Annotated in this window: 32 protein-coding genes and 1 tRNA gene (1 of these 33 running past the window's edge); 10 read left to right on the top strand and 23 right to left on the bottom strand. The window is 58.5% G+C overall.

The window, feature by feature from the left end:
* Positions 1–598: 598 nt before the first annotated feature.
* The 18 genes from ACTQ48_RS04595 to ACTQ48_RS04510 form a co-directional block, all read right to left on the bottom strand.
* Entirely contained in the window at positions 599–1,558 is a 960-nt protein-coding gene (locus ACTQ48_RS04595; protein WP_441570254.1) for an acyltransferase family protein, read from the bottom strand.
* An 82-nt stretch (positions 1,559–1,640) separates the two neighbouring features.
* Positions 1,641–2,033 carry a glycerol-3-phosphate cytidylyltransferase gene (tagD, locus tag ACTQ48_RS04590; protein WP_441570251.1) on the bottom strand — a complete coding sequence of 131 codons (393 nt, stop codon included), beginning with the start codon at positions 2,031–2,033 and terminating at the stop codon, positions 1,641–1,643.
* The gene (locus ACTQ48_RS04585) at positions 2,030–2,845 is read right to left on the bottom strand and encodes a LicD family protein (RefSeq protein WP_441570250.1); all 816 of its coding nucleotides are present in this window, start codon (positions 2,843–2,845) and stop codon (positions 2,030–2,032) included. Before ACTQ48_RS04585 ends, tagD begins: the two co-directional genes overlap by 4 nt.
* Positions 2,842–3,807 (bottom strand): glycosyltransferase family 2 protein, encoded by a 966-nt coding sequence (locus ACTQ48_RS04580; protein ID WP_441570249.1) that lies wholly within the window; start codon positions 3,805–3,807, stop codon positions 2,842–2,844. Before ACTQ48_RS04580 ends, ACTQ48_RS04585 begins: the two co-directional genes overlap by 4 nt.
* A gap of 1 nt (position 3,808) precedes the next feature.
* Positions 3,809–5,269 carry a lipopolysaccharide biosynthesis protein gene (locus ACTQ48_RS04575; protein ID WP_441570248.1) on the bottom strand — a complete coding sequence of 487 codons (1,461 nt, stop codon included), beginning with the start codon at positions 5,267–5,269 and terminating at the stop codon, positions 3,809–3,811.
* The gene (locus ACTQ48_RS04570; RefSeq protein ID WP_441570247.1) at positions 5,262–6,551 is read right to left on the bottom strand and encodes a glycosyltransferase; all 1,290 of its coding nucleotides are present in this window, start codon (positions 6,549–6,551) and stop codon (positions 5,262–5,264) included. Before ACTQ48_RS04570 ends, ACTQ48_RS04575 begins: the two co-directional genes overlap by 8 nt.
* A gap of 9 nt (positions 6,552–6,560) precedes the next feature.
* A complete protein-coding gene (locus tag ACTQ48_RS04565; protein ID WP_441570246.1) occupies positions 6,561–7,727 on the bottom strand; it encodes a glycosyltransferase in 1,167 nt (388 codons plus the stop codon).
* The gene (locus ACTQ48_RS04560) at positions 7,724–9,133 is read right to left on the bottom strand and encodes an O-antigen ligase family protein (RefSeq protein ID WP_441570245.1); all 1,410 of its coding nucleotides are present in this window, start codon (positions 9,131–9,133) and stop codon (positions 7,724–7,726) included. Before ACTQ48_RS04560 ends, ACTQ48_RS04565 begins: the two co-directional genes overlap by 4 nt.
* Positions 9,127–10,245: a glycosyltransferase gene (locus tag ACTQ48_RS04555; RefSeq protein ID WP_441570244.1), complete on the bottom strand. Its 1,119-nt coding sequence runs from the start codon at positions 10,243–10,245 to the stop codon at positions 9,127–9,129. Before ACTQ48_RS04555 ends, ACTQ48_RS04560 begins: the two co-directional genes overlap by 7 nt.
* Complete coding sequence (gene wecB / locus ACTQ48_RS04550) at positions 10,245–11,429, bottom strand: non-hydrolyzing UDP-N-acetylglucosamine 2-epimerase (RefSeq protein ID WP_441570243.1); 1,185 nt, start codon at positions 11,427–11,429, stop codon at positions 10,245–10,247. The genes ACTQ48_RS04555 and wecB overlap by 1 nt, the downstream gene beginning before the upstream one ends.
* Positions 11,430–11,433: 4 nt before the next feature.
* Complete coding sequence (locus ACTQ48_RS04545) at positions 11,434–12,651, bottom strand: polysaccharide biosynthesis C-terminal domain-containing protein (RefSeq protein WP_441570242.1); 1,218 nt, start codon at positions 12,649–12,651, stop codon at positions 11,434–11,436.
* Between the two features lies 1 nt (position 12,652).
* Positions 12,653–13,702: a polysaccharide biosynthesis protein gene (locus ACTQ48_RS04540; RefSeq protein WP_441570241.1), complete on the bottom strand. Its 1,050-nt coding sequence runs from the start codon at positions 13,700–13,702 to the stop codon at positions 12,653–12,655.
* Positions 13,702–14,976: a glycosyltransferase family 4 protein gene (locus ACTQ48_RS04535; RefSeq protein ID WP_441570240.1), complete on the bottom strand. Its 1,275-nt coding sequence runs from the start codon at positions 14,974–14,976 to the stop codon at positions 13,702–13,704. The genes ACTQ48_RS04540 and ACTQ48_RS04535 overlap by 1 nt, the downstream gene beginning before the upstream one ends.
* Positions 14,976–15,677 (bottom strand): sugar transferase, encoded by a 702-nt coding sequence (locus ACTQ48_RS04530; RefSeq protein ID WP_441570239.1) that lies wholly within the window; start codon positions 15,675–15,677, stop codon positions 14,976–14,978. The genes ACTQ48_RS04535 and ACTQ48_RS04530 overlap by 1 nt, the downstream gene beginning before the upstream one ends.
* Positions 15,678–15,744: 67 nt before the next feature.
* Entirely contained in the window at positions 15,745–16,290 is a 546-nt protein-coding gene (loaP, locus tag ACTQ48_RS04525) for an antiterminator LoaP (RefSeq protein ID WP_441570238.1), read from the bottom strand.
* Between the two features lie 787 nt (positions 16,291–17,077).
* Positions 17,078–17,153: transfer RNA gene (locus ACTQ48_RS04520), tRNA-Ala, on the bottom strand.
* Positions 17,154–17,408: 255 nt separating this feature from the next.
* Positions 17,409–18,077, bottom strand: coding sequence for a thiamine diphosphokinase (locus tag ACTQ48_RS04515; protein ID WP_441570237.1), 669 nt, complete (start codon positions 18,075–18,077; stop codon positions 17,409–17,411).
* Positions 18,078–18,086: 9 nt separating this feature from the next.
* Positions 18,087–18,776, bottom strand: coding sequence for an HAD family hydrolase (locus tag ACTQ48_RS04510; protein WP_441570236.1), 690 nt, complete (start codon positions 18,774–18,776; stop codon positions 18,087–18,089).
* A gap of 332 nt (positions 18,777–19,108) precedes the next feature.
* Between ACTQ48_RS04510 and glgB the strand changes: the two genes are divergently transcribed.
* The 7 genes from glgB to ACTQ48_RS04475 all read left to right on the top strand — a co-directional run bounded on the left by glgB (position 19,109) and on the right by ACTQ48_RS04475 (position 32,644).
* Positions 19,109–21,388, top strand: coding sequence for a 1,4-alpha-glucan branching protein GlgB (gene glgB / locus ACTQ48_RS04505; RefSeq protein WP_441031236.1), 2,280 nt, complete (start codon positions 19,109–19,111; stop codon positions 21,386–21,388).
* 94 nt (positions 21,389–21,482) lie between these two features.
* Entirely contained in the window at positions 21,483–23,909 is a 2,427-nt protein-coding gene (locus ACTQ48_RS04500; protein ID WP_441048450.1) for a glycogen/starch/alpha-glucan phosphorylase, read from the top strand.
* 105 nt (positions 23,910–24,014) lie between these two features.
* The gene (locus ACTQ48_RS04495) at positions 24,015–25,163 is read left to right on the top strand and encodes a glucose-1-phosphate adenylyltransferase (protein ID WP_154518056.1); all 1,149 of its coding nucleotides are present in this window, start codon (positions 24,015–24,017) and stop codon (positions 25,161–25,163) included.
* Between the two features lie 4 nt (positions 25,164–25,167).
* Entirely contained in the window at positions 25,168–26,295 is a 1,128-nt protein-coding gene (glgD, locus tag ACTQ48_RS04490; protein WP_441570235.1) for a glucose-1-phosphate adenylyltransferase subunit GlgD, read from the top strand.
* A 90-nt stretch (positions 26,296–26,385) separates the two neighbouring features.
* Positions 26,386–28,803, top strand: a complete 2,418-nt coding sequence (gene glgA, locus ACTQ48_RS04485; protein ID WP_441570234.1) for a glycogen synthase GlgA — start codon at positions 26,386–26,388, stop codon at positions 28,801–28,803.
* 219 nt (positions 28,804–29,022) lie between these two features.
* Positions 29,023–32,319, top strand: a complete 3,297-nt coding sequence (locus ACTQ48_RS04480) for a 4-alpha-glucanotransferase (protein WP_441570233.1) — start codon at positions 29,023–29,025, stop codon at positions 32,317–32,319.
* Between the two features lie 88 nt (positions 32,320–32,407).
* Positions 32,408–32,644, top strand: coding sequence for an FmdB family zinc ribbon protein (locus ACTQ48_RS04475; protein WP_154518065.1), 237 nt, complete (start codon positions 32,408–32,410; stop codon positions 32,642–32,644).
* Between the two features lie 460 nt (positions 32,645–33,104).
* Here the strand turns inward: ACTQ48_RS04475 and ACTQ48_RS04470 are convergent, their stop codons facing one another.
* The 5 genes from ACTQ48_RS04470 to gltX form a co-directional block, all read right to left on the bottom strand.
* Positions 33,105–34,505: an RsmB/NOP family class I SAM-dependent RNA methyltransferase gene (locus ACTQ48_RS04470; protein WP_441570232.1), complete on the bottom strand. Its 1,401-nt coding sequence runs from the start codon at positions 34,503–34,505 to the stop codon at positions 33,105–33,107.
* On the bottom strand, positions 34,502–35,422 hold the full coding sequence (gene fmt / locus ACTQ48_RS04465; RefSeq protein WP_441570231.1) for a methionyl-tRNA formyltransferase: 921 nt from the start codon (positions 35,420–35,422) through the stop codon (positions 34,502–34,504). Before fmt ends, ACTQ48_RS04470 begins: the two co-directional genes overlap by 4 nt.
* A 362-nt stretch (positions 35,423–35,784) precedes the next feature.
* Complete coding sequence (gene def, locus ACTQ48_RS04460; protein ID WP_118449363.1) at positions 35,785–36,321, bottom strand: peptide deformylase; 537 nt, start codon at positions 36,319–36,321, stop codon at positions 35,785–35,787.
* 18 nt (positions 36,322–36,339) lie between these two features.
* Entirely contained in the window at positions 36,340–38,811 is a 2,472-nt protein-coding gene (priA, locus tag ACTQ48_RS04455) for a replication restart helicase PriA (protein ID WP_441570230.1), read from the bottom strand.
* 70 nt (positions 38,812–38,881) lie between these two features.
* Positions 38,882–40,357 (bottom strand): glutamate--tRNA ligase, encoded by a 1,476-nt coding sequence (gene gltX, locus ACTQ48_RS04450; protein ID WP_441570229.1) that lies wholly within the window; start codon positions 40,355–40,357, stop codon positions 38,882–38,884.
* A 326-nt stretch (positions 40,358–40,683) separates the two neighbouring features.
* Between gltX and metK the strand changes: the two genes are divergently transcribed.
* From metK to ACTQ48_RS04435, 3 genes are all read left to right on the top strand, one after another.
* Positions 40,684–41,964, top strand: coding sequence for a methionine adenosyltransferase (metK, locus tag ACTQ48_RS04445; protein WP_427728191.1), 1,281 nt, complete (start codon positions 40,684–40,686; stop codon positions 41,962–41,964).
* A 344-nt stretch (positions 41,965–42,308) separates the two neighbouring features.
* Positions 42,309–43,916: an L-serine ammonia-lyase, iron-sulfur-dependent, subunit alpha gene (sdaAA, locus tag ACTQ48_RS04440; protein WP_441570228.1), complete on the top strand. Its 1,608-nt coding sequence runs from the start codon at positions 42,309–42,311 to the stop codon at positions 43,914–43,916.
* A gap of 416 nt (positions 43,917–44,332) precedes the next feature.
* Positions 44,333–45,115, top strand: partial view of a L,D-transpeptidase gene (locus tag ACTQ48_RS04435; RefSeq protein ID WP_441570227.1) — the 5' portion only. The gene runs 675 nt beyond the window's last position; 783 of the gene's 1,458 nt are visible here — the first part of the coding sequence; the start codon lies at positions 44,333–44,335; the stop codon falls past the right edge of the window.

Raw genomic sequence — 45,115 nt, 5'->3', positions numbered from 1 at the left:
GTCCTTTCCTAGAACCTGTTGTTGTGGTGATTTCAGATTCTAGGACGAAGGCCGTTCTTCGTTAAACGAGCGCTAGGGTGTCACCCTTACACCAACATTTTCGACGCGATCATATGCCCCGCTCTCAACACAGTTAAACTAACGAGTGATTGTAGCCGTTAGCGAAGCCAGCTCTCCCCTAGTCCCGATTAAACAGATCCCTCGTGTATACCTTGTCCGCACGTCAGCGAGCTCGTCGCTCCAGCGGTTGGCGACGATCACGTCGCAGCCGGCCTGCAAGGCCTCCAGGTCGTGCGTGGCCTCGGACCCGATGAATTCCGGCGCGTCCAGCGTGGGCTCGTAGACTACCACGGGCACTCCCTTGGACTTCACGCGCTTCATGACGCCCTGGATGGAGCTCGCGCGGAAATTGTCGGAATTGGACGTGATGTTGTTACAAGGAAGGTTTTTTCGGTTAAGACCGCTGGGCTACAGGGTAAGTTGTCTGCACAGTCGGCATGGCGACTTTAATGAATAGAAACTAAAATTCCTTTTAAGCCCTCTATTCAAAGCTCCTCAATGACAAACGTGGAATTTTACATGCATTTTCATGATGTCGCTATTCAGGCCTGTTCCCACTAATGCTTCGTAGAACTCCCTTTCCAAACAAAAATCCGAGATATTTATCGCATAAGTTGACGAGTGGAACAAGAATGACCATGGATGAAACAAACAACAATACGGCCATCTCGTTTGCACCAAGGGAGAGCCCTGCGACAGGAAGAACTCGGACGACAACTGCACGAAGGAGGGATATGAAGCGAAAATACACCACATACATAACGATACTCGTCCGTCCAAGCCAGACGAGGAATTTAATCTCCTCAAGAAGGCGACCGAGCACACATACCCACAATTTTCCAATCATAGCTGTAAGGAAATAAAGAGGCCAAAAGCCAAATGACCCTTCATACATTACAATTGGAGCATTCATTTGGGAGAGGGCAAATAGCACCGGGACGAGAAAGACAACAGCTGCCCACATGCCGGACTTGGCAAAGGTATTTGTCTTGAGATCTACTAGCCTCCACACATAACCGAAACAGAAAAAGAAAAGGCTGGCGAGTACGGTCTCGGGGCGAATGGGACATAGATCGATGCCTAGAAGGTCAACGAGGGGTGCTGCAGTCATGACGAAACAGAGTGCAAGCAACCACGCCTTGACAGAGTTGCCAGCAAGCCTTGTAAGCCACCAAAACAGCAGCATGCAGATGTAGAGCACCGGAAGAAACCACACTAGAAGCGACTCGATGAGCGTAAAGACGCTCACACCTTGAGATGTGGCCGAATAGGCGAAGACGATTACGGCGAGGGTGATCTGCGGGACAAGCAAACTTCGCGCCTTCTTAAATGCCCAGGCTGCAAAGGTCCCATCCGTTATCTTTACACACATACCTGACAGGAAAAAGAACACTGGCATATGGAACGAGAGGACAAAGCGGTTTACGGGATCCTCGAGAGTCATATAGCAGTGACCCAGAACGACGAGCAGCATTGCGATGCCTCGTGCGCAGTCTATCCATCCTATACGTTCGTCTCGCCCCTGGGCTTCCGACCCCCCGCGCGTGATTATTACCGGGTTCGTTCAAGTGGTCCCCTTTCTAGCTTTTCAGATCTTTCTTAATTTGCGTAGTAGAGATCTCCGGTGTTCTGGGCAGGTAGACGACGTCACAGCCCTCCTCGGAAAGATAATCGAATTTGCCTTGCCAGTCATCACCCATAACGAACGTGTCGATGTGGTACTCGTGGACGTCGCTCCTCTTCTGCTCCCATTCTTGTTCAGGAATGACCAGATCGACATACCTCACAGCTTCGAGTAGCCTCTTTCGCTTCTCGAAGCTGAAATAGCACTTCTTCTGCTTCTCGTTCCAGTTGAATTCGTCTGTAGACAGCCCGACAACCAGATAGTCGCCAAGAGCCTTTGCACGCTGGAGAAGATTGATGTGTCCGTAATGCAGTAAATCGAACGTTCCATAGGTGATGACGCGCCTCATCGGACATCACCTCCTTCCTGCATCCATGCTTTCCCATGGACACGGGGGCTCTGTGGTGTCGGGGTGCGCCAGTCATCTCCATACATATGTGTTAGATAGCTCTCGGGATCGGCGAAGGTCTTGAAATTCCTACCCGAGAACATCACCTCGGAGTTGCCATCGAACATTCGGCGAGGATACTCTTCGCGGGGCGCCCCATAGGCACCAAATAACACGCCCACTTTATCCGAAGATTCGAAGGGGCTCCAGCGGCAGATATCTTGAATCTTTTCAGCGAGGGCCTGCTGCGAGAAGAGTCGCCTGCCGACGATCGAGGCGAGACGACGAAGGGCGTTCTTGACACCGCCTCGGTTTGCTTCGCTTGAATAGTCCCTGGCGAAGACGACGCCGGCAACCTTTACCGCGAATCGCAGGTCCGCCATACGGGCATCATAACCCTCGGGAGGTAGGCCGTCGACGGGAAAAATGTCTACGTACACGCCCATGTGATCGGGCATTGCGAGCCCATCCTCGACGAATCGAGTCTTCAAACTTACCAGTTTTGAGAAGTTCCACGGGTAACCTTCTCCAGGGCTAAGCAACTCGCACCTTGAGTCGCCGGAAAAATCGGCTACAAGCCTATCATAGTCGGGGCGAGGGACAAGGACATCGATGTCGTCATCCCATGGAATTGGCGCTCCACCCCGGACCGCTCCGAGCAGTGATCCTGCTGCAAGGAAGTAGCGCACGCCGTGCGAGTCGCACCATGAGGCAAACCGTTCTAGCAGGGCGAGCTCCTCGTCCTGGATTTCTTTCAGGGTCATTTCCTTCATTTCTTATGTTCCTTTCGCTTGGGACATATCGAGGATGCCAGTCCGTTGTAGACATTCATAAGCAGGCATTTTGAGTACGCGGGGGCGCTCGGCAGTTTAGTCAACGCAAAAAGCGTGTCGAACCAGCCCATGGTCAGCAGATACCACCATCTGCCCGGATAAACCTTGCGCGCGATGTAGCGCCGGTTGTCGATGAAATATCTAACTGCCTCGTCAGAGGGGGTGCGCCATTCGGACGAGGCAAGGTGGTGCACATAGATGTTGGGATCTAAGATGCAGAACAGTCCAGCCTTCTTGGCGCATTCACAATACCGCATAGAGAAGTCAAGGTCCTCGGCATACGCGTAGCGCTTCAATCCCTCATCGAACCAGACACCCCAAAGCTCCATGAGCGAGCGGCGCACGCAGAAGAAATAACCCATTGCCCACTCCGTCGGAACGCGTTGCGAAACCGGCATCGGGTACCGTCCACGCATGCTCGCACGCACGATATACCCGTCCTTGCGCCAAGGTTTCTTCATTCCGAGGAGTGTTCCGACAATATCTCGTGCCAACCCAGGCCTCACGGGGCTTCCATGCACTCCATTCTCGGCGATGTCGACGCCGGCCACGAGCGCAAGCCTGTTATCGTCCATCGCATCCGCAAGAACGGCGACAGAATCACCGTTCACAACGATATCATCGTCTGAGAACAGGATAATATCGTTGCTTGACACTCGCGCGCCGATATTGCGCGCGAGTGTCAAGCTCGGAATCGCACTGCACACAACATCGATGTCTACGCCGCGTTTATCCAGGATGCTTGCCGGGTTAAAGGGCTCGGAGGTCTGGTCAACAATGACGATCTGCCTTGGGAGAACTCTTCCAGCGAGGTACGACTCAATGGTGCCCTTGAGGACCTCGGGCCTGTTATAGGTCGGTATAACTACGGTAATGTCAGCGTATTCCTCAGCAACGCTCATCTCAGTTCGCCTTCTTTCCGCGGACTGCCTTCATGGCTATCCCCTTGACCATCTCAAAGTTCTCATTGTGCAGCAGGACAGACTCAAGTGCGTAAACAGCCGTACCCACGACAATTTGAATAAGCAGCATCAACGGGTAAGGAAGACCGCAAAGCGTAAGAGAGAAGACGGCGCATCCCATCAAGAGCGCCATCGCGAAATTGGGAAGGCAGGCTCTCAGCTGTTGTGCGAGACCCACGCCGACGGTTGTCTGTAAGGGCATGGCGCTAAGTACGGTACCTACAAGCTCCCCCACGAATGCAGCGCCCAAAATAGCGAAAGGCGAATCGAAGAGGATTGCCGCCGCGACGAGCAGACCCAATCCAATAAGGCGCTTGGCCATGATCACTCTGAAGTAATCTCCGCTGTGACCGATAGCATTGAGAGCCTGGAGGCCAGCGGTCTGGAACGGGAACAGCGAACTAATGGCGCAGTAGATCATGAGGAATGGGACTGCACCCATCCACTTATCGCCAAGTATGATCCAGACAAGAGGTTCGGCTGCACAGGCGAGTCCCACCATGAGGGGAAAGACAAGATACGTGCTTGCGGAGATAGTCTTGAGCAATAGCATGCGCAGTCCAGGCATATCGTCCTGTTTAAGTGCGTAGCTCGGGAACATAACGGACTGGATGGCTCCGTCCACGTTGTCGATAAGCACCAGTGGAAACATTTTACCCTTGTCGGAAAACGCGAGCGTAGCCGCCGAGAACTTCTTTCCTATGATTAGGCTTTCGAGGTTGTGGTAGAGCGTGTCTATAAGGTTGGCTCCCAGTAGCTTCACGCCAAATTTGAAGAGGCCGACGGTGCTTCTCACCGAAAAGCCGAACTTGGGAAGCCAGCGTAGGTGTAAATGGAGCAGCAGGCAGGTCAACAGCTTGTTGCCGAGCTGATACACCACAAGCGCCCAGGCGCCGTAACCCATGAGTGCGAGACCGATTCCAATGGAGCCCGCCGCCGCGACTGATGCGAGGCTGCATTTTGCTTGGGTTTTAAATTCCATTCGCTTGGAAAGGATGGAAATCTGCAGGGAGTTAAAGGCTCCGGGGAACAGCACGAGCGCAAGACCCCTGAGCAAAGATTCGAGCTGCGGCATCCCGTAGAACGCTGCGATGAACGGCGAGCAGAAGAAAAGCAGAAGATAGAGCAGCATGGCCATGCCCATGCTGTAGAAGAATACAGCAGAACGGTCGGCTTCGTCGGCATCGGTCTTCTGAATCAGGGCTGAGCTCAGCCCTGATTCGACAAACACGGTGGCTAGGTTGATGAAGATGGCGAGCATTGACACCGAGCCATATTCAGTAGGCTCAAGGATTCTGGCAATAACAATGGAAACCACCATCTGAATAACCTGCGCACCAAATCGCTCGCAGAGCTTCCAAAAAAGTGATCCAGTAATCGACTGTTCGTTCCCGCTATTCATGAGCATCAGCCAATTTTAGGGGGAGGTTGAACAACTCGCAGTAAGCCTCGGGAGTGCAGTTGTGGAACTCGTTTTCGATGGCGGTGTAGTCTGCTTCTTTGCCCATATTCCCAACAAGGAAATCCCTAACCTCGCGTGCGACCGAGACCATATCAGAGCGCCTCTCATCAACCAAAAGACTGAGGGGATAGCGCTTCAAAACGGGAAGGCATGCCTCGTCATCGATTGAATAAGTTGAAATGATGGGCTTACAACAACCCATGTATTCAAATATCTTTCCTGAAATGGCGTTTGGGTTCTTGACGCCCATGTTCAAAAGAGCATCCGCGGATGCGAGCACACCGAGGAGCTTTTCATGGGGAATGTAGGGAACAAACCTAACCCTTTTCCCATACCCAACCAGATTATCTTTCAGCTCACTCGTGTTGCTGGAAGTAATGATCCAGAGGACAACGTCTAGATCGTGTAAGGCATCGATCAGTGCTGCTGCGTACTCAACGTTTCGGCCCCAAAGATTACCGGCAAATACGATGTTGACTTGCGAGTCGTCGAACACAAGCGCAGGTTCGGAATCGGCATTCGCCACCACAGGCTGAAGATAAGGAATCCCCATAAAACAAAGTCTTCCAGTTTCTGCCGCCCGCTTAGCATAGGACTTTGTGCAAAGATGTGCCCGATGGCTCATCATGGCAACAGAGCAATCTGCGGTATCGAGAATACGCTCCTCAAGAGCGGCTCTCCTTTTGTCGACGAAAGCCATGGGAAGATACCCGGGTTTAGTTCCGCCCGAGAGCGCGTCCCAGAAGAACTGCAGGTAGCGCACCTCAGGGTGGTTTTGCTTCAGATTGAAGCCAGCCATCATTGTCTCGTAGCCATAATGCTCACAGGCGATCACGTCAAACGAGTGTTGAGCGTAAAGCCTTTCCGCTTCGCGAATGAACTTCTCTGTTCTTATGGGGTAAAAGCAGGGGTAAATGGGGATCGTGAATACCTGGTTGGCACGGAGCACAACCCTGTCGAAGACACGGACAAACCTGTCCGCAGCGGATCCCGGTCTACGAAGTGCGCCGTCCTTGAACTCGAAGTATGGTCCCACGGGAAAGCGGTGGACGTGGACCCCGCCAATCTCTTCCTCGAGCGGCTGGTTGTGGTAACGCATGCAGAGACAGTGTATTTCCACCTCGCGCGTTGTCAAAAGCCTTTGGATAATCATGTCGTCGCACAGTACGTTCGCCGAACGCGCCGAGGGGTACGACTGCATTATGAATAAAACTTTTTTCAAAGGTGTTCCCTACTTCAGATACCAGTCTTCGTCAATAACGTCGGCGATGCTTAGAGGCCCATCTTCAAAAGGCGATAAACTACCTTCGGCCAAAAGCTGCATCGAAGCCTTCAAGAGCCGCTCGGCGGCGCCCTTGGCGCTCCAAGGACCGCGGACCTTTTCCGTTCCAGCTCGGGCGATGTCTCCAAGCATGTTTAAATCGCTCAATAGAGCGGAGATCGTGTCCGCCAAATCCACCGCGCTCTCGGAGCGAAAGATCAGCCCGTCGACACCGGGCTCGATGAGGAAAGGCGCCGAGCCAATCTGATTGCTCGCGACGACGGCACAGCCGGCAGCCATGGCCTCGTTTACCGTTGCCCCCCATCCTTCCTTGCGGTTGCTAGTCGCGAGGAAGACGTCGCTGTTACGCATGAGGGCGAGCGTATCCTCAGAAGATAGCGCGCCGACAAATGTAACTCGATCGTCCACGCACAGTTTACAGGCAAGTTCCTTTAGTGAAAGCTCTTCTTCGCCGCCTCCGGCTATGGTCAGCCTGAAGGGCACGTTGCGGTCCTTGAGTTCTTTTGCCATGCGCACCTGCAGATCGACGCGCTTCCACGGGATGAGCCGCTGGGCAGAGCACAGTGCTACATCCCGTTGAAGCGGCCTACGTGCTTCCACGGGACTAGCGTCAACCTGTGGGAAATAACCCCATTTAAGGCAGCGCTCGACGGGATAGCCAAACTTGTCGAGGTCTCGCGCGGTATAACCACTTGCGCAGAGTACGTACATTGGAAAGTCGTTATACCGGGTAAACCTATCATACGTTCGATATCTCTTGGGTGGAACATAGGTCCACCAATCCCCGCGCTTGAGAATACGCTCGGAATAGCGGAAGAACGGCTTTCCGGTATTAGCGCGAGCACGGACATAGCTTTCATCGCCTACCATGTCACCAAACACTACAATATCATCGTTTACAGCATGCGCCATGGCCTTCTCTGCTTCCGCGCGCCCAAGGTACTGCTTTACGATGAACGGAAAGCAATCGTTCATACAAGCACGACCCTCAAGCCCGTCAGACTCTTGCATCGCCACAAAGCAATAATCGACATCAGGGTTGGAAGAAAGTTCATGTGCGATTGGAAGCTGGTGCGCATTGAAGAAATTCGAGAAAAATGAAATTGAAAGGCTCATTTTCGTTCACCCAACGCAGGCATACAAAAGACGAGAAAGACGTCAACCGGGGCACCTTGAAAACCTTCCGCCATCCAGCAGATAGGAATTGAGGCAAACATCGCGACAATAAATAACGAATAGTAGTGCCCCATGTTTCCCTTGTTCGAAAAGGCCATACGGATAGAAACGACAATCCAACAAGAGAAAAGAACGCAGCCCAGTGCACCATAGCCAGAGATGATCGATGGTAGGAATGCACCCCCGTTCAAGACGCCAATTCTACCCGAGAGAGCGGACAGCGCCTCAGTGGATCCAGATGCTAGGACCCAAGATGGCAAGTTCTGTGCATAGAAGAATCCTTGATTGCCATCCCCGACTCCAAATATCGGGTAGTCTTTGAAAATCTCAATATCATTGATGATAGTACTGTTCCTATAGGCAGTAGATTGATTACCGGCATCAGATATCTTGCCCAGCACCGACTGCAGGGTACGATAAAAGTCAGAGTTGGCGAAGATTTCAGGATGTGCGACCAAATAGACGAAAACAATAAGCAAGGTGATGATACAGAGACAGAGAGTTAGGATTGTCGCCCTCGACTTCTTCTTGCCAATGTTTAAGACGGCTATTCCGAGAACGACAAAGGCAACTGTGACATAGACTGTCGTCGAACCTGTCATAAAGGCTAGCACAAGGAGGGCGGCAAAAGCGGCGCCGTAACGGGCGCCGCCTCCTGAAGTCGCCCGACAGTAACAATACGGCAAGCAGAGCAGGCCGAGGGTCTTGCTCATTGCTGCAGGCTCACTGCCGATGCCGGTAAGTCGCTTCGGGCCGTAAGCCTTAAAAGCCGAGAACCATCCCCCAACGTTAATAAAATCAAATAGAGTAGAGAAACCCGGTATACCGAGGGCAGCGCCAGCCTGGATTCCGCCCACCACAAGAACTATGACGAGGAGGATATCAAAAGCCTTATCGAGGCTCGCTATACATGATTGTCCGTAAGAATATGAAACGCAGAAAACGATGACGACATCGAAGATGAGCCAGAGCAATCCTTTCGAGATTGAACTAATCGGAGTTGCACCAAATAGTTCATATCCCTGGGCAGTTAATATAAAGGCCATCAGTATCGTGGTCAAAGCACCACACAGGACAAAAGGCACGAAATTTGCGGGAATCCTTCCAAGCTTCAGATGGCCCTTCTTAGATAGTATGATTGCAAAAAGACTGGCCAAGATCAGCAAGAATCCATTGTCTCTAGCGAAGCTAGGGATAATGGGAAGGGAGAGCAGCGGTATTGTTGCCGCAGTGGACAGTAAAACCATTAGTCCAAATATGATTCGAATGTTTCGTGAACGATATTTGGGTGAACTTGCAGATGAAACGACAGGTTCATCCTCATTTAGGGTTGCAACGTTTAGCAATTATCGCTCATTTCGAGTCGGAGCAATGCATCTACGGCATCCTCGGGTTGAATAGCAACAGACGCAGGCATTTTTATGGTCTCCCTGCAACCACCCGTGTCGTAGGTCACTACTGGCGTTCCGCACGCCTCGGCCTCCAGGTTCACTGTAGGAAAGTTATCCTCCGCCGTCGGGTTGAAGAATACATCCGCAGTTGAGTAGATGCCTGCGAGTTCCTCACCTGAGTCTGTGCGGGGAATGCCCACGATTTCTTCAGGCATCATCTTTATCTGCTTTTGAGATAGTCCTACAAGCACAATGACGTATTTATTTCGATTCAACTTGCTCGCTAGCTCTAAAAAGTCTGCGAGGCCCTTGCGCTCGGTCCATGGGCTCGCGACACCCAGGATCATGAACCTGTCGCCTATTCCGTAGCGCTCGCGAAAATCGCTTTTGGTCGGCTTGAAAACGCCAGTGTCGATTGAATTATGACGAACCTCAACGGGATACTTCGAGAGGAAACTTTCCCCAACCAGGTCAGCGAGCCACCGCGAGGGCGCAACAATCTTCATCCGATTCGCCGGAACTAGGTTGAAAATACGTTTCTTCTGATTGTAGTTCCACGAGCAAGAAACACTGGCAAGCGTCTTAGGGTAGGCATTGAGTTGCGAGCACGAATTCGAATATGCACAGCAGTCTTTCCACTGTTCACATTTCGCATATGTAAAGTGCGTACAGTGGCCCGTAAAGGCCCAGCAATCATGCAGGGTCCATTCCACGTGGCAAGCGTGTTTCTCAAGCCACCCGAACAGCATCTCAATATTAACGTAGTAACCATGAATGTTATGGAGATGTACCACGTCAGGTTGAATTTCGTCCAAGCGTGCGAGCAGGCGCTTTGTGGCAGCTTTACTATGGAACCCAGCCTTGCCATCCAAGCGCGTTTGAACCCCGTCGAGGTACACATCCCAATCGCTTGCGAACCGCATCTCATGACAGTCTTCGGCATCTCTACCGCGCCCCCAAAATGCGAAGGACTCCTTGCCGGCGGCAAGGAGTTCCTTGTGCTCCTTCATCATGATATTGCCGGTTGAACCGTGAGGGAACGTGTTTATGTGGGCGTAAACCGTCACTACTGGCACTTCCTCCACACCATCTTGTCCACGACGCCGGTGTAGCTCTGGATGATCTTGACCACCTTGGTGGACACGGTCTCGTCGGCGTAGTCGGGAACGGGCGCCTCGGGAAGCGACCCCTCCGCGTCGAGCTCGACGGCGGTGTGGACCGCCTGCAGCAGTCCCCTCTCGGAGATGCCGGCGAGCGTGAAGCAGGCCTTGTCCAGGGCCTCGGGGCGCTCGGTGGAGGTGCGGATGCAGACCGCCGGGAACGGATGCCCGACGCTCGCGAAGAAGCTGGACTCCTCAGGCAGCGTGCCGGAGTCAGACACCACCGCGAAGGCGTTCATCTGCAGGCAGTTGTAGTCGTGGAAGCCCATGGGCTCGTGCATGCGAACGCGCGGGTCGAGCTCGAAGCCGGTGGCCTCCAGGCGCTTGCGGGAACGCGGATGGCAGGAGTAAAGGATCGGCATGTCGTACTTCTCCGCGAGCGCGTTGATGGCGGTGAACAGGCTCGTGAAGTTCGCCTCGGTGTCGATATTCTCCTCGCGGTGCGCCGAGAGCAACATGTAGCGCTTGGGCTCCAGGCCGAGCTCGGAGAGGATGTTCGAGGCCTCGATCTTGTCAAGGTTCGCGCGAAGGACCTCGGCCATGGGAGAACCCGTGACGTAGGTGCGCTCGGGGGCGCAGCCGGTGTCCTTGAGGTAGCGGCGTGCGTGCTCGGAGTAGGCCAGGTTGACGTCGGAGATCACGTCGACGATGCGGCGGTTAGTCTCCTCGGGCAGGCACTCGTCCTTGCAGCGGTTGCCGGCCTCCATGTGGAAGATGGGGATGTGGAGCCTCTTGGCCGCGATGGCGGACAGGCAGCTGTTGGTGTCGCCCAGGATCAGCAGCGCGTCGGGCTGCACCTGCATCATCAACTTGTAGCTCGCGGCGATGATGTTGCCCACGGTCTCGCCTAGGTCTGTTCCCACGGCGTCCAGGTAGACGTCCGGGTCGTCGAGCGACAGGTCGCGGAAGAAGATGCCGTTGAGCGTGTAGTCGTAGTTCTGGCCGGTGTGCGCCAGCAGGCAGTCGAAGTGGCGGCGGCACTTCTTGATGACCTCGGACAGGCGGATGACCTCGGGGCGGGTGCCCACGATGATCAGCAGCTTCAGGCGGCCGTCGTCCCTGAATGCGATATCGGAATAGTCCTTGCCCATGCGGCTAGACCTCCTCGTAGTAGGTGTCGGGGTTCTCGGGGTCGAAGGGCTCGTTGGCCCACATGACCGTCACGAGGTCCTCGGTGTCTGACAGGTTGGTAATGGAGTGCGTGTAGCCGGGTATCATCTCCACGGCGCGCATGTCCGAGCCCGAGACCACGTACTCGTCGACGGGGAACGGATTTCCATCGGAGTCCTCCCCCACCTTCCTCAGCTTGACGGAGGCGGTGCCGGAGACCACCAGGAACCTCTCCCACTTGCTCATGTGCCAGTGGTTTCCCTTGGTGATGCCGGGCCTGGACACGTTGATGGAGACCTGCCCGCGCTCAGGCGTGCGCAGGAACTCCGTGAACGAGCCGCGCGCGTCCGTGTTGGGCCTGAGGCCGTAGGCGAAGTTGCCCGGCTCGTAGTAGGACAGGAACGTGCTCCAGAGCTTCTTGGAGAAGGAGCCCTCGGAAAGGTCGGGCACCGAGAGCGTCTCGCGGCTGTCGCGGAAGCTGCCCAGCAGGTAGACGATCTCGCCTAGCGACTTGACGTCAGTTTCCGGGACGTAGCAGAACTCATCACCCTCTACCCTCTCGAGCCCCTCGTAACCGCAGCGGTGCTCCTCGCCCAGCAGCGCACCCAACATCTCTTCGACCAGGTCGTCGATGTAGAGGAGCTCCAGCTCCACGCTGGGGTCGTTCACGGTGTAGGGGCGGCCGTTGGCGATGGCGTCGCAGAAGGTCGCCACGGCGGAGTTGTAGCGCGGGCGGCACCACTTGCCGTAGAGGTTGGGGAAGCGGTAGATGAGCACCGGGGCACCGGTCCTCTCGGAGTACTCCCGGAACAGGCCCTCCCCCGCGAGCTTGGACTCGCCGTAGACCGAGCCCTCGAAGCGGCCCGACAGGCTCGCCTGTGCGGAGCTGGAGAGCATGACGGGGCACGTGTTCCCATGGCGCTCCAAGGTGTCCAGCAGCGTGGAGGCGAACCCGAAGTTGCCCTCCATGAACTCGGACTGGTCCTTGGGGCGGTTGACGCCGGCCAGGTTGAAAACGAAGTCGGCGCGGGAACAGTACGCATCTAGTTCCCCGGGAGTCGAATCGATGTCGTACTCCATGACCTCGAGGGGAAGGAGTGACTGGTACTTCGCGCGGCGGTCCTTGCCGTCGCGGATGTTCTTGAGCGCGCAGCAGAGGTTCCTCCCGACGAAGCCCCTGGCGCCGGTGACGAGGACGCGCACCCTACTGCACCGCCTCGTGCTCGCGGCCCTCCAGGGCCAGCTGCACGTACTCGGCGGTCTTGATCTTGGCGATGGTGCCCTCCACGTCGAGCCTCTCGGTGTTGTGGGAGGTGTAGGACTCGTCTGCCTGGGTCTCCACCTCGCCGTCCACGACGAACTTGTCGTAGTTGAGGTCGCGCGAGTCGCAGGCGACGCGGTAGTAGCCGCCCATGTCCTCGGCGCGCAGGCGCTCCTCGCGGGTCATGAGGGTCTCGAAGAGCTTCTCGCCGTGGCGGGTGCCGATGACCTGGGTGCCCACGCGGCCGAAGACCTCCTGCACGGCCTCGGCGAGGTCGCCGATCGTGGAGGCCGGCGCCTTCTGGATGAACAGGTCGCCGGGGTTGGCGTGCTCGAAGGCGAACTGCACCAGGTCGACGGCCTCGTCCAGGTTCATGAGGAAGCGGGTCATGTTGGGGTCGGTGACCGTGAGCGGCTCCCCTTTTCGGATGCGGTCGATGAACAGCGGGATCACCGAGCCGCGCGAGCACATGACGTTGCCGTAGCGGGTGCAGCAGATGGTGGTGCGGCCGGCGCCGTTGCGGGCGTTGGCGTAGATGATGGACTCCATCATGGCCTTGGACTTGCCCATAGCGTTGATGGGGTATGCGGCCTTGTCGGTGGACAGGCACACGACGCGGTCCACGCCCTCGTCGATGGCGGCGTGCAGGACGTTGTCAGTGCCGATGACGTTGGTGCGCACGGCCTCCATGGGGAAGAACTCGCAGGAGGGAACCTGCTTCAGGGCGGCTGCGTGGAAGATGTAGTCAACGCCGTGCATGGCATCGCGCACGCTCTGGGCGTTGCGGACGTCGCCGATGAAGAAGCGCACCTTGGACGCGAGCTCGGGCGACCTCTCCTGCAGGCGGTGGCGCATGTCGTCCTGCTTCTTCTCGTCGCGGGAGAAGATGCGGATCTCGGCAAGGTCGGTGTTCATGAAGTGCTTGAGCACCGTGTTGCCGAACGAGCCGGTGCCGCCCGTGATCATGAGGGTCTTGTCTTTGAATACGCTCATTAGTTGCCTTTCGATTGAAGTAAATCTTTGATGATCGCCGTGAGTCGGGCGAAGAACTTCTGCCGCGAGAAACGCTCGGAGTAGAGCATCCTTGCGTTTCGAGCCAGGTCTGTGCGACCCTCTGGGCCCATGCGCGAAAAGCGCCTCATAGCATCAGCAAGAGCTACTGGGTCCTCTGCCGGACAAGCAATTCCGCAGTTAGAGTCAGCAATGATCTTGCCGATCGTGCCGTCAACAGCGCACAGGATTGGCTTGCCTGCCGCCAAATAGGACTGGAACTTGCGGGGTATCGTGTAAACAGGGACGAGAGAGCCGCCGTCCGCGGGCCTGGAAAGGGTTAGCAGCATGGCATCGGATTCCGAATAGACCTTCGGCATGGCCTCGATTGACATTCGTCCAGAGAACTCCACATTGGTCGCTTTAAGCTCAACCGCGAGAGCTCTGCATGCATCTAGACGAGAGCCTGAACCGACAATACGAACGTGGATGGGCTCATGTACCAAAAGCGATGCTGCTCGGACAATCGTTTCGACACCTTGATTTCCACCAATATTTCCTGCAAAGGTAAAGACGGTCTTACGGACATTGGCTTCGGCTGTGTCGGCTACGCGCTCGAATGTCTCTTCTGCGAGCTGCGGTAACCAAACGGTCTTAAGATCATGAAGGTTTAACCGCTCGTCGAAGTATGTTGTAAACCCCGGAGAGGTCACCGCCACCATGTCCGCTCGTCTATAGATACTACGAGAAACTCGCCGCATAATCCTGTACGGTAGACCATCTCGACTCAAGCCGCCCGTTAGCATGTCCTCCGGCCACAAATCAAACGACCATAGAAGGCAGGGCACCCCCTGCTTCCTTGCTATGCGTAGGGCAGGAAGTGCCATAAGTACGGGTGAATACTGCATGCATATCACACAGTCGTACCGTCTATCCATTGCGGCGTGCGTCAACCATGATGCAATAGGAAACGAAAAATAATTAGCAACTCGTTTAAGTTTATTTAATCCGTTTAAGTCGGCACCTCGAGAGACAATGGGGACGCGCACTACACGTACGCCATCAACTATCTCGTCCCTGTGCTTGCCTCCACGGAACTCCTCAGGCACATTACCTTCCGGATAGTTAGGAAGCGCTGTCAGCACTGTGACGTCATGCCCCAGTCGCGCTAACCCCTCGCACACCTCGGAGACATTAAATGGCTCGGGTTTATAGTGTTGACTAACAACCAGAATCTTAAATCCTATAGCTTTATCGTTGTCTATTGTCGATCTCATTAGCGGCCTGTCTTGGATTTTCCGAACATTGCACCGAACGTGCACGTGAAGCATTTCCAGTCCATGCGGAAGCAACGGTTCCGAACGTAGTGGAGCTCGATCTCTTGACGTAAACCGCTCTCAAAGGTCGCGGCATTGCGGTCGGTTGCCTGCCACAGGCCCGTAATGCCGGGCTGAACAGAAAGCAGTTCAGCCTTCTCCTCGTCGGAGAAATGCTGATCAAGTTCATCTCTCGTAATGGGGCGCGGGCCAATGACGGAAAGGTCGCCGTTCAACACGTTAAGAAACTGCGGCATTTCGTCGATCGAGCACTTACGAATGAACTGGCCGACTTTAGTGATACGAGGGTCATCGTCGACCTTACGCTCGACTTTCCACTGATTCAGCTGCTCAGGACTCAGATACTTCTGCACGTTGCCGGCGTCGGCGACCATGCTGCGAAGCTTAAGAATCTTGATAGTCTTACCGCCCTTGCCGACGCGCTCCTGTGCGTACAGCGGGTTTCCGGGAGATTCAAGGCAAATGAACGCACAGACAATGGACACTGGAATTACCAGCACAACGCTCACACAAAGGCTAAATATAAAATCGAACAGTCGTTTTAGAAATCGATAGACCAAAGTACCGCTCGGCTTAATCTCTAAAGCAGCTGGCTTCGCTCCAACGGCTGTGGTACCGCTATATTCAGTTTTGTCTGACACTATTTCCTTCAAACCTACGTCCCCGCCCCCGGGGATCCTCCCTGTCCCGTTAAACAGTTGCCCGTAATTAGGCGATCGCCTTTTTAAGGTTTCGCATTGCGCGCTGCTCGGCCGAAAGCACGGCAAGGCCAACGCGCGTAGTTACGCGTCGGCCGCACAGGTCGAGCTCCAAATAAGCAGTGCTCTTGCGTCTGTTAATGGTTTTGATAAGGCCTTCGTGGCCCAGCAACGGACCAGCCGTCACTACGACCTGGTCGCCGTCTTTTAAGGCCTCGCTCATGGGCACAACGCGGTCTCCCTTATGCGTAAAGCCACCAATAAGCTGGACCTCTTCTTTTGCCAGCGGCACAAACTGACCGTCCTGGGATAGCACCCGGGCAAAGTCGTCCATGCGTAGCAGATACTGTTGCACGGTGCGGGGATCTGCCGTGTCGCAGATAAGATAACCGGGAAAGAGCGGCTTGGTCGTATTGACCCATTCGCCGTGTACTTTAATCTCGGTTTGAAATTGGGGATAAAAGAGCTCCTGAATGGAGCCAGCCGGCACCACGTGCTCAATGCGCTCTCGCATTACATCTTCGAGACCATTAATGACCTGGATCACGTACCACACGAGCACCACCCCCTTGCTGTCTTACGTGTGGCTCACGGGGTTTAGGTATGGCTTCGCCAGGGCGCTTGTGCGCGAAGGCGCTCCATATTCAAACCCTGAGCCCAGTTAGACAAGCGCGTGGCTCTGCCCCACCGTGAACGGTATGTATAAGTGCAGTTGCTAGAGACGCGGACGTGTATCGCAAAATGACCGCGACCCCAGCTGGCTGCGTGCGATCCAGTCAAGCGGGAACAAAACTGAATCGCACGCAAACAGCTGTAGGACTGCTGCGATGAGTCATGGAATATCGAATCGAAAGAACAGCTTGCCCGTAGACAAAAACAAAGCCTTTCGATGCGAAACGCATGACGACTATTGGAGCTCGTGGTTTTTCTGGCACCGCCGTTACGGCCGGATGCTGATCGACCCTGTGCTTTGCGGCTTGCTGGAGCCGTGAACACAGTTGAACCCATGTAACGTTATTTATCCTAGCACAGCAGGTAGCCCATACGTTTTGGGGTATGTTGAGCAACATATTGGTTATTTGCCGTGGTTATGGGAGATATTGTGTCGTCTTGCACACATTACCGCAGGTTTATGGGGGTGTGTGGGTTGGCGACCACTGCCTGAGTTGTAAAGCTGGCGGCGTGAATTGTTCAAACTATTATGTTTTGGCTAACAAACTTTGTATAAAACGGGGAGGTAATTGCGCAACTTTTTACAGGTTGATGCGAGCGTCACTTTGGTTTGTAGTGTGGACACGTATGAAAAAAGGCCTTCGGTTTTCCGAAGGCCTTTGCATTCACGATGGTGGAGACGAGGGGGATCGAACCCCTGACCTCTTGACTGCCAGTCAAGCGCTCTCCCAGCTGAGCTACGCCCCCGTGACGAGGCAGTACTATAGGGGAAGATTTCCTTTGATGCAAGGACTTTTTTGGGTTGTTGCCCTGCCTTACGGGTTTTCCTGGGACGGGGCTGAATTAGCTGGTTTTGGCTTAGCCAAAACCAGCTAATTAACCCACCGTCCCGATAAAACCCTCACGCGGCGATTGCCTGCTCGCCCACCGTCCCGATAAAACCCTCACGCGGCGATTGCCTACTCGCCCACCGTCCCGATAAAACCCTCACGCGGCGATTGCCTACTCGCCCACCGTCCCGATAAAACCCTCACGGTATAAATAACCGATCGCGATGCCTTGGTGGACTTGAATCTTGGCCGTTTTCCTTACGACATTAGAGATGCCCGTGTCGGCTAGCAGGCCGAGGGGGCTGTGGTCCAGTTCCCATTCTAGGCCGTGTTCGCTTACTACTGTCCCAGGGGCTATGGCGATGATGGAGAAGGTTTTGCCCTCGGCACCCTCGATGGTCCAGGTCTCGTCCTGGTGCAGGATTCTGGCCGTCACTTCGTCTTCTTCGATCCAGACGGGGGCGTCCGCATAGCCTGCCAGTAGCCCTAACACAGACAGGGCCATGTCCGGGCGACCGCCGGTGGCGCAGGTCGCAACCACCTCGGCACCCGGCCAGCGGCGTCGGACGGAATCGAGCGCCAGCGCCAGATCGGTATAGTCCTTGTAGGGGTCGTGGCGCTCAACCTCAAAGGCCTCGGCGGCATCGACCAACGCGCGACCGGTGTCGCTCACCGTGTCGGCATCTCCTACATACACGTCGCAGACCAGCCCCGCGCCCAGAAGCGCGTCGAGCCCGCGGTCCACGGCGACAACGTGGTCGCACTCCCCCGCTAGTCGACGCAACAGATCCGCGCTCGCCACCACCGGCGAGCCGCAAACAACTAATACTTTGCAAGCCACGGCCCTCGCCTAGCCCTCAAACGAAAGCACGCGGGCCAGATCCAGGTCCTCATAGCTGTCGATAAAGATGTCGCAGTTGTCGCGAACCTCGTCGCGCTCCATACGGCCGTGCGGGTCATAGATGCCCACGCGCTTAAAGCCTGCAGTGCCAGAGCTCTTAAGGCCAAAGACGGCGTCCTCAAACACCCAGACGCGCTCAAACTGGTGACCGCGGCGCTCTTCCAGGCGACGCAACGCCAGCTCGTACACGTCGGAGAATTGCTTGGAACGGCCCGCCTCGCCCGTCGTGGTAATAAACTCCATGTAGGAGTCGAGCCCCGCACCCGCGAGTGCGGACTGCACCAGCTCGGCCGGCGTGGACGTGGCCACGCACATAGCAATGCCGGCCGACTTCGCCTGCTCCAAAAACGCCAGGAGCCCCTCGCGCGGCGGCACCTTGGAGTAGCCATCGATCAGGATGTCGCTCAGCTCGCGATACAGCTCCTCGCCATTTTCGCCAATGCCCCACGTGTCGTGGTAGGCCTGGCACTCGTCCTCGAGCGACAAATGCTCAAACTGGGCAAAATCGTCAATCGTTACATCAATGCCGTGACGGTGCAATAACTCGGGCGACGCATAGTCCCAAACGGGGGTGCTATTTACCAGTGTGCCGTCGCAATCAAAAATAAAAGCAACATTAGAGGCGGCTGTGTGGTTCATTCGCAAACCTTTCAATGTCAAATGGTAAACAACCTGCTAAAAACGTTTTACCAAACGTAAATCTAAATATCTTGAAAACCCTAATTGGTAAAACTGTCAAGAGTTTTACCATCGCAATTCTGTCAGTGGCATAAACATGGCGCTCACCGATTAAACGCCACCGTAAATCCACTTTCGTCCATAAAAGTAACGGACTGGTGTTATTGTGGTTTTTGCCGAAAGTTCCACCGAGCACGCGAGGTGGGACGAATCATAGAGCTATCGCCGTCCCTTCGATTCGTGCAGCCTTGGACCTTTCGCATCTAGTCACCAAGGCAACACGCTGCCGCGTCATGATGGGATCAAACGTGAGCGATACAAAGCTAAAGCCAGCAACCAAAAAGCCCGCTACCCGTAAAGCCGCCCCGCACGCACCGGAGCTCACCAAGGACGATGTCTATCTGTTTGGCATTGGAATGTGGGAGCGCAGCTGGGAAAAGATGGGCGCGCATCCCGACACGCAGCAGCGCACGCGCGGCTGGCGTTTTTGCGTTTGGGCGCCCGACGTTAAGAGCGTCCACGTTATCGGTGAATTTAACAATTGGGACGAACAAGCCAACCCGCTGGTGCCCGTACACACGAGCGCTATCTGGGAAGGCTTTATTCCTGGCGCCGAGCAGGGCCAACTCTATAAATACCTCATCGAGACCAACGAGGGCGAAAAGCTCTACAAGGCCGATCCGTACGCCTTTAAGGCCGAGTGCCCTCCGGGAACGGCGAGCGTGCTGTGGACCCTCGATGGCTACCAGTGGAACGACGCCGCGTGGCTCAAGCGCCGCGCCGGCCACAACCACATGTCGCAGCCGCTCAACATCTACGAGGTGCATATTGGCTCGTGGAAGCGCCACGGAGACGAGCCACAGGGCGAGCCGGACGAGTACGGCAACTACCCCGGTCCCATGGACCCCTTCCCTGCGCAGCGCGGCGAGTTTTACACCTACGACGACCTGTCGGTGGAGCTCGTGGACTACGTGCGCGATATGGGCTACACGCATATCGAGGTCATGCCGCTTATGGAGCACCCCTTCGATGGCTCCTGGGGCTACCAGACGACCGGCTACTTTGCCGCCACGTCGCGCTACGGCAACCCGCAGCAGCTCATGCACTTTATCGATGCGTGCCACGAGGCGGGCATCGGCGTGATCATGGACTGGGTGCCCGGCGGTTTTTGCGCCGACTCCCACGGGCTTGCCACCTTTAACGGGCACATGCTGTTTGAGCACGAGATTCACCCCAACTGGGGCACGCACAAGTTTGACTTCGCCCGCGGCGAGGTCCGCTCCTTCTTGGTCTCCAACGTGCTGTACTGGATCGAGAACTTCCATGTGGACGGCATTCGCATGGACGGCGTGTCCAGCATGCTGTACCTCAACTTTGGCATTGACGATCCTGGCCAAAAGAAGTTCAACAAGTACGGTACCGAGGAGGACCTGGACGCCAGCGCGTTTATCCGTCAGGTCAACTGCGCTGTTGAGGCGCACTACCCCGACGTGATGATGATGGCCGAGGAGTCCACCGCGTGGCCGCTTGTGACCTATCCGCCGCAGGACGGCGGCCTGGGCTTCCACTACAAGTGGGACATGGGCTGGATGAACGACACCCTGCACTACATGCAGACCGATTTTCCGTGGCGCCCCGGCAATCACGGCTTGCTCACGTTCTCCATCATGTACGCCTTTACCGAGAACTTTATCTGCCCGCTGAGCCACGACGAGGTCGTGCACGGCAAGTGCTCGCTCATCGGCCGCATGCCGGGTGACTGGTGGCGCCAGTTTGCCGGCCTGCGCACGCTCGCCTTCTACCAGATGACGCACCCCGGTGCCAAGCTCAACTTTATGGGCAACGAGATCGGCCAGTTTATCGAGTGGCGCTACTACGAATCTATTCAGTGGTTCTTGACCGAGCAGTATGAGACCCATGCACACCATCAGGCGTTCATTAAGGCGCTCAACCACCTGTATACCGCCGAGCCCGCCCTGTACGAGCGCGGCTACAATGACGACGGCTTTACCTGGATCGACGCGGACAACTCCAAGCAGTCCATCGTGAGCTTTGTGCGTCAGGGCGAGGACGTCGATGACGACCTCGTGATCTTGATCAACTTTGACCCGGCGGCCTACGAGAGCTTCCGTGTGGGCGTGCCGCGTGAGGGAGACTGGGAGGTCATCTTTGACTCCGACCGTCCCGAGTTTGGCGGCAGCGGCTATGCTGGCGAGGAGCCCTACACCTGCTCGAGCGAGCCCTATCCCTGGAACGGGCAGATGGACTCCATCGAGATTAAGGTGCCCAGCCTGGCAGGCGTGGTGCTTAAGCGTCGCGGCCCCAGCAGCTATAAGCCGCCCGTGGTCGAGGAGCCCAAGAAGGCGACCCGCAAGCGTGCGTCCTCGGTAAAGCCCAAGCCAGCGGCCGCCAAGAAGGCTCCGGCCAAGGCAAAGGCTACGACGACCAAGGCCAAGGCTAAGGCCGCCGCAAAGCCCGCTGCCAAGGCTACCGCGACCAAGAAGCCGGCTGCCAAAAAGGCCGCTACCAAAGCCAAGTCTGCTTCTGTTAAGTCATCACCTAAGGATGCGTAACAAAGCCGTTACAGCTGTAATTACCCGCCCCAGCGGGGCGTAGGATACAAGTCACAACCGTTCCGGGAGAAACATCCCCGGGGGAAAGGAACGTATGAATAAGATCTTCGACAACAAGCAGGAGTTTACCGAGCTTTATCGCGATGCCGTCATGAGCATTAGCGGCAAGAGCGTCGAGGCCGCCAGCGACCTGGATCGCTTTAACGCCTTGGCCAAGCTCGTGGCCGAAAAGGCCCGCACCGTTGCCACCAAGAGCGACGCCCGCGCCACCGCCGAGGGCAAGAAGCGCGTGTACTACTTCTCGATCGAGTTTTTGATTGGCCGCCTGCTCGACAACTACCTGCTCAACTTTGGCGTGCGCGACATGGTCGCCGAGGCGCTCGACGATATGGGCCTTGACCTGTCCGTCATCGAGAGCCAGGAGCCCGATCCGGCGCTGGGCAACGGTGGCCTGGGTCGACTGGCCGCATGCTTCCTGGATTCCATGGCAGCCGAGGGCATTGCCGGCTACGGCAACGGCATGCGCTACCGCTACGGCCTGTTTAAACAGGAGATCGTCAACGGCAGCCAGGTCGAAACCACCGACGAGTGGCTCACCAACGGCTATCCCTGGGAGGTCCGTCGTCAGGACAAGGCCGTGACCATTAAGTTTGGTGGCCGCGTCGAGGGCTTTGAGGAGAACGGCCGCACGTTCTATCGAACCGTGGACACGCAGGACATCCTGGCCGTCCCTTACGACATCCCCGTGGTGGGCTATGCCGGCGAGACCGTCAACAAGCTGCGCGTCTGGGCCGCTGAGCCGGTCGAGGAGCACTTTGACCTTGAGGCCTTCAACCGCGGCGACTACGCCCTGGCCGACGCCGAGCGCGCCGAGGCCGAGGCCATCAGCGCCATCCTCTACCCCAACGACGCCGGCGAGCACGGCCGTCTGCTGCGACTGAAGCAGGAATACCTGTTTGTCTCGGCCGGTATCTATAGCCTGCTCGACACCTTTGAGAAGGAGCACGGCGCGAACTGGGAGCTGCTGCCGCAGTTTGTGGCCATCCACACCAACGATACGCACCCCGCCATGTGCGGCCCCGAGCTCATGCGCATCCTCATCGACGAGAAGAAGCTCGAGTGGGATGACGCCTGGAACATCGTGACGCAGGTCGTGAGCTACACCAACCACACCATCCTGCCCGAGGCCCTGGAGAAGTGGCCCATCGGCACGTTCTCCAAGCTCCTCCCCCGTGTGTACCAGATCATCGACGAGATCAGCCGTCGTTGGCATGAGTCGTTCGATACTACGCAGGAGGGCTGGCAGGAGCGTCTGCGCCAGACCGCCATCCTATGGGACGGCGAGGTTCGCATGGCCAACCTGTCCGTGATCTGCAGCCACAGCGTCAACGGCGTGGCCAAGATTCACTCCGATATCATCAAGAACAATGTGCTCAAGGACTTCTATGCCTTAACGCCCGAGAAGTTCAACAACAAGACCAACGGCATCTCGCACCGTCGCTTCTTTGCCGAGGCCAACCCCACCTACGCCAAGCTCGTGACCGAGGCCATTGGCGACGGCTGGCTCAAGGACGCCTTTGAGCTGGAGAAACTTAAAGGTTTTCAGAACGACACCGAGTTCCTGAAGGCCGTGGGTGCCTCCAAGCGCACCAATAAGGAGCGTCTTGCCGCCTACGTTAAGGCAGAGACCGGTCTGGTTATAGACCCCAACACCGTCTTCGATGTTCAGGTAAAGCGTTTTCATGCCTACAAGCGCCAGCTCATGAACATCATGAAGGTGATGGACATCTACAACCGTCGCATCGCCAATCCCAACTTCCACGTGACACCGACGACCTTTATCTTTAGCGGTAAGGCTGCCTCGAGCTACACCTTTGCCAAGGAGACCATCCGCCTGATCAACTCGGTGGCCGAGGTTATCAACAACGACCCGCGCGTCAACGAAGTCATGAAGGTCTGCTTTATCCCCAACTTCCGCGTGAGCAACGCACAGCTCATCTACCCTGCCGCCGAGATTTCGGAGCAGATTTCCACAGCTGGCAAGGAGGCCTCGGGCACGTCCAACATGAAGCTCATGATGAACGGCGCCATTACGCTGGGCACCCTCGACGGCGCCAACATCGAAATCGCCGATTTGGCCGGCCGCGAGAACGAGGCGATCTTTGGCCTGACCGCTCCCGAGGTCGAGCAGCTCTGGGCATCGAACAGCTACTTTGCGTGGGATACGCTCAACAATGATCGCGAACGTCTGGGCCGCGTGATGGATGAGCTCAAGGACAACACGTTTGCCGGCCTTTCGGGCAACTTTGAGAGCATCTACAACGAGCTTATGAACAACAACGACCCCGACCTGGTCATGGCAGACTTCCGCAGCTACGTGGATGCATGGGAGAAGCTCACGGGCAGCTATGGCGACCAGGAGACCTGGAACCGCAAGGCCCTGCTCAACACCGCCTCGAGCGGCTGGTTCTCGAGCGACCGCACCATTCGCGAGTACCGCGACGAGATCTGGCACGCTTAAAGGCCGCGAGTTCCCTTTGCCGCACGGCATTACTCGACGGGCGCGACCGAGCGCCGCGCCCGTCGCTAATGGGTTTAGGAACATCGATGACAGAAGGAGAAACCGATGAGTAAGAAAGAATGCATCGCGATGCTCCTCGCAGGAGGACAGGGAAGCCGATTGGGGGCACTCACCCAAAAGATCGCTAAACCGGCGGTTAGCTTTGGTGGCAAGTTCCGCATTATCGACTTTTCGCTGTCCAACTGCTCCAATTCGGGCATCGACACGGTGGGCGTTCTGACGCAGTATCGTCCCTATCTGCTGCATGCCTACGTGGGCTCTGGCGAGGCGTGGGATCTGGACAGCCGCGACGGTGGCGTGTCGATCCTGCCGCCGTACGAGACGCAAACCGGTGGCGCATGGTATGCGGGCACGGCCGACGCCATCACGCAGAACCTCGACTACATCAAGTCCAACGACCCCAAGTACGTCCTGATTCTTTCGGGCGATCATCTGTATCGCATGGACTACCGCAAGATGCTCAAGACGCACATTGAGAACAACGCCGACCTCACGGTGAGCGTTATGCCCGTGCCGTGGGAGGAGGCCAGCCGCTTTGGCATCCTGACCACCGACCCCGAGGACGGCCGCATCACCAAGTTCACGGAGAAGCCCGAGAAGCCCGATTCGAACCTCGCGTCCATGGGCATCTACATCTTCTCGGCCGACGTCCTGGTCAAGGCGCTCGAGGAGGACGCTCTGGACCAGCGCTCGAGCCACGACTTTGGCAAGGACATCATCCCCAAGCTGCTCGGCGAGGACAAGCGCCTGTACAGCTACGAGTTCCACGGCTTTTGGAAGGATGTTGGCACCATCGCCAGCTTCCACGAGACCTCGATGGACCTGCTGGGCAACAACCCCGAGTTCGATCTGTTTGACAAGAGCTTCCCCATCATGTCCAACATCACCACGCGTCCGCCGCACTACATTGGCCCGGACGGTCGCCTGGACGACTGCCTGGTCTCCAATGGTTGCAAGATCTACGGCACCGCTCGCCACTCGATCCTTTCGACCGATGTCATCATCGAGGAGCGCGCCGTGGTCGAGGACTCCGTGCTGCTGCCGGGTGCGCACGTTAAGAGCGGCGCGCACATTTGCCGCGCTATTTTGGGCGAGAACTCCACGGTCGAAGAGGGCGTGAAGCTCGGCTCTGTCGATACCACCAAGGATACGGCCGTCGTTGGAAATGACGTCGTTGTCGGGAAGGGGGAATGATCCGATGATCAATCGCAAGGCCATCGGCTATATCACCGCTAACTACTCTTCGACCTACGGCAGCGTGCTGCTCAAGGATCGCCCCATCGCGTCCGTTCCGTTTTTGGGCCGCTACCGCCTGATCGACTTTCCGCTGTCCAACATGATGAATGCCGGCATTAAGACCGTCGGCGTTGTCATGCCGGGCAACTACCGCTCGCTGATCGACCACGTGGGCTCGGGCAAGGACTGGGGCCTGGACCGCAAGAACGGCGGCCTGTTCATGGTGCCCGGCAACGCGTATGGCACCACCAAGGGCGGCATGCGCTTCTTGCTCCGCGACATCATCTCCAACAAGACGCTGTTCCAGCGCTCGGACAAGCCCTATGTTGTGATGATGGGCACCAACGTCATCTTTAACATGGACCTCAACACCATCATCGAGGCGCACGAGAAATCCGGTGCCCAGATGACCGTGGTGTACTGCAAGGCCACGCACAACGTCGAAGACGAGACCAAGCTCGATATCAACGAGAACGGCCGCCTGACGGCCGTAAGCGCCGGCGTCGCGTACGGCGACAACGCCTCTATGGACTGCTGCATCGTCAACCGCGAGACGCTGCTCGAGATCATCGACCACTACCAGGCCGCCGACTATCTGGACCTGCTCGAGGCACTCCAGGGCGACTTTGGCAACATCGACGTGTGCAGCTATGAGTACAAGGGCGAGGTCGTGGGCGTGTTTAGCGAGAAGTCGCTGTATCGTCGCAGCATGGACCTGCTCGACCAGACCGTGGCCGATCAGCTCTTTGACCCCGAGCGCCCGATCCTGACCAAGGCCCACGACGTGCCGCCTTCGCGTTACGCGACCGGCAGCCACGCCTGCAACTCGATCATCTCGGCCGGCTGCATCATCAAGGGCACCGTGCGCAACTCGATCCTGTCGCGCGGCGTTGTGATCGAGGAAGGCGCCTCGGTGACCAACTCGATCATCAACCAGAGCTGCATCATCAAGAGCGGCGCCCGTGTTGAGAACGCCATCTTGGACAAGAACAACGTGGTTCCCACCAACACCGAGCTTCGCGGTACGCCCGAGAACATCCTGGTGCTGGGCAAGGCTCCGTTAACTTCCGATACCACCATCGCTCGTTAACGTTGGCACCACATAATCGCACGTAACTTGTAGAATAGTCGCCCGGTTAGCGCCAGGCGACTATTCTCGAATTGCAACATGGGAGACATAATGGCACAAACCAGCAAAAAGATGCAGATCGTGTTTGCCTCGGCCGAGTGCGCGCCGTTTGTTAAGACCGGCGGCTTGGGTGACGTGGCGGGCTCGCTGCCTGCGGCACTCGTGCGCGCTGGCGCCGAAGTCATTGTGATGGTGCCCAAGTACGCCACCATCAAGGACGAGTACAAGGCGCAGATGGAGCACTTTGCCGACTTTTACGTGAGCCTGAGCTGGCGCAACGAGTACTGCGGGTTGGAGAAGCTCGAGCACGACGGCGTCACCTATATGTTCGTGGACAACGAGCACTACTTTGCGCGCGACTATCCCTACGGCTTCTTTGACGACGGCGAGCGCTTCGCGTTTTTCTCCAAGGCCATCACCGAGAGCCTGCAGCACCTGCCCGAAGGCTTTGAGTGCGACATCCTGCACTGCAACGACTGGCAGACGGCGCTGGCGCCCGTGTTCTTGCGAGAGTTCTACCAAGGCCTGCCGCTGTACGACCGCGTCAAGACCGTGTTCTCGATCCACAATGTGGCGTTCCAGGGCCAGTTTAGCGACACCGTGATGGAAGACATACTGGGTATGGCGCATATTCCGGCAGCCGCCACGCAGTTGCGCTGTGACGCCTGCAGCATTAACTATATGCTGGGCGCGTTGCACTATGCCGATGCCATCACCACGGTGAGCCCCACCTATGCGGGCGAGATCCAGACGCCCGAGTTTGGCGAGGGCCTGGACGGTGTGCTGCGCGAGCGTTCGTACGCTCTGCAGGGTATCCTCAACGGCATTGACGTTGTGGGTTTTGATCCGGCGACCGACAAGCGCATTGCCGCCAACTACACGGTTGATGACCGCGCGGGGAAGGCCGTATGCAAGGCCAAACTGCAGGAGGAGTTGGGGCTCGAGATTCGCGACGACCGCCCGCTTATGGTGATGGTCACGCGCCTGACGCGACAGAAGGGCATGGACCTGGTCATGTACGCGCTCGACCGTATCCTGTCCGGTGGCGTTCAGGTGGCCGTGCTGGGTACCGGCGACCGCGACTACGAGGACGGCCTGCGCTACTTCCAGGGCAAATACCCCGGCACCATGGCGGCGCGTATCGAGTTTGACCCGGCACTTTCGCAGCGCATGTACGCCGCCGCCGATATGTTCCTGATGCCCTCGAAGTTTGAGCCGTGTGGCCTGTCGCAGATCATCGCCATGCGCTACGGCACCCTGCCCATTGTGCGCGAGACCGGTGGCCTGAAGGACACCGTGCAACCGTACAACGAGTTTACCGGCGAGGGCACGGGCTTCTCATTTAGTCACTTTAACGGCGACGAGATGGGCGACGCGGTGTTCCGTGCGGCTCGCCTGTTCTGGGATAACCGCAAGGCCTGGGATCAGCTGGTCACGCAGGCCATGAGCCAGGACTTTAGCTGGACACGTTCGGCCGATAAGTATCTGGACCTGTATTTCTTTATGCACCCAGAGATTGAGAGGCCGGTGGCAGTGGAGGCTGCTGCGGTTGTGGAGGAGCCGGTGGCTGTTGAGGCTGCTGCGGCTGTGGAGGAGCCGGTTGCCGCTGAGGCCGAGCCTGCGACACCCGTTAAGGAGCCGGTTGCTGCCGAGGAGCCCAAGGCCGAGGAGCCCAAGGCCGAGGAGCCCAAGGCCGAGGAGCCCAAGGCCGAGGAGAAGCCGGCTGTCGACGGCGAGGTAAAGCCCACGGCGAAGCCTGCCGCCAAGAAGACGACGACCCGCAAGACGACGTCTAAGAAGGCCACGACCACGAAGGCCGCTACGAGCAAGACCACCGCTGCCAAGGCAACCACCACGCGTAAGCGTACGACCGCCGCTGCCAAGAAGGCCGTCGAAGCCGAGGCCGCTCCCGAGGTAAAGGCCGAGGCCACCGCTGAGGCTACCACTGCCGAGGCTAAGACCGCGGCAAAGGCTCCGGCCAAGACCGCTGCCAAGAAGACGACCGCGACCAAGACCGCAACCAAGACCGCAACCGCCAAGAAGGCCACGGCTACGAAGTCGCCGGCGACCAAGGCTGCTACGACGAAGGCCGCCGCGAAGACGGCCCCGAAGGCTACTGCAAAGCCCGCCGTCAAGGTCGAGGAGGCGCCCTCCGAGCCCAAGGCCGAGGCAGCTGTCGAGGCAAAGCCGGCCGCCAAGACCACCACACGCAAGCGCGCCACGACAACGGCCAAGAAGGCTACGACCAAGACAGCCGCTCCCAAGGCAGAGGCTAAAGCCAAGGACAAACCCGCAGTAGAGGCCGAACCGGAACCGAAGGCCGCCGAGGTCAAGACCGCTCCGAAGGCTACGGCAAAGACCGAACCCGCCAAGAAGGCCCCGGTCTCCCCCGCCGCTCCAGCCGAGGAAAAGGCTCCGACCAAGAAGACCTCCGTCCGCAAGGCAACGGCCACCCGCAAGCGCCACTAGCCCACAGACGATCTAAAACCTAATAAAAACCCTTAACAAGGGGCGCTCCAACCGGGCGCCCCTTCTCTGTAGATAGTTGGTAAAACGATTTTCTAGGACAACCGTTCGCCGATAGTGAGCGACTGTAGTTTATACAACTAAAGTGCAACGGATATACTTATGCACTGTGCGTTAAGCCCATGACCCGCTGGCCATGATTGTATAGAACTGGACCGTACTATGAGATTGATACACAACAGCCGCCTGACGCAGTTTCGCACTCCTTTTGGCGCTGTGACCACTGGAACTTCCGTTTCGCTTTCGGTGATTTTGGAGGATGCCGACCCCAACCAGGCAACGCTCACCCTGCGCACTTGGGTCGACGGCACCGGAGAGACCTTGATCCCCATGGAGCACAAGGGCGATGGCATCTTTACCGGTGAGCTCAACTGCGCCGAGCCCTGTCTTGTATGGTACAGCTTTATATGCAATATCGAAGGCCAGTCCGAGGTCCGCTTGGGTGCGCCGCAGGGTCGCACCGGCGGCGAGGGCGTTGTATACGACTACGCCGAGGTTCCGTCCTTCCAGATTACCGTCTACAAGCACCGCGAGAACCGTCCCACCTGGTACGAGCACGGCATGGTCTACCAGATCTTCCCCGACCGCTACGCCCGCGACGAAAACTGGCGCGAACGCACGCTGGCCGAGGTCGAAAAACCGCGTAACGGAATCCAGCGTCGCATGGTCGAGGACTGGAACGAGCCGCCCGTGTACGAGCGTGCCGAGGACGGATCCATCAAGACCTGGGATTTTTACGGCGGTTCTCTCAAGGGTATCCAAAATGACCTGCCCCGCATCGCCGAGCTGGGCTTTACGGCCATCTACCTCAACCCGATCTTTGAGGCCGCGAGCAACCACCGCTACGACACGGCCGATTACACCAAAATCGACCCGATTCTGGGAACCGAGCAGGACTTTACGGAGCTATGCGAGGCGGCCGAGAAGCTCGGCATTTCCATCATCCTGGACGGCGTCTTCAACCATACGGGCGACGACTCGATCTACTTTAACCGCTACGGCAACTATCCCGGCGTCGGCGCGTGGCAGAGCGAGGACTCCCCGTGGCGCGATGCGTTTACCTTCCACGAGGACGGCTCGTATGACTGCTGGTGGGGCGTGAGCAACATGCCCGCCCTCAACGAGAATTCCGAGCTCGTGCGTAAAAAGCTTCTAGGCAAGGACGGCGTCATTCGCAAGTGGCTGCGCGCCGGTGCCCACGGCTGGCGACTCGATGTGGCCGACGAGCTTTCCGATGACTTCCTGGCCGATATCAAGGCCGCCGTGCTCGAAGAGAAGCCCGATGCGCTGCTGCTCGGCGAAGTCTGGGAGGACGCCTCCAACAAGATCAGCTATGGCCATCTGCGCCGTTATCTGCAGGGCTCCGAACTCGATTCCGCCATGGACTACCCCTTCCGCGACATGGTCATCGGCTTTTTGATGGGCTACAGAGATGCCTATCAGGCTGCCGAGGACATCGAGACACTGCGCGAGAACTACCCGCGCGAGGCACTGGCCTGCGCGCTCAATCTGCTTTCGAGCCACGACCGTCCGCGCATTATCTCGGTGCTCGGCGGTGGTCCCGACGAGTCGCAGCTACCCGAGAGCGAGCGTAGCAAATGGCGCTTGGACGAGAACTCCATGGACCTGGCCAAGAGGCGCTTTTGGTTGGCGACGCTCATGCAGATGACCTTCCCCGGCGTGCCCTCGATCTATTATGGCGATGAGTACGGCCTGGAGGGCCTCACCGATCCGGGCAACCGCCGTACCCTGCCGACAAAGGACCAGCTCCACGATTTCGATACGTTGGCCATCGTGAAGAACGCATCCGCCCTGCGCCGCGCGTTGCCTTTTATGGTTGACGGCGAGATCAAGGCCTTCGCGCTTAACGACGACGTCCTAGCCTACACCCGCACGGGCAAAGACGGCGAGGCTGCGACCGTTATCATCAACCGCAGCCTGCGCAATTCGCACCGCGTGACGATTCCGGCGCTCGGTGAATGCGCGAGTGACGTGATCAGCGGTCACGAGTGCGAGATCCACAACGGCACGGTCACACTCGATCTGTATCCACTGGGCTCTTCGATCATCTATCACCATGCCGAGAGGCGCCTGCAAGAGCCGCTCGATCATGGTGCGGGCGTCGTGTGCCACATTACCTCGGTGCCGACTGACGATGGCAAGCCGGGTACGATCGGCGCACCCACGCGCCGCTTTATCGACCACCTGGCCGCCATGGGCATGCGCTACTGGCAGGTCCTGCCCGTCAACCCGACGGATTTCTTCCGCTCCCCCTATGCCGGACCCTCGGCTTTTGCGGGTAACATCGACCTGCTGCCCGAGAGTCACGAGGAGCTGGCCGCCGACTTCGCTTCTTGGAAGGCCCGCGGCGGCGAAGATGCCGACCCGCTGTACACCGCGTTTAAACATCGTAATGCCGATTGGCTCGAGAAGTACTGCGTCTACATGGCCGTTAAGAAATACTTTGAGGGCGAGTCGCGTCACAATTGGCCGGCAGATGTCGCGCGCTACAACGAGCATCTGATCGACGACAAGCGCTTCCACGACGAGGCCGAGCTTCAGGCGTACATGCAGTACCGCTTTGACCTGGCTTGGTGCGAGCTCATGAACTATGCGCACAAGAAGGGCATCGAGGTCATCGGCGATATCCCGATGTATGTATCGGACGATTCGGCAGATGCGTGGAGCGAGCCCGAGAACTTCTGGCTGTCCGATACCGGCAAGGCAATCGAGATCTCCGGTGCGCCGCCCGACAACTTTGCGCCCGAAGGTCAGGTGTGGGGCAACCCCACCTTCCGCTGGGATCACATGAAGGAGAGCGGCTATCGCTGGTGGCTCGATCGCCTGCGCCGAGCGTTCGCGCTCTACGACCGCGTGCGCCTGGACCACTTCCTGGGCTTCCACAACTACTTTAGCATTCCCGCTGGCAAAGCCTGTGCCGACGGCCGCTGGCTTGCTGGTCCGGGCAAGGACCTGTTCCAGACCGCCTACGACGAGCTGGGTCCGCTCAATTTTATTGCCGAGGATCTGGGCTATCTGACGCCAGGCGTTCGCGCTATGGCTTCGACCTGCGGTTTTCCCGGCATGGACGTACTGGAGTTTAGTGACTACGACGTTCGCTGCGGAATTCATCCCACGCCGGGCAAAATCCTGTACACCTCGACGCACGACACTTCGACGCTCGCTGGCTGGTGCACGCGCTCCTTTGCAGGCGGCGACGAGCCGAGCGGTGCTGAGGTAGCGGCCAAGCTGATGGGCGACGCGCTCGCAAGCGACGCCCCCCTGGTGATGATGCCGCTGCAGGATGTGCTGGGGCTGGGCGATGACGCACGTATGAACGTGCCGGGTGTAGCCACAGGCAACTGGACGTGGCAGGCACAAGAGGCAGACGTTGCGGAGGCCGAAGAGAAAACTGCGAAGCTCCTGCGCAGCACCCATAGATTCTGGGGCGAAGCGTGATAAAACCCCCGATATAGGGTACAGTTACAAACGTTTGAATTTTTGCGGGCAGAGCGATCTGCCCGCTTTGTGCTGAAAAGGAAGTATTATGGCGCGCTACGAATATAAGTGCACGAGCTGCGGCAACGTTTTTGAGGTTGAGCACCCCATGTCCGAGACTCCCGAGGTTGTATGCCCCAGCTGCGGCGCCCCGGCATCCAAGACGTTCTCGGCCAGCGGCATTAAGTTCGACGGCAGCGGTTTCTACAACACCGACCAGCGCAGTGGCGGGTCCAGCACCAGCGCCACAAGCGGTTGCTGCGCCGACTGCCCACATAACCACTAGCGACAAGCGGTCCCGACACCCAGGCTTCCTGATGAGTTGCGGTGAAATAGTTCCTGAATCAGCCCTTTCAACGGCCAAACAGGATCCATTTCACCGCAACTTTTCTTTAGATCGGATTTCGGGCTGATGCTAAGTTTGTAACATTTCAAAACCCTGCCGGATTACGGGGCCGAATTGGCAACCTCTATCCATTCCGGTAATTTGCAAATTTCAACAAACCATCTACCTGCGGTTTTATTTAGGCCATTTTTGCTGTGGTCAGGCATCACCAATCTTGCCCCGTAATCCGCTCTACTTTTGATAGCAGCAAGTATGAAACGGGGCTATTTTTCCCACTCTTTAGCTAATTTGGGACGGGGCTTTTTTAGCTGCCCCAGCTGATAACGCAAATGTTTGGCCGACTGGCGGCCAGGGCAGCTAAAAAAGCCCCGTCCCAAATTAGCTACCCTTGGAATCCGTTTTACTTGCGGACTAGTCTGGCGCAGAAGTGGCCGTCGTAGGAATCGGCGTTTGCGGGGACGCTCTGGAAAAGTCCACGGTCGTTCTGGCGTACGGAGACAAGCTTCTTGGCCTGCGCGAAATCGGGGAGCTGCAAAATCTGGGCTTCGGAGAGCGGCGCCACGGAAAAGCCGGCGCCCTCGGGAGAGGCTAGGAAGGCATCAACGACCTGCGTGTTCTCCTCGTCGAAGACCGAGCAGGTGGCATAGATAAGCTCACCGCCGGCAGCCACGCGCGCGGCTGCTTCCTTGAGCATCGTCAGCTGCAGGCGGGGCAACTCAGTCGTAACGTCGCCCTCGGCAAGGCGCCACGGTATCTCGGGATGACGGCGCATGGTGCCGGTGCCCGAGCACGGAGCATCGATAAACACCGTGTCGAACAGGGCAGGCTCGCCAAGCATCGCGTCAAAGGACGTGAGCACCTCATTGAGCTCGCAGGCATCGCCCGACACCGTACGAACACCCGTAATACCCGCCTTATGCAGACGTGCGAGATTCTGGTCGCACTTGCGGTCGTGCAAATCGAGTGCGGTGTGCTGGCGGTCATAACCGGCACGCTTGGCTTGGCACATCATCACATAGGTCTTAGTGCCACGACCGGCGCCAATCTCTAGACAACGCCCGGGACGGGTCGCCGCGGTAGCGATGAGCTGGGCGTTAAGGTCCGAGGCCACGGCAGCTGCGCGCTCAAACACACCCGACGCAACCGTGGCCTGCGCGTCGACCGGCGCATGGCAACCCGGGAACACGGGTGCCACAAGCTGCGAAATGTACGGATCGGGTTTGGTTGCAAAGGCATTCTCGTGCAAAGCCAGCGGCGCGGGCGCCAGATTGCCGGCAAAGCCGAAAGCGCCCTCGGGTGTATCGAACGACGCCATAATGCGAGCGCACAGCCAGCGCGGCATGCCCATCAGGCGAGATAGGCGAACCAAACGGCGCTCGGACTCATCGGCATCCGCCGCAGTGGCAAAGTCCTCGATGTTGTTCGCAACCTTATGCAGCACGGCGTTCGCCAGACCGGCGGCAGACTTAGCACCGCTGCGCACGAGCTCAACGCCCTGACTCACCGCAACGCGACCCGGGGTATGCAGGTAGAGCATCTCGAAGGCCGAGATACGTAGTGCCATGCGCACACGGGGCGCGACCTTTTTGGGCTTATCGAGAAACTGGTCGAGCAGCTCATCCAAAATGCCCTGGGTGGCTGCAACGCCCAGTGCCAAACGAGCGGCGAAAGCAGAATCGCGCTGGTCAATGGCCTTGGCCGAGGCGCGGGACGAGAGCACGTCACGCGCGTACATGCCGCGGCGATCGGCCTCCATCAAAACATCGAGCGCGAGCTTGCGCGCGGGGGAAAGCTTACTCATGACAAAACACCCCACGAAAGATCCGCACCCTGCAGGCCGGCAGCCCAGGCAGAAGCAGCCATAGCACGCTTACCATCGGGCTTAACCTCGAGCAGTTCGACCGCGCCATCGGACAGGCCCAGGTAGACGCGCTTGGCCTGAACGGCGACGAGCCCCTCACCAAGCGATACATCTGCCGGCGCGGCATCGAGGACGCGCACGGTCTTGCCGGCAATCACGCAGCGAGCGGGAGCGGTGTCGGAAGAGGCAAGCACATGACGCACGCAATCAAGCGCCCCCATCTGCGGATCCAGACGCATCTCCTGCTTGGAAATCTTGGCAGCATGCGTGACAAGGAACTCATCCTGCTCAGTCCAAACAGCCGAGCCATCGGCAAGCGAGGGAAGCGTATCGGCAAGCAACTTACCGCCCAGCTCACCAAGCTCCATGGTCAGTGCCTCGGCATGTTTACCGGCAACCGAGGTCGACACCTGCGCGCAATAAGCGCCCGTATCCACGCCATGCCCAATGCGCATAATGGAAACGCCAGCAACCTCGTCACCAGCAAGAATGGCACGCTGAATGGGAGCAGCGCCACGCCAACGCGGCAGCAGCGAAGCATGAACATTCACAATACCGAGCGGCGCCATATGCAGCACCTCATCGGGCAAAATGCAGCCATAGGCAGCCACACAGAAAATATCGGCATCAGCAGCCTTAAGGCGATCAATAACATCCGGCGTCATACGATTTGCCTCAACAACGGGCAGACCAAGCTCAAGCGCCTTGGCCTTAACAGGAGACGGCTCCAATTTTTTACCACGCCCGCGAACAGCATCGGGACGCGTAATTACCAGCGTAATCTCATTCCCAGCCTCAACAAGCGAAGTAAGTGACGGCACAGCAAAATCTGGCGTACCCATAAACACAATACGCATAAAGAACGTCTCCCCTCAAACAAAACCGAGACGGCTACAAATAACAGCGGAAAGCCAAGTCGCCAGCCCATCCGCAATAACAATTCAACAAGAACAAATATACCCAAAACCAAAGAAAGAGCCGCAATAAAAGCAGCTCTTCCGACAAAGCAATTATCAGCGAAGACGCCCCTCCCTGGCCCGACGTCACCCGGGCGAAAAGGAGCACGAAAACACAGTCCCCTTCCGCCGCAGGGCTTAGGTTGTTGCTCCACGCGCAGTTCCGCACGAGCCGAAGAGCACTTAATGTGCTCTTCGTGCGAGCAGGACTGTTTGAGCATGGAGCAAAACCTAAGCCCTGCGGCGGAAGGGGACGGTGGGACCTACTCCGTCTCGCCCGGTCGAGCGCCGCGGGCCAGGGCGTCCTGGTACTCCTTGACGGCCTTGATGCGCTGCATCGGCTTGAGTCGCTCGAACATAGTGTTGCCGTGCAGGTGATCGATCTCGTGCTGCAGGCACACGCAGAACAGGTCGCCCGAGGCCTCATAGCGAATCAGGTTGGCGTCCAGATCGTATGCCTCGACAACGACATGGTCGGGACGCTCGATCTCGCAGCTAATGCCGGGAATAGACAAGCAGCCCTCGCTAAACGGCACCAGATGGTCGCTCTGCTCAACAATGACAGGGTTGATGAGCACGTACGGGTCATAGTCGTTCTTGTCGGTATAGTCGCAGTCGATGGTGACGAGCTGGATGAGCTCGCCGATCTGCGGGGCGGCCAGGCCGCAACCGCCGTTGTCGAACATCATCTTCTTCATCTTCTCGGCAAGCGCCTCGATCGCCGGGGTGATCTCCTCGATGACGGCGCACTCCTGGCGCAAACGAGGGTCGGGCGACAATACGATTCCGTTGGCTTCCATGGCCATCCTTTCGGGTTGTTACATCAAATCATAGGCGTCGACGTCAACGCTCACGCTCACGCCGCGCACGGAGCCCACCTCTTTGAGGCAGGCGTCGATATCATCAGAGACATGGTACCCTACCGGCGACTTTACAAGCAGATGGAAGCGGTAACGGTCTTTGGCTCTCTCGATTACACACGAAGCGGGGCCCAACACCTGCGGCACGGCGCTCCCCGCTCGCAAAAAGTCAGGAGCAGTGGCATGCCAGCGGCGCTTGAGAAGCTTTGCGATGCGCCCAATGTAGTCCTGCGCATTATCACGATTCGCCGACCACACCAAAATGTTGACAAGACGCACGAAAGGCGGGTACAGCGCGTCTCGGCGCTGGTCCAGGTCGTAGTCGGTAAAGATCGAGCGGTCGTGCTCGGCAACGGCGCGAATGACCGGGTCCTCGGGCAGATACGTCTGGATGATAACCTCGCCGGGGCGATCGCCGCGGCCGGCGCGACCGGCGACCTGTTCCAGCAAATCGTAGGCGCGCTCCCCTGCCCTAAAATCGGGCAGCTTTAACGCAAAGTCGGCATTGACCACGCCCACGAGCGTGACCTCGGGAAAATCGAGGCCCTTGGCAATCATCTGGGTACCCAGCAGCACCGCGCAATCGGCGGCATCGAACTGCTCGAGTAGTTTTTTGTGCGCATCCTTGCCGCGTGTGGAATCGGCGTCCATACGAATGATGGCGACATCCTCGGGCAGCATCTGGCGTAGGGCGTCCTCGATCTGCTGCGTGCCCAGGCCCATTTTTGCCAGGTAGCGGCTGCCGCACTTGGGACAACGACTCGTGGGCGCCGGATAGGGCTGCACGCGCCAGGACGATCCGCAGGTGTGGCACTGCAGCGTGTGCGTGCGCTCGTGGTACGTGAGCGCGGTAGAACAGTGGTTGCAGGTGGGGACGCAGCCGCACTCACGGCACATCAAAAACGGCGCAAAACCGCGGCGGTTGTGCAGCAGTACGGCCTTCTCGCGGCGCTCGACCACGCGTTCCAGGCCTTCCATCAGCGGTTTAGAGAACATGGAGCGGCTGCCGTGCGCGAACTCGCGGCGTAGGTCGGCAATGCGGACCGTGGGCAGCACGGCGTGTCCCGGGCGCTCGGGCATCTCGACACGCGTCCAGGTGGCACCGTTATACATACCGCGGCGACAGCGGTCGAGGGCCTCGGCCGAGGGCGTGGCGGAGCCCAACACGAGCGGGCACCGATAGCGGCGCGCCATCTCGGAAGCCACCTCGCGCGCATGGTAGCGCGGGCTGGAGCCCTGCTTGTAGCTGGTCTCGTGCTCCTCGTCGATGATGATGAGGCCAAGATCGCTGAGCGGGCAAAAGAGCGCCGAGCGGGCGCCCACGACCACGCGCGCAGCACCGCTGGCAACCATATCCCACTGGTCCAGACGCTCGCCGGCCGAAAGTCGCGAGTGGAAGACCGCGACCGTCTCGCCAAAGCGCGAGCGGAAGCGGCCGACGGTCTGGGCTGTCAGCGAGATCTCGGGCACGAGCACGCAGGCCGAACGGCCGGCCGCCAGCACGCGCTCAATCGCCGAGAGGTAAACCTCGGTTTTACCGGAACCGGTGACGCCATCGACAAGGACCACGTCGCCATGGGCATCAAGGCGGGCGCGTTCAATCTGGGCGAGCGCCTGCTGCTGGCCGTTGGTGAGAGAAACCGGCGCCTTGCCGCTTGCCGAGGACAACGTGGTCTGCTCGCTACACCCACGCCAGGCGCGGCGCTCCTCCACCACCACGACGCCGCGTTTTTCGAGCGCTTTAATAGTCGCCGACATGCTGTTGTAGAGCAGGTTGAGGTCGCGCGTCGTGACCGGGCCGCATTGGAGCGCGTCGATGAGCTGACGCTGACGGACCGCTGTCTTGGGCGGCGTGTAGTCGAATCCCTCGGGCGTGAGCATGACCCAACGATTTTGGATGGGTTTTACAGCGGGGCGCTCAACGGTCCACACGCCGTCATCACCCTTCACGACACGCGGGCTGCCGCCCGGAGGCAAGAACAGACGCAGGCACTCGGAAAGCGTCGCGACGTACTCGTGGCTCATCCAGCGCGCAATGCGTGCAGCCTCGGCGGTAAAGAGCGGCTTGCTGAGGATGGCCTCGATGGGCTTGATGCGCAAGAGGTCGAGGGCGTCGTTGCCTTGCAGGTCGCCCAGCTCGGGCGCGATATCGACGATATAGCCCGCGGCCGCACGGTTGCCAAAGTGGACCAGGACCGTGGACCCGATCTGGGCGTCGTTGGCAAGGGACTGCGGGATGCCGTAGTCGAATGGCTCGGAGAGCGCACGGGTCGGGATGTCGAGGACCACGCTCGCGTAGGCGGAGACGGGTTCGGGTGCGGGCTCGGGCTGCGCCGGGGCGGCGGCAGGGGCCGTGGACCTCGGAGCTTCATCCGGTTCCGGCGAACCAAACAGCGACAGTTGCTCGGCCATGGTCTCTGTACCTCCCATCCCATACGTCTTTAGAAACAAGAGCCCCGCTCGGGTGAACGGGGCTCAGAAACATGCGTTTACGCAGCTGCTACAGCGCCATCGTGCGGGCGCGGTCGATGCGCGCCAAGCAGTCGTCGCGGCCGACGAGCGCCATGGTCTCGCCCAGCGGGGGGCTCACCATGTTACCGCAGACGGCGACGCGCACAGCTTGGAACACCACGCGCTTCTTGAGGTCCATCTGCTCGGGCAGCGGCTCAAGCGCGGCGTCGATGTTGGCAGCCGTCCACTCATCCACGCCCTCGAGCGCGGCCTTGGCGGCATCCAGAATGGCGCCCATGCCTTCCTTGGCCAGACCCTTGTTGACAGACTTCTCGTCATACTCGAGCGTCTCGGCCGTGGCAAAGATGGGAGCGGCGACGGTCACGGCGTCGGCCGGCATCTTGGTGCGCGGCTTGACGATGGCGGCAAGCGCGTCGATCCAGTCCTCGCCGTACTCGATGTTGCCCTCGATCATACCGGCCTCGTGCAGCTCGGGAATCATGATCTCGTCGGCAAACTGGGCGTCGGACATGTTGTTGATGTACTCGGCATTGACCCAGTCGAGCTTTTTGGGGTCGAAGGTCGCCGGGTTCTTGGAAATGCGGTCGAGCGAGAACTTGCTGGCCAGAACATCGCGCGGGATGATCGTGGTCTCGCCGTCGAGCGACCAGCCGAGCAGCGCCAGGTAGTTAACGAACGCGTCGGACAGGTAGCCGGCGTCGCGGTACTCCTCCACCGAGGTGGCGCCGTGGCGTTTAGAGAGCTTCTTGCCGTCGGCACCCAAGATCATGGAGATGTGGGCGAACGTGGGAACGGGGGCGCCGAGGGCCTCGTAAACCATGACCTGGCGCGGGGTGTTGGACAGATGGTCGTCGCCGCGGATGACATGGGTGATCTTCATCATGGCGTCGTCGACGACAGTCGCGAAGTTATACGTGGGCGTGCCATCGGAGCGGAAGATGACGAAGTCGTCGAGCTCCTTGGCGTCGAAGGTCACCTCGCCGTGGACGGCGTCGTGGATGACGACATCGCCGCGGTCCTCGGGCACCTTGATGCGAAGGACGTAGGGCTCGCCGGCCTCGATGCGGCGGCGTGCCTCCTCGGGATCGAGATCGCGACAGCGGCGCTGGTAGCCCTGGAAGGGGTCTTTACGCTCCTGGGCGGCCTTACGGTCGGCCTCGAGCTGCTCCTTGGTGCAGAAGCAGGGATAGGCCTTGCCCTCGTCCCAAAGCTTCTGGGCGGCCTGCTTGTACAGGTCCAGGCGCTCGGTCTGGGCATAAGGGCCAAAGTCGCCGCCAACCTCGGGACCCTCGTCCCAGTCCAGGCCCAGCCAACGCATAGCGCGCAGAATGATCTGCGTGTTCTCGTCGGTAGAGCGGGTGGGATCGGTGTCGTCGATGCGCAGGATGAACGTGCCGCCGTTTGCGCGGGCAAAAGCCCAGTTATAGATAGCGGTGCGGGCGCCGCCGATGTGCAGCTTGCCCGTCGGTGAGGGTGCAAAGCGGACGCGAACGTCTGATGCCATGGAAATCTCCTCGATTGCAGGATGGATGTCTAACCGTACCAGTATAAAGCAACAATGCCCACCTCCGCACAAAGGGCACCGACCCAGTCATCGAGGCCGGGTAGCTAATTTGGGACGGGGCTTTTTTAGCTGCCCCGGCAGGCTATCGGCTAAACCAGCAAACTATCAGCCGGGGTAGCTAAAAAAGCCCCGTCCCAAATTAGCTACCTCATGAGTAGGTGCGGAAAGGGTGTGAATGTTGGATTTACGCGCTATGATGTGCCCCTGCATACAGAGCCCAGCGGAATGGTAACGGTCGCTGGGACACGTTATTCGAAAGGACAATCATGTCAGAAGAGCTTCGTTCCATCCCGCCCCAGCAGGGGTCTTTTGTGTTTACGTCGGAGTCGGTGACCGAAGGCCATCCCGATAAGATCGCCGACCAGATCAGCGATGCCGTCCTCGACGCAATCCTCGCCAAAGAAATAGAGCTGCAGGAGCAGGGCTATATTGCGCCCAACGGCGTGCCCGCCAACGTTGAAAACGTCCGCTGCGCCTGCGAGACCCTCGTGACCACCGGCACCGTCATCGTCGCCGGAGAGATTCGCACCCAGGCATACGTCGACGTGCAGGAAATCGCCCGTGGCGTCATCCGCCGCATCGGCTATAACCGCGCCAAGTTTGGCTTTGACTGCGATACCTGCGGCGTCATGAGCCTCATCCACGAGCAGTCCCCCGATATCGCCCAGGGCGTCGACGAGTCATTTGAGACCCAGACCGGCGCTACCACCGACCCGATCGACCTGATCGGTGCCGGCGACCAGGGCATGATGTTTGGCTACGCCTCCAACGAGACCAAGACCCTCATGCCCATGCCGCACTACCTGGCAAGCCGCCTGGCGGAACGCCTGTCCGCCGTGCGCCACGACGGAACCCTGCCCTATCTGCGCCCCGACGGCAAGACCCAGGTCACCGTGCGCTACGAGGACGGAAAGCCCGTGGAGGTCACAACCATCGTCATCTCCACGCAGCACGCTGCCGAAGTTGAGGACATGGGCAAGATCAAGGCCGACCTCATCGAGCATGTCATCGCACCCGTCATGGATGCCGAGAATATGCCGTGGGATGGCGCCGATATCTATGTGAACCCCACCGGCCGCTTTGTCGTGGGCGGCCCCATGGGCGACACGGGCCTGACCGGCCGCAAGATCATCGTCGACACCTACGGCGGCTACGGCCGTCACGGCGGCGGCGCCTTTAGCGGCAAGGACTGCACGAAGGTCGACCGCTCTGCCGCGTACGCCGCTCGCTGGGTCGCCAAGAACGTAGTCGCCGCCGGCCTGGCCGATCGCTGCGAGGTCGAGTTGGCCTACGCCATCGGCGTGTCCAAGCCGCTGTCGATCATGGTCGACACCTTTGGCACCGCGCATATTGCCGAGGACAAGATCGTCGAGGCCGTGGAGAAGACCTTTGACCTGCGCCCGGGCGCAATCATCCGCGACCTGGACCTGCGTCGCCCCATCTATGAAAAGACGGCAGCCTACGGTCACTTTGGCCGTGAAGACGCCGACTTTACCTGGGAGAAAACGGACCGCATCGACGAACTCAAAGCAGCCTGCGGCCTGTAAGCTAACGAGAAAAGCCACAGCCAAATAAAAACGCACCAAAAAGAGGTACCGGAACAACCGGTACCTCTTTTTTATTTAAAGGTGGTGAAGATGAGCCGACCTGGGACATGGAATAGGTCACAGGCCGATAAATTTTGCAGCAGAGCGACTCCAACCATGTATCCTAAGTTCCGAGGACTTTAGTATTTGGTCGATCGCGAGTTCCGCACGAGCCGGAGAGCACTTAATGTGCTCTCCGTGCGAGTCAGGACTGTCCGAGCAGGCGACCAAATACTAAAGCCCTCGGAACGGCGGGACAGCGTATGCCCCGCCCCTCGGGACAACGGGATAGAACAGGAGCGCATATGGCAGGCAAGCCGCAAACACTAGCTACGACCTCGGCATTCGAGATCTTGGGCCCCATCATGGTCGGCCCCAGCTCATCGCACACCGCCGGCGCCCTGCGTTGCGCCCAGGTTGCCGCCAGCCTGCTGGAAGGCCGCATCACCAAGGTCACCTTTGGCCTGTGGAACTCCTTTGCCCACACCTACCGCGGCCATGGCACCGACCGCGCACTCGTCGCGGGCATCTTGGGCCTCGACACCGACGACGAAAACATCAAGCAGGCCTTTGACCTCGCGCGCGAGCGGGGCCTCAGCTATCACTTTGACATTAAGGGCGACGACGCCTCCATCCACCCCAACACCGTCGACATCGACATGGTCGATGACACGGGCGCCACGGCGCAGGTCCGCGGCGAGAGCCTTGGCGGCGGCAAGATGCGCATCAGCCGCATCAACGGCGTCGGCGTCGATATCTCGGGCATGTATTCCACCCTGTTTGTGGCGCACCAAGACGTCCCCGGCGTTCTCGCCGCGCTCACGAACCAGCTCGCCTACGAACACGTAAACATTGCCTTCTGCCGCACCTACCGCACCGAGGTAGGCGGCCAAGCTTATTCCGTCTTTGAGACCGACGGCACCCCCGATGACATCGTCGTTCCCATGCTACGCATGCTCGACCATGTCGATTACGCCACCTTCATTGAGCTTCCCGGCTCGGCCTCATCGCTCTCCCCCGGCGTTTCCGCCAAGGAAATCTTCGACGATGGCGAACAGCTCCTCGACGCCTGCGCCGAACTAGGCCTCAACATTGGCGCCGTCATGGCCGTACGCGAAGCCCGCCTGACCGGCGAGCAGCACGCCGTCGCCGCCATGCGCCGCGTACTCGAGGTCATGCGCGAGGAGACAACGGCGCCCATCGCCGCACCGCAGCGCTCGCTCGGCGGGCTTATCGGCGGCGAGGCAAAACTCGTCGACGCCACATGCCGCAACGATCTGAGCACAAACCTGATGGGCGCCGTCCAAACCGAAGCCGTAGCCCGCGCCATGGCCGTGCTTGAGCGCTCTGCCACCATGGGCGTCATCGTCGCCGCCCCCACGGCCGGCTCTGCGGGCGTCGTGCCCGGCTGCGTGTTGGCGCTCGCCGACCATCTACAGCTCGATGACGAACAGGTCATGGACGCACTCTACTGCTCTGCCGCGATTGGTCTCAACCTCACCACAAGTGCCTGCGTCGCGGGTGCCGAAGGCGGATGTCAGGCTGAGGTGGGCAGCGCCGCCGCCATGGCCGCTGCCGCGCTAGTCCAGATGCTGGGCGGCACGCCCGAGCAGGCACTCGACGCTAGCTCTATCGCACTGAGCAATCTGCTTGGTCTTGTATGCGATCCCGTGGGCGGCCTTGTCGAAGTGCCATGCCAAAACCGCAACGCGATCGGCGTGGCGGCCGCATTTAGCTCGGCGCAGCTCGCCCTCGCCGGCATTAAGAGCCTGGTGCCGTTTGACCAGATGGCACACGTCATGCTCTCGGTGGGCCACGCGTTGCCGGCCACGCTGCGCGAGACGGCAAAGGGCGGCATTGCACAAGCTCCGGCCGCGCTTTCGGCCTGTGCAAAATGCGGCGTGTGCGGATAAAGAACAGTCCAAAACAAGAGGTGGGACAAATGTCCAACCTCTTGCCAATGCCACCGTTTCAATACCACAAACAACTAGGTAATCGCTATAATGCAAGCCCAGTAAAAACACGATGAGCCGCAAGGCGAAACTCGAAGGATATGCATACGATGTCGCAAAACGACCGCACCCAACTGATTCCCGATCCTAAACAGCCTTCTAGGCCTACCGACGGCGTCCAGTCGCCGCGCCCCATTACGCCAACGCGTAGCACAAAGCATGGTTTGGGAAACACCTCACAGCGACAGAACCCTCATGCGTATCAGCAGCGTCAGAGCAATAAAGCGACTAAGCACGCGCCTTCACACACCCAAAACCATCACAAGGGCCCCCGTGGGTCAGAGAACCACGCCAACGGGAAAAAATCCGGGGCGAAAATGACCCTTTTCGTTGCTCTGGGCCTCATTGTTGTCGTTTACATTGTTGGCGTTGTCGCATTTTCGCAGGTAGCCTACCCCAACACCACCATTGCCGGCGTCGACGTCTCGTTCTCCAACGCTTCGTCTGCTGCCACTAAGGTCAACTCGGCATGGAAGCACTATAAGCTCACCGTGACAGGCGATGACTTTAACTGGACTTATCAGCCCGAGTCCGATGAACCCATCGTCGACGGCGAAGCTGCCGCAAAAGAAATCATCAGCCGCAACGAAGCCTTTATATGGCCGTTCCGCCTTGTGGAATCCTTAAGCGGCAAGACCAAAACAACCGCTACCTCCAACGAAGTCGATCTTGAACAAGACGTCGACCTGTCCATGCTCTCTGACACCTTTGACCAAAAGAAGTTTGAGGAGGATCTGGGCGCCGCCATTGACGAGTTTAACGAGGGCCGTTCGGGTACGTTCGAGGCCAATAGCTCCTATGACGAGCAAGCCGGCAAGTTTACCGTCGAGAAGGCGCGCTCCAACGAAAAACTCAACCGCGAGCATGTCATTAAGTATGCCGAGCTCGAGCTTGCCTCGCTGGCCGAGACCGTAGATCTTTCCAAGCTCGGCAACGATGCCTATGAGCCGCTCAATGAAACGCTGACCAATGATCAGATTCAGGCCGCATGCGATGCCGCCAACAACTTCTTGGGCGTCAACGTGACCCTCAAGCTCAACGGCGAGGATGCCGGCAAGGTCGACGGCAGCTCCGTGTTGCAGTGGATCAGCTTTGCCGAT

The sequence above is a fragment of the Collinsella sp. Sow4_E3 genome, from assembly GCF_052116285.1.
Taxonomy (GTDB): Bacteria; Actinomycetota; Coriobacteriia; order Coriobacteriales; family Coriobacteriaceae; genus Collinsella.
The sequence above is the reverse complement of the archived record's forward strand: the minus strand, read 5'-3'. Positions and strand labels throughout refer to the sequence as shown.

Coding starts and splice junctions, on each gene's coding strand:
- tagD (WP_441570251.1), bottom strand. CDS start 2,033: ATGAGGCGCGTCATCACCTATGGAACGTTCGATTTACTGCATTACGGA.
- ACTQ48_RS04585 (WP_441570250.1), bottom strand. CDS start 2,845: ATGAAGGAAATGACCCTGAAAGAAATCCAGGACGAGGAGCTCGCCCTG.
- ACTQ48_RS04580 (WP_441570249.1), bottom strand. CDS start 3,807: ATGAGCGTTGCTGAGGAATACGCTGACATTACCGTAGTTATACCGACC.
- ACTQ48_RS04575 (WP_441570248.1), bottom strand. CDS start 5,269: ATGAATAGCGGGAACGAACAGTCGATTACTGGATCACTTTTTTGGAAG.
- ACTQ48_RS04565 (WP_441570246.1), bottom strand. CDS start 7,727: ATGAGCCTTTCAATTTCATTTTTCTCGAATTTCTTCAATGCGCACCAG.
- wecB (WP_441570243.1), bottom strand. CDS start 11,429: ATGGGCAAGGACTATTCCGATATCGCATTCAGGGACGACGGCCGCCTG.
- ACTQ48_RS04540 (WP_441570241.1), bottom strand. CDS start 13,702: ATGAGCGTATTCAAAGACAAGACCCTCATGATCACGGGCGGCACCGGC.
- ACTQ48_RS04535 (WP_441570240.1), bottom strand. CDS start 14,976: ATGAGATCGACAATAGACAACGATAAAGCTATAGGATTTAAGATTCTG.
- ACTQ48_RS04510 (WP_441570236.1), bottom strand. CDS start 18,776: ATGAACCACACAGCCGCCTCTAATGTTGCTTTTATTTTTGATTGCGAC.
- glgB (WP_441031236.1), top strand. CDS start 19,109: ATGATGGGATCAAACGTGAGCGATACAAAGCTAAAGCCAGCAACCAAA.
- ACTQ48_RS04500 (WP_441048450.1), top strand. CDS start 21,483: ATGAATAAGATCTTCGACAACAAGCAGGAGTTTACCGAGCTTTATCGC.
- ACTQ48_RS04495 (WP_154518056.1), top strand. CDS start 24,015: ATGAGTAAGAAAGAATGCATCGCGATGCTCCTCGCAGGAGGACAGGGA.
- glgD (WP_441570235.1), top strand. CDS start 25,168: ATGATCAATCGCAAGGCCATCGGCTATATCACCGCTAACTACTCTTCG.
- glgA (WP_441570234.1), top strand. CDS start 26,386: ATGGCACAAACCAGCAAAAAGATGCAGATCGTGTTTGCCTCGGCCGAG.
- ACTQ48_RS04480 (WP_441570233.1), top strand. CDS start 29,023: ATGAGATTGATACACAACAGCCGCCTGACGCAGTTTCGCACTCCTTTT.
- ACTQ48_RS04475 (WP_154518065.1), top strand. CDS start 32,408: ATGGCGCGCTACGAATATAAGTGCACGAGCTGCGGCAACGTTTTTGAG.
- ACTQ48_RS04470 (WP_441570232.1), bottom strand. CDS start 34,505: ATGAGTAAGCTTTCCCCCGCGCGCAAGCTCGCGCTCGATGTTTTGATG.
- fmt (WP_441570231.1), bottom strand. CDS start 35,422: ATGCGTATTGTGTTTATGGGTACGCCAGATTTTGCTGTGCCGTCACTT.
- def (WP_118449363.1), bottom strand. CDS start 36,321: ATGGAAGCCAACGGAATCGTATTGTCGCCCGACCCTCGTTTGCGCCAG.
- priA (WP_441570230.1), bottom strand. CDS start 38,811: ATGGGAGGTACAGAGACCATGGCCGAGCAACTGTCGCTGTTTGGTTCG.
- gltX (WP_441570229.1), bottom strand. CDS start 40,357: ATGGCATCAGACGTTCGCGTCCGCTTTGCACCCTCACCGACGGGCAAG.
- metK (WP_427728191.1), top strand. CDS start 40,684: ATGTCAGAAGAGCTTCGTTCCATCCCGCCCCAGCAGGGGTCTTTTGTG.
- sdaAA (WP_441570228.1), top strand. CDS start 42,309: ATGGCAGGCAAGCCGCAAACACTAGCTACGACCTCGGCATTCGAGATC.